General features: G+C 73.5%; 62 protein-coding genes, 1 tRNA gene and 1 pseudogene (1 of these 64 only partly in view). 25 read left to right on the top strand and 39 right to left on the bottom strand.

The features are described 5' to 3' along the window. Positions 1-285: 285 nt before the first annotated feature. Positions 286-801: a winged helix-turn-helix transcriptional regulator gene (locus ATJ97_RS17260; RefSeq protein ID WP_098484792.1), complete on the bottom strand. Its 516-nt coding sequence runs from the start codon at positions 799-801 to the stop codon at positions 286-288. A gap of 124 nt (positions 802-925) precedes the next feature. Here ATJ97_RS17260 and ATJ97_RS17255 point away from each other — a divergent pair, with 124 nt between their 5' ends. The 3 genes from ATJ97_RS17255 (at position 926) to ATJ97_RS17245 (ending at position 3232) form a co-directional block, all read left to right on the top strand. Further along, on the top strand, positions 926-1258 hold the full coding sequence (locus ATJ97_RS17255; RefSeq protein WP_098485574.1) for a YciI family protein: 333 nt from the start codon (positions 926-928) through the stop codon (positions 1256-1258). A 33-nt stretch (positions 1259-1291) separates the two neighbouring features. Then, a complete protein-coding gene (locus tag ATJ97_RS17250; protein WP_098484791.1) occupies positions 1292-1858 on the top strand; it encodes a dihydrofolate reductase family protein in 567 nt (188 codons plus the stop codon). Between the two features lie 279 nt (positions 1859-2137). Next, positions 2138-3232, top strand: a complete 1095-nt coding sequence (locus ATJ97_RS17245) for an LOG family protein (RefSeq protein WP_098484790.1) — start codon at positions 2138-2140, stop codon at positions 3230-3232. Positions 3233-3235: 3 nt separating this feature from the next. Here the strand turns inward: ATJ97_RS17245 and ATJ97_RS17240 are convergent, their stop codons facing one another. The 8 genes from ATJ97_RS17240 to ATJ97_RS17205 form a co-directional block, all read right to left on the bottom strand. Next, a complete protein-coding gene (locus tag ATJ97_RS17240; RefSeq protein WP_143427060.1) occupies positions 3236-4219 on the bottom strand; it encodes a hypothetical protein in 984 nt (327 codons plus the stop codon). A 1051-nt stretch (positions 4220-5270) separates the two neighbouring features. Beyond that, positions 5271-6161, bottom strand: a complete 891-nt coding sequence (locus tag ATJ97_RS17235) for a pentapeptide repeat-containing protein (RefSeq protein ID WP_098485573.1) — start codon at positions 6159-6161, stop codon at positions 5271-5273. Between the two features lie 29 nt (positions 6162-6190). Then, positions 6191-6568 (bottom strand): VOC family protein, encoded by a 378-nt coding sequence (locus ATJ97_RS17230; protein ID WP_098484788.1) that lies wholly within the window; start codon positions 6566-6568, stop codon positions 6191-6193. Positions 6569-6710: 142 nt separating this feature from the next. Continuing rightward, positions 6711-7838, bottom strand: coding sequence for an alpha/beta hydrolase (locus ATJ97_RS17225; RefSeq protein WP_098484787.1), 1128 nt, complete (start codon positions 7836-7838; stop codon positions 6711-6713). 91 nt (positions 7839-7929) lie between these two features. Next, positions 7930-8256 (bottom strand): PRC-barrel domain-containing protein, encoded by a 327-nt coding sequence (locus ATJ97_RS17220; protein WP_098485572.1) that lies wholly within the window; start codon positions 8254-8256, stop codon positions 7930-7932. Further along, positions 8243-8656, bottom strand: coding sequence for a hypothetical protein (locus ATJ97_RS17215; protein WP_098484786.1), 414 nt, complete (start codon positions 8654-8656; stop codon positions 8243-8245). Before ATJ97_RS17215 ends, ATJ97_RS17220 begins: the two co-directional genes overlap by 14 nt. Next, positions 8653-9882 carry an Nramp family divalent metal transporter gene (locus tag ATJ97_RS17210; protein ID WP_098484785.1) on the bottom strand — a complete coding sequence of 410 codons (1230 nt, stop codon included), beginning with the start codon at positions 9880-9882 and terminating at the stop codon, positions 8653-8655. Before ATJ97_RS17210 ends, ATJ97_RS17215 begins: the two co-directional genes overlap by 4 nt. Then, entirely contained in the window at positions 9879-10352 is a 474-nt protein-coding gene (locus ATJ97_RS17205) for a hypothetical protein (RefSeq protein ID WP_098484784.1), read from the bottom strand. The genes ATJ97_RS17210 and ATJ97_RS17205 overlap by 4 nt, the downstream gene beginning before the upstream one ends. Positions 10353-10459: 107 nt before the next feature. On the opposite strand from ATJ97_RS17205, the gene ATJ97_RS17200 reads away from it, so the two are divergent. After that, a complete protein-coding gene (locus ATJ97_RS17200; protein ID WP_098484783.1) occupies positions 10460-10834 on the top strand; it encodes a nucleotide pyrophosphohydrolase in 375 nt (124 codons plus the stop codon). Here ATJ97_RS17200 and thiD read toward each other — a convergent pair. The 4 genes and pseudogenes from thiD to ATJ97_RS17180 all read right to left on the bottom strand — a co-directional run bounded on the left by thiD (position 10822) and on the right by ATJ97_RS17180 (position 13717). Beyond that, complete coding sequence (thiD, locus tag ATJ97_RS17195) at positions 10822-11622, bottom strand: bifunctional hydroxymethylpyrimidine kinase/phosphomethylpyrimidine kinase (protein WP_098484782.1); 801 nt, start codon at positions 11620-11622, stop codon at positions 10822-10824. The two genes, ATJ97_RS17200 and thiD, sit on opposite strands and share 13 nt — an antisense overlap. Before the next feature lie 55 nt (positions 11623-11677). Next, positions 11678-12190, bottom strand: coding sequence for a phosphotransferase-like protein (locus tag ATJ97_RS17190; protein ID WP_098484781.1), 513 nt, complete (start codon positions 12188-12190; stop codon positions 11678-11680). Then, entirely contained in the window at positions 12190-12567 is a 378-nt protein-coding gene (locus ATJ97_RS17185; RefSeq protein ID WP_098484780.1) for a VOC family protein, read from the bottom strand. The genes ATJ97_RS17190 and ATJ97_RS17185 overlap by 1 nt, the downstream gene beginning before the upstream one ends. 81 nt (positions 12568-12648) lie before the next feature. Next, positions 12649-13717: pseudogene (locus ATJ97_RS17180) on the bottom strand (SDR family oxidoreductase). 39 nt (positions 13718-13756) lie between these two features. Here ATJ97_RS17180 and ATJ97_RS17175 point away from each other — a divergent pair. Further along, positions 13757-13960 (top strand): DUF3072 domain-containing protein, encoded by a 204-nt coding sequence (locus ATJ97_RS17175; RefSeq protein ID WP_098484779.1) that lies wholly within the window; start codon positions 13757-13759, stop codon positions 13958-13960. 87 nt (positions 13961-14047) lie between these two features. Here the strand turns inward: ATJ97_RS17175 and ATJ97_RS17170 are convergent. After that, positions 14048-14120 (bottom strand) — tRNA-Ala (locus tag ATJ97_RS17170). Positions 14121-14390: 270 nt separating this feature from the next. Continuing rightward, complete coding sequence (locus ATJ97_RS17165; RefSeq protein ID WP_098484778.1) at positions 14391-15590, bottom strand: anhydro-N-acetylmuramic acid kinase; 1200 nt, start codon at positions 15588-15590, stop codon at positions 14391-14393. Positions 15591-16075: 485 nt separating this feature from the next. On the opposite strand from ATJ97_RS17165, the gene ATJ97_RS17160 reads away from it, so the two are divergent. Further along, complete coding sequence (locus ATJ97_RS17160; RefSeq protein WP_098484777.1) at positions 16076-16789, top strand: SOS response-associated peptidase; 714 nt, start codon at positions 16076-16078, stop codon at positions 16787-16789. Positions 16790-16812: 23 nt separating this feature from the next. Here ATJ97_RS17160 and ATJ97_RS17155 read toward each other — a convergent pair whose 3' ends face one another. The 8 genes from ATJ97_RS17155 to ATJ97_RS17120 all read right to left on the bottom strand — a co-directional run bounded on the left by ATJ97_RS17155 (position 16813) and on the right by ATJ97_RS17120 (position 24858). Then, positions 16813-17295, bottom strand: a complete 483-nt coding sequence (locus tag ATJ97_RS17155; RefSeq protein WP_098484776.1) for a hypothetical protein — start codon at positions 17293-17295, stop codon at positions 16813-16815. Continuing rightward, a complete protein-coding gene (locus tag ATJ97_RS17150; RefSeq protein ID WP_098485571.1) occupies positions 17292-19751 on the bottom strand; it encodes a molybdopterin oxidoreductase family protein in 2460 nt (819 codons plus the stop codon). The genes ATJ97_RS17155 and ATJ97_RS17150 overlap by 4 nt, the downstream gene beginning before the upstream one ends. 170 nt (positions 19752-19921) lie before the next feature. Then, a complete protein-coding gene (locus tag ATJ97_RS17145; protein WP_098484775.1) occupies positions 19922-20170 on the bottom strand; it encodes an acyl carrier protein in 249 nt (82 codons plus the stop codon). A 79-nt stretch (positions 20171-20249) separates the two neighbouring features. Then, the gene (locus tag ATJ97_RS17140; RefSeq protein WP_098484774.1) at positions 20250-20996 is read right to left on the bottom strand and encodes an MBL fold metallo-hydrolase; all 747 of its coding nucleotides are present in this window, start codon (positions 20994-20996) and stop codon (positions 20250-20252) included. Between the two features lie 167 nt (positions 20997-21163). Continuing rightward, positions 21164-22165, bottom strand: coding sequence for a cation diffusion facilitator family transporter (locus ATJ97_RS17135; RefSeq protein ID WP_098484773.1), 1002 nt, complete (start codon positions 22163-22165; stop codon positions 21164-21166). Continuing rightward, entirely contained in the window at positions 22162-22641 is a 480-nt protein-coding gene (locus ATJ97_RS17130) for a transporter substrate-binding domain-containing protein (RefSeq protein ID WP_098484772.1), read from the bottom strand. Before ATJ97_RS17130 ends, ATJ97_RS17135 begins: the two co-directional genes overlap by 4 nt. 43 nt (positions 22642-22684) lie before the next feature. Next, positions 22685-24142 carry a PP2C family protein-serine/threonine phosphatase gene (locus ATJ97_RS17125; protein WP_098484771.1) on the bottom strand — a complete coding sequence of 486 codons (1458 nt, stop codon included), beginning with the start codon at positions 24140-24142 and terminating at the stop codon, positions 22685-22687. Continuing rightward, positions 24139-24858: a GAF domain-containing protein gene (locus tag ATJ97_RS17120; RefSeq protein ID WP_098484770.1), complete on the bottom strand. Its 720-nt coding sequence runs from the start codon at positions 24856-24858 to the stop codon at positions 24139-24141. Before ATJ97_RS17120 ends, ATJ97_RS17125 begins: the two co-directional genes overlap by 4 nt. Positions 24859-25019: 161 nt before the next feature. Between ATJ97_RS17120 and ATJ97_RS17115 the strand changes: the two genes are divergently transcribed. Further along, positions 25020-25409 (top strand): ankyrin repeat domain-containing protein, encoded by a 390-nt coding sequence (locus ATJ97_RS17115; protein ID WP_098484769.1) that lies wholly within the window; start codon positions 25020-25022, stop codon positions 25407-25409. A gap of 58 nt (positions 25410-25467) precedes the next feature. On the opposite strand, the gene ATJ97_RS17110 is transcribed toward ATJ97_RS17115, so the two are convergent. From ATJ97_RS17110 to ATJ97_RS17085, 7 genes are all read right to left on the bottom strand, one after another. Further along, positions 25468-26085, bottom strand: coding sequence for a histidine phosphatase family protein (locus ATJ97_RS17110; protein WP_098484768.1), 618 nt, complete (start codon positions 26083-26085; stop codon positions 25468-25470). Continuing rightward, a complete protein-coding gene (gene rsfS / locus ATJ97_RS17105) occupies positions 26082-26480 on the bottom strand; it encodes a ribosome silencing factor (RefSeq protein WP_098484767.1) in 399 nt (132 codons plus the stop codon). The genes ATJ97_RS17110 and rsfS overlap by 4 nt, the downstream gene beginning before the upstream one ends. A 36-nt stretch (positions 26481-26516) precedes the next feature. After that, positions 26517-28148 carry a hypothetical protein gene (locus ATJ97_RS17100; protein WP_098484766.1) on the bottom strand — a complete coding sequence of 544 codons (1632 nt, stop codon included), beginning with the start codon at positions 28146-28148 and terminating at the stop codon, positions 26517-26519. After that, positions 28145-28855, bottom strand: coding sequence for a nicotinate-nucleotide adenylyltransferase (gene nadD / locus ATJ97_RS17095; RefSeq protein ID WP_098484765.1), 711 nt, complete (start codon positions 28853-28855; stop codon positions 28145-28147). Before nadD ends, ATJ97_RS17100 begins: the two co-directional genes overlap by 4 nt. 15 nt (positions 28856-28870) lie before the next feature. Next, on the bottom strand, positions 28871-29029 hold the full coding sequence (locus ATJ97_RS19900) for a hypothetical protein (RefSeq protein WP_170037528.1): 159 nt from the start codon (positions 29027-29029) through the stop codon (positions 28871-28873). Between the two features lie 132 nt (positions 29030-29161). Further along, complete coding sequence (locus ATJ97_RS17090; RefSeq protein WP_098484764.1) at positions 29162-30478, bottom strand: alpha-amylase family glycosyl hydrolase; 1317 nt, start codon at positions 30476-30478, stop codon at positions 29162-29164. A 116-nt stretch (positions 30479-30594) separates the two neighbouring features. Then, a complete protein-coding gene (locus ATJ97_RS17085; protein ID WP_098484763.1) occupies positions 30595-31029 on the bottom strand; it encodes an SRPBCC family protein in 435 nt (144 codons plus the stop codon). 148 nt (positions 31030-31177) lie between these two features. Here ATJ97_RS17085 and ATJ97_RS17080 point away from each other — a divergent pair, with 148 nt between their 5' ends. Further along, positions 31178-32011, top strand: a complete 834-nt coding sequence (locus tag ATJ97_RS17080; RefSeq protein WP_245862681.1) for a class II glutamine amidotransferase — start codon at positions 31178-31180, stop codon at positions 32009-32011. A 6-nt stretch (positions 32012-32017) separates the two neighbouring features. Here the strand turns inward: ATJ97_RS17080 and ATJ97_RS17075 are convergent, their stop codons facing one another. The 4 genes from ATJ97_RS17075 to ATJ97_RS17060 form a co-directional block, all read right to left on the bottom strand. Next, positions 32018-32662, bottom strand: coding sequence for an arsenate reductase ArsC (locus ATJ97_RS17075; protein ID WP_098484761.1), 645 nt, complete (start codon positions 32660-32662; stop codon positions 32018-32020). A gap of 64 nt (positions 32663-32726) precedes the next feature. Then, positions 32727-33560 (bottom strand): SDR family oxidoreductase, encoded by an 834-nt coding sequence (locus ATJ97_RS17070; protein WP_098484760.1) that lies wholly within the window; start codon positions 33558-33560, stop codon positions 32727-32729. Further along, entirely contained in the window at positions 33557-33835 is a 279-nt protein-coding gene (locus tag ATJ97_RS17065; protein WP_098484759.1) for a hypothetical protein, read from the bottom strand. The genes ATJ97_RS17070 and ATJ97_RS17065 overlap by 4 nt, the downstream gene beginning before the upstream one ends. 114 nt (positions 33836-33949) lie before the next feature. Continuing rightward, the gene (locus ATJ97_RS17060; RefSeq protein WP_098484758.1) at positions 33950-34384 is read right to left on the bottom strand and encodes a VOC family protein; all 435 of its coding nucleotides are present in this window, start codon (positions 34382-34384) and stop codon (positions 33950-33952) included. A 167-nt stretch (positions 34385-34551) separates the two neighbouring features. On the opposite strand from ATJ97_RS17060, the gene ATJ97_RS17055 reads away from it, so the two are divergent. Next, on the top strand, positions 34552-34953 hold the full coding sequence (locus ATJ97_RS17055; RefSeq protein ID WP_098484757.1) for a VOC family protein: 402 nt from the start codon (positions 34552-34554) through the stop codon (positions 34951-34953). Positions 34954-34984: 31 nt separating this feature from the next. On the opposite strand, the gene ATJ97_RS17050 is transcribed toward ATJ97_RS17055, so the two are convergent. Continuing rightward, positions 34985-36160 carry an LCP family protein gene (locus ATJ97_RS17050; RefSeq protein ID WP_245862677.1) on the bottom strand — a complete coding sequence of 392 codons (1176 nt, stop codon included), beginning with the start codon at positions 36158-36160 and terminating at the stop codon, positions 34985-34987. A 194-nt stretch (positions 36161-36354) separates the two neighbouring features. Then, positions 36355-37587, bottom strand: a complete 1233-nt coding sequence (locus ATJ97_RS17045) for an AGE family epimerase/isomerase (RefSeq protein WP_098484756.1) — start codon at positions 37585-37587, stop codon at positions 36355-36357. A 138-nt stretch (positions 37588-37725) separates the two neighbouring features. Between ATJ97_RS17045 and ATJ97_RS17040 the strand changes: the two genes are divergently transcribed. The 4 genes from ATJ97_RS17040 (at position 37726) to ATJ97_RS17025 (ending at position 40691) form a co-directional block, all read left to right on the top strand. Next, positions 37726-38391 (top strand): DsbA family oxidoreductase, encoded by a 666-nt coding sequence (locus ATJ97_RS17040; protein WP_098484755.1) that lies wholly within the window; start codon positions 37726-37728, stop codon positions 38389-38391. Next, complete coding sequence (locus ATJ97_RS17035) at positions 38388-38660, top strand: hypothetical protein (protein ID WP_098484754.1); 273 nt, start codon at positions 38388-38390, stop codon at positions 38658-38660. Before ATJ97_RS17040 ends, ATJ97_RS17035 begins: the two co-directional genes overlap by 4 nt. Beyond that, positions 38657-39319: a pyridoxine/pyridoxamine 5'-phosphate oxidase gene (locus ATJ97_RS17030; RefSeq protein ID WP_245862675.1), complete on the top strand. Its 663-nt coding sequence runs from the start codon at positions 38657-38659 to the stop codon at positions 39317-39319. Before ATJ97_RS17035 ends, ATJ97_RS17030 begins: the two co-directional genes overlap by 4 nt. Before the next feature lie 139 nt (positions 39320-39458). After that, complete coding sequence (locus tag ATJ97_RS17025; RefSeq protein ID WP_098484753.1) at positions 39459-40691, top strand: FUSC family protein; 1233 nt, start codon at positions 39459-39461, stop codon at positions 40689-40691. A 51-nt stretch (positions 40692-40742) separates the two neighbouring features. On the opposite strand, the gene ATJ97_RS17020 is transcribed toward ATJ97_RS17025, so the two are convergent. After that, complete coding sequence (locus tag ATJ97_RS17020; RefSeq protein WP_098484752.1) at positions 40743-42092, bottom strand: glutamate-5-semialdehyde dehydrogenase; 1350 nt, start codon at positions 42090-42092, stop codon at positions 40743-40745. Positions 42093-42259: 167 nt separating this feature from the next. Here ATJ97_RS17020 and ATJ97_RS20475 point away from each other — a divergent pair, with 167 nt between their 5' ends. The 3 genes from ATJ97_RS20475 (at position 42260) to trxA (ending at position 43813) form a co-directional block, all read left to right on the top strand. Further along, on the top strand, positions 42260-42418 hold the full coding sequence (locus ATJ97_RS20475; RefSeq protein WP_170037526.1) for a hypothetical protein: 159 nt from the start codon (positions 42260-42262) through the stop codon (positions 42416-42418). 17 nt (positions 42419-42435) lie between these two features. Next, positions 42436-43359 carry an alcohol dehydrogenase catalytic domain-containing protein gene (locus ATJ97_RS17015; RefSeq protein WP_098485568.1) on the top strand — a complete coding sequence of 308 codons (924 nt, stop codon included), beginning with the start codon at positions 42436-42438 and terminating at the stop codon, positions 43357-43359. Between the two features lie 79 nt (positions 43360-43438). Continuing rightward, positions 43439-43813 (top strand): thioredoxin, encoded by a 375-nt coding sequence (trxA, locus tag ATJ97_RS17010; protein WP_098484751.1) that lies wholly within the window; start codon positions 43439-43441, stop codon positions 43811-43813. 85 nt (positions 43814-43898) lie between these two features. Here the strand turns inward: trxA and ATJ97_RS17005 are convergent, their stop codons facing one another. Continuing rightward, on the bottom strand, positions 43899-44258 hold the full coding sequence (locus ATJ97_RS17005) for a cupin domain-containing protein (RefSeq protein WP_098484750.1): 360 nt from the start codon (positions 44256-44258) through the stop codon (positions 43899-43901). A 220-nt stretch (positions 44259-44478) separates the two neighbouring features. On the opposite strand from ATJ97_RS17005, the gene ATJ97_RS17000 reads away from it, so the two are divergent. The 9 genes from ATJ97_RS17000 to ATJ97_RS16960 all read left to right on the top strand — a co-directional run bounded on the left by ATJ97_RS17000 (position 44479) and on the right by ATJ97_RS16960 (position 52929). Next, on the top strand, positions 44479-47193 hold the full coding sequence (locus ATJ97_RS17000; protein WP_098484749.1) for a PEP/pyruvate-binding domain-containing protein: 2715 nt from the start codon (positions 44479-44481) through the stop codon (positions 47191-47193). Positions 47194-47273: 80 nt separating this feature from the next. Then, the gene (locus ATJ97_RS16995; RefSeq protein ID WP_098484748.1) at positions 47274-47573 is read left to right on the top strand and encodes a YciI family protein; all 300 of its coding nucleotides are present in this window, start codon (positions 47274-47276) and stop codon (positions 47571-47573) included. 150 nt (positions 47574-47723) lie between these two features. Beyond that, a complete protein-coding gene (locus ATJ97_RS16990; protein WP_098484747.1) occupies positions 47724-48443 on the top strand; it encodes a GIN domain-containing protein in 720 nt (239 codons plus the stop codon). Positions 48444-48490: 47 nt separating this feature from the next. Then, complete coding sequence (locus ATJ97_RS16985; protein ID WP_098484746.1) at positions 48491-48943, top strand: SRPBCC domain-containing protein; 453 nt, start codon at positions 48491-48493, stop codon at positions 48941-48943. 156 nt (positions 48944-49099) lie between these two features. Continuing rightward, positions 49100-49393 (top strand): hypothetical protein, encoded by a 294-nt coding sequence (locus ATJ97_RS16980; protein ID WP_098484745.1) that lies wholly within the window; start codon positions 49100-49102, stop codon positions 49391-49393. Beyond that, the gene (locus ATJ97_RS16975) at positions 49393-50769 is read left to right on the top strand and encodes a putative T7SS-secreted protein (RefSeq protein WP_098484744.1); all 1377 of its coding nucleotides are present in this window, start codon (positions 49393-49395) and stop codon (positions 50767-50769) included. The genes ATJ97_RS16980 and ATJ97_RS16975 overlap by 1 nt, the downstream gene beginning before the upstream one ends. After that, complete coding sequence (locus ATJ97_RS16970) at positions 50766-51434, top strand: hypothetical protein (RefSeq protein ID WP_098484743.1); 669 nt, start codon at positions 50766-50768, stop codon at positions 51432-51434. Before ATJ97_RS16975 ends, ATJ97_RS16970 begins: the two co-directional genes overlap by 4 nt. After that, positions 51431-52168, top strand: coding sequence for a hypothetical protein (locus ATJ97_RS16965; RefSeq protein WP_143427057.1), 738 nt, complete (start codon positions 51431-51433; stop codon positions 52166-52168). The genes ATJ97_RS16970 and ATJ97_RS16965 overlap by 4 nt, the downstream gene beginning before the upstream one ends. After that, positions 52153-52929, top strand: coding sequence for a hypothetical protein (locus tag ATJ97_RS16960; RefSeq protein ID WP_098484741.1), 777 nt, complete (start codon positions 52153-52155; stop codon positions 52927-52929). The genes ATJ97_RS16965 and ATJ97_RS16960 overlap by 16 nt, the downstream gene beginning before the upstream one ends. A 21-nt stretch (positions 52930-52950) precedes the next feature. Here the strand turns inward: ATJ97_RS16960 and ATJ97_RS16955 are convergent, their stop codons facing one another. Further along, positions 52951-53059: the end of a bifunctional allantoicase/(S)-ureidoglycine aminohydrolase gene (locus tag ATJ97_RS16955; protein WP_098484740.1), read on the bottom strand. Its footprint extends 707 nt past the window's final position; the window shows 109 of its 816 coding nt (coding positions 708-816); its start codon lies beyond the right edge, outside the window; it ends in the stop codon at positions 52951-52953.

Genomic DNA, 53059 nt, shown 5'->3' with positions numbered 1-53059 from the left:
TCCCGGCGGCGGAACATCGGTCGGATGACCAGTTCTTCGGCACGACCTCTCCGTCTGAGGTACCCGGGCTACCTCAGACGGAGGGACGACGCAGCCCGTCCCTGCGTCCGGGCCTCCCGCGCGGTTCGGTGCAGGTTCCTGCGTCCGGCGCAGGTTGCAGCAGGCGCCGAACGCAGGAACGTGCACGAAACCGAAGGATTCGTAGACGACGCAGACCTGCGGGGTGGCCTGTGCAGGACCGCTGGCCTCATCCCCTTGTTCGTAGATGGGAGCCAACGGTTCATATCATCCCGACAACTCCCGATTCCGGTCCATCTCCGCCAGGTAAGCCGCACGTAGGCGCTCGCGCACGGTCACGCCGTTGGTGAGCGGGCCGGCGGGGATATCGAGGTGTTCTTCACGCAGCTCGGCCATGAATCGCTCCTGCAGCTCCGGGCCGCCTTCCTCAAGCAGCTTCGCCCGGACTGCAAGGTCCGCGGTGACGGGCAGCCACCGACGTCCCCAGCCACCCAACGCCGCCATCACCGGCACCAACTGAATGGACGCCTCGGTCAGGCTGTATATGGATCGCTGCTTGTGCCCGGGATCAGGGCGTTTGGTGAGCATGCCGGCTTCGACCAGTTTTCTCAGCCGACTGGCCAAGATGTTCGAGGCGATCCGTTCCTGCGAGCCGTTGAGCAGCTCACGGAAGTGCCGCCGCCCACCGAAGATCATGTCGCGAAGAATCAACAGGCTCCACCTGTCGCCGAAGACCTCCAGGGACAGGTTGATCGGGCATCCCGATCGGGGCGCGACGGTCACTCGAATCTCCCACTTCCGACGGTTGCAGACTGCAAGCAGTTTACGCTACGGTCGAAAACCGATTGCAGACTGCAACCGGGCGTCGATGCAACGGAGCAGCCCGTGGACCAGGGAGGTACTGACGGTGCCCAAGTTCGTGACCATCGGATACGGCGACCAGGACGGCTACAACCGCACCGACGCGGCGGTACGCGCTGCGGCGCACACGCATGACGCGCACCTGCGCGCCACGGGAGTCCACATGGGCGTTGCTGGCACGCCCGTACAGGTGCAGAACCATGACGATGCGGGGACCACCGTGACGAGCGGGCCCTTCATGTCCTCCCCCCTCCCGGTGGCCGGGTTCGCCATCATCGAGGCCGCGACGCTGGAGCGGGCCATCCAACTCGTGTCGAGGACGCCCTGCGCGGTCGCGCGCGGTGTCGTCGAGGTCTGGCCCTTGCAGGAGTCGCCGTAGGGCGCGGGTCAAGGCCAAAGGCGAGGAGGAGACGTGGGCAAGGTCGCCTGGGGATTCACATGCTCGATCGACGGCTTCATCGCCGGACCGGGCCACGACATGAGCTGGATGTCCGCCGCCGAACCGCTGGCCGAGGGCACCGTGAGACAGATGGCGGGAGACGTCGCGGTGATCATCTCCGGCCGGGCCGGCTACGACGCGGCGAGAACGCAGCAGGACGAACGCGACGAGACAACGTCCAAGGCATACGGCGGTGCCTGGACCGGCACCGAGTTCATCCTGACCCACCGGCCGGATGAGATCGCCGACGATCCGAGCATCGTCGCGCTGAATTGCGACATCGTCGAGGCCATCCGTCGCGCCCAGGAGATTGCCGGCGACAAGGACGTGCAGATCATCAGCGCCGACATCGCCCGCCAAGCGCTCGAGCACGACCTCATCGACGAGCTGCAGGTCTTCGTCGCCCCGGTCTTCCTCGGCGACGGCACGCGCATCTTCGACGTCCCCGGCGGGCAACGGATCGACTGGGAGCTCGACCAGATCTACGAGGACAGTCCCCGCAGCTTCGGGCGGACCTACCGCCCGAAACGCCCGCGCTGACTGTCACATCTTCATCCTTGAGGGTGACCGTCCTGGCGACGCCACCTCGTACGATCGCGCCGGCAAGACAGATGTAGGCGGCTCCGCCTCGGTCGAAGGTGTGGACAACGCAGTGTCGCGCTGAACCACGTGCAGATGGTCGCGGGGCCGCCTCGGTCGCTCGCAGGGCCTCGGTGCCGCCCGGCGCTGCTCCGATCGCCGCCAAAGAGCCTCACTCAGGAGAGCCGGAGGCACGTGCACCAAAAGCCGGAGTACCCCCGCGCCGGTAGGTTCAGCCGGGTGAAGGAAGAGCGCGGGAGCACGGTCGAGGTGGAGAGCCTCGAGGAGTTCGACGGCCGGGTCGCGCACGGCGCGGGCAGCATCACCGGGTGGCACCTGCAGGGGGTGGATCTGCGCGGACGCGGCGACGTCCTGCGCCGGCTCGACGTCACCGGTGCGCTCCTCCTCGGCTGTGCGCTCGAACCGGCTGACGAGCAGAGCCTGCGCGCCCGTGGCGCCCTCGTGTTTCCGGTGGTGCCCGACATCCCGTTCGACGCCTACCGCGGGTCCCTCTACACCGCCGAGGAGCTGTACGCCGGGCTCGACGGCTCCTACGACCAGACCCTCGACGCCCGCGTCTACGCCTGGTCCCGGCAGGGCCGCACGCTCGTCAGGACGCTCGCCCAGGCCCTGCACGACCACGCGGTCGACGACGCCCTCGTCGAGGTGGTCCGGGGCAGCCGGATCGTCGGCGTCATGGGCGGGCACGCCGTCGCGCGGGGCACCGCGCCCTACGCGGACGCCGCGCGGCTCGCGAGGGAGCTGACCCGGGAGGGGCTCGTCGTCGGCACGGGCGGCGGCCCCGGCGCGATGGAAGCGGCGAACCTCGGCGCGTACCTCGCCCACCGGTCCCCCGCCGACCTCGACGCCGCGCTCGCCATGGTCGCGGCCGTCCCGTCCTTCGTGCCGTCCGTCCAGGCGTGGGCCCGCGCGGCGCTCGACGTGCGGGAACGCTGGCCCGAGGGCGCCCGCTCCCTCGGCATCCCCACGTGGCACTACGGCCACGAGCCGCCCAACGCCTTCGCGACGGTGATCGCGAAGTACTTCCGCAACGCGATCCGTGAGGCGGTGCTCCTGCACGTGGCCTCGGCCGGGATCGTGTTCCTGCCCGGCGCGGCCGGCACGGTGCAGGAGGTTTTCCAGGACGCGTGCGAGAACTACTACGCGGACGCCTCCTCGGTGGCGCCCATGGTGCTCGTGGGCCGGGAGCACTGGACGCGCACGCTGCCGGTGTGGCCCCTGCTGGAGTCGCTCGCGCGGGAGCGGCACATGGTCGACCACATCCACCTCGTCGACGACGTCTCCGAGGTGCCCGCCCTGCTGACCGCTCCCTGAGCGTCAGCCTCCGGCGGCCAACCCGTCCGGCGCGGCCTCGGGGCGCGGCCGCGTCTCGTCGACGGCGGCCAGCAGACGCGCGAGCACCAGGCCCGCCGCGAGCGAGAGCACCACGAACCCGCCGAGCGGGCCGACCACCTCGGGCGGTGTCAGCCGGACGCCGGCGGAGAGCTGGCTCGCCGTCTGTGCGGCGATCATCGGCGCCAGCATCGTCTCGAGCGTCAGCAGCGGGACGGCGAGCACGTAGCCCCGGGTCTCGCGGCGCCAGATCCACACGGCCGCGAGAAGGACCGCGGGCGCGATCACCGCGGTGTCGAGCGCCTCGGTGACCGCCGTCGTGTAGGTCTCCAGCCGCTCCGGCACCGCGCCGGCGAGCTGGGCGCCCACGACCGGGCCGAGCCAGATCACCGGCATGGCCAGCCCGCTGACAAGGAGAAGCACACCTGCGCCCCGACGTGGCAGCGCACGCCCGGACCGGACCCGCACGGGCAGCCGCCAGGCGCTGACCAGCGTCACGATGAACGCGTACAGAGCGGCTGCGAAGAGCGCGACGTAGACGACGAAGAGCGGGTTGAACGCGGCACGGACCGCCATGGTGGCGTAGACGTAGAGGAACCACCCCAGCGCGCCCGGCAGCAGAAGCGCTCCTCGTACAGAACCTCTGCGGGCCCACCAGGTGCTGACCAGCAGGAGCGGGATCCCCAGGACGAGGGTGACGATGTCGGTGCCCCGGTTGAGCGCGCCGACGAACAGCGTCTCGTACCGGTACACGCCCTGCCCGTAGAGCACGGCCTCCCCGCCGCGCATCGTCTCGACGGTGAAGGTCTCCGGCCCCCGCAGCAGGCCCGCGCCGGCCGCGACCGCACCGAGCACGGCGACAAGCAGGACGAGGCCGACGACGACGCCCGGCGTGCGCGGGTGCACCGGAGCGGCGCGGGACGGACGTGGCACCGAGACGGGGACGTCCGGTGGGCGGTGGAGAGTCATGGCAGCGCTCCCGTTCGCAGGGCGGTCGGTGCGGCCGTCGCGGCGACCACGCCGCGCGCCGGCTCGTGGGCCGGCGTCCGTCCCCAGCGTCTGCCGACCTTCGGCGCCGCGTCCAGAGACGTTGGTCCCGCCTCGCGCCCGCCTCGACATCGGCGACGACGCGTGCGGCGGGGGCGGGTCCGGCGGGGGCGCGTCCGGCCGAGGGCGGGTCCGGGGCGGGTCCGGCCGAGGGCGGGTCCGGTCGAGGGCGTCCGGCGGCGGTGACGCGAACGAGCCGCGGGGGCTATCGCTGCGGACGTACCGTGGTCAGCAGCGACACGTCCGTCTGACCCGGGGCGAGCGAGGTGCGTGATGACCGCCAGTCAGCTGAGCGCCAGTCCGAGGTCGAGAGCCAGCCGTACGTTCGGCCGCGTCCGGGACGGCGCCGTGGTGCTCGGCGAGTACGCCGTGGAGACGGTCTACGCGGTCACGCACCCGGAGTGGCGGCGCTCCGGCGCGACCCCGGACGAGCAGTCCCGGGAGCTCCCCGGCGACGACCTCGTCCCGGCGCCGAACTGGTCCGCCACCCGCGCGGAGACGATCCGGGCCACCCCGCAGCAGGTCTGGCCGTGGCTCGCCCAGATGGGGTACGGCCGCGGCGGCTGGTACAGCGACTTCCCCTGGTGGAAGGACCCCGCCGGGCACCGGGGCCGCCGGTCTGCGGCCGAACGCGTGCTCCCCGACCACCAGCAGCTCGAGGTCGGGCAGGTCCTGCTCGACGGGCCGAACTGCTCGGAGCAGATCGGCTCGTGGTGGGTGCGCGACGTCGAGCCCGCGCGCCATCTCGTGCTGTACAGCTCGCGGACGATCGACGGCCGGGAGGTCCGGTTCCTTCCCCGCCGGCCCCGCAGCTACTTCGACTGCAGCTGGGCCTTCGTCCTCGTCCCGGACGGAGACTCCGTGCGCCTGCTCGTGCGGACCCGGGTGTGCTACCGCCCCGGCTGGGTCGTGCGCCTGATGGTCGTGCTGCGCGCGGGCGACACGGTGATGCAGCGCGCCATGCTGCTCGGGATCAGGCGCCGGGTCGAGACCGCCGGCTCCCTCGGCGCGCCCCGCCGGCGCGCCCGGGCGTCTCTCCGGCACCCGCCGGTCCGGTCACCCAGTGCCCCGGCCGGACGAGCGACGACGACGGGAGCCTGGTGGCGTCGTCGCCACGCGCGGCGTCGAGCTGGGGCTGGGTGAGGAAGAGGGCACCGGTCAGGTCGGCGCCGGCGAGGTCTGCGTCGCGCAGGTCCGCGCCCAGGAGGTCGGCGCCGCGGAGGTCGGCGCCCACCAGGTCCGCGGCGATGAGGTGCGCACCGCGCAGATCGGCCTGACGCAGGTCGGCCCCGCGCAGCCTCGCCCCCACGAGGTCGGCACGACGCAGGGGACGTCCACCTCCCGCCCGGACCGCCGCGCTCACCCGCGTCAGGAGCTCCCCCACGACGGCCCGGTGCGTGTCGACGTCGAGCACCGCCAGGGCCTCGGGCTCGGACCCGGCGAGGGCGTCGATGAGCCCGAAGAGCTCCACGGCCTCGGCCCGCAGCGGTCCGGTCGGCGCCCGGTCGGCCGCCTCGGCCAGGTGGTGCAGCTTCTCGTGGAGGTGGCGGACGACCGGGAAGATCGCGAACATCACCCGCGCGGTGTCCGGGTCGCCGCGCCAGCTGCGCCCGCCGAAGGTCTCCTGGGACACGCGCTGCCCGGCACCGAAGCAGTCGTAGACCGTGCACCCGCGGAAGCCCTCCTGGCGCAGCCGCGCGTGGATGCCGCACCGGTCGTCGCCGCGCAGGTGGACGCACGGCTGCCCAGGCGGCTTGTCGAGGGCGAAGTCGGCCGACGCGGTCAGCGGCAGCGCGACGCAGCACAGGGCGAAGCAGCTCGCGCAGTCCGCGCGGAGCTGCCGGTTCCCGGGCCGGCCCGGCATGCCGAGCCAGGTCCCGCCGTCGGCCGTGCTCACAGGAACAGGCAGAACGGGTGCCCGGCCGGATCGAGATACACGCGCACGTCGTCCTGCGGCTGGTGCTCGGCGAGCTCCGCCCCGGCCTCGACGGCGTGCGCGCCGGCGGCCTCGAGGTCGTCGACCCGGATGTCGAGGTGGATCATCATCTGCTGGTCGCCCGGGCCGGCGGGCCAGGTCGGCCGCACGTGGTTCGGCTCCTCCTGGAACGACAGTGCGGGCCTCGCACCGTCGGGTGGGGCCAGCTGGACCCAGCCCGGTTCGTCCGTGACGAGGTCCCACGCGAGCAGGCGCCGGTAGAACTCCGCGAGCGCCCGCGGGTCCGGCGCGCCGAGAACGACGCCCGCGAGCGTGAGCCTGGGGGTCTGGGTCATGGGGTACCTCCGGCGGGTGCCACGTCGATCGTGACCCCATTCTTGCCCGTGTGCGTGGCACCGTGCTCGGGTCTCTCGCCGGTGGCGCGTTCACCGGTCCAGCGCTCGCCGGTCCTCGCGCTCGCCGGTGGCCCCGGGTGCGTCAGTCGCGGGTGGCGGCGTCGAGGAACCCGATCACCTCGCGGGTCCACCGGTCCGGATCGGTGCGCAGCCCGCCGGTGTGGTCACCGCCGTCGACCGTCCAGACCGAGACGTGCCTGAGGCCGGCACTGAGCTCGCGCGCTGCCAGGGTCTCGTCCGGCACGTCCCCGGCGACGATCAGCAGCACCGGCCGCGACGGCGTCCCGGCCACGGCCTCGCGCAGCGGCGTCGGCCGGTCGGCGGTGCTGAGGAGATCGGCGACGGCCGTCTGCGCCCGGTCGAGGAGCAGCTGGACGCGGCCGCGCCACCCGTACGCGGTGAGCCAGCCGAGGTCGTCGGCACTGCGGCCGGTCACCCCCTCCGCGACGACGGCACGCAGCCCCGCGCGTGCGGCACCGAGCGCCTCCTCCCCGCCCATCGACAGCCCGACCGCGGCGATGCGTCCGGCGTCGACGTCGGGACGAGCCTCGAGGTAGGCCACCGCCGCGGCGACGTCCGTGTCGCCGAACCAGCCCCACCGCATCCCCCGCCCGGTGCTCTCGCCGTGCCCGCGGGCGTCGAACGCCAGCACGCCGTACCCCTCCGCCGCGAGCACGTCGGCGTGGTCGACGACGGAGGCGCGCGTCGCGCCCGAGCCGTGCAGGAGCACGACGGCAGCCCCGTTCCGCGACGGGACGTACCAGCCTGCGAGCAGCTCGCCGTCCGCCGTCGGGAAGCTGACGTGCTCCGCGCCCGCGGGCGGGGCCTCCACCCCGAGCGCGTTGTGCGGCGGCACGGCCGCGGCCACGGGGACGGCGAGCACGTAGACACCCAGCAGCGCCGCGACGACCGTGCCCGGCACGACCAGCACGCGCCACCACCCCCGGGTGAGCCGGAACAGCCGCGCCGTGGCGCCGGCCAGGAGCGCCAGCCCGAGACCGGCGACGGCGAAGGCCACGAAGGCGGTGAGCGTGAAGGAACCCAGCCGTGGCACACCGATCCCGAGCCCGAACCCGACCACCAGCACGCCCACGGCGACCGTCACGACCGCGAGCTCCGCGCGCCGCCCGGGTGGTCGGCCCAGGTCGTGCCTGCGCAGGCCCTGCACACGCGCGGACCGGCCCGCCTCGTCCGTCTGCGCGGCCACCATGCCGGTCACCCTCTCGAGCGTGCCCCCGGCCCTCTGCCAGGATGCACGGGGACCGCTGGCGGCACAACCAGAACGAGCGCGCCGGTGCCGTTCACAGCCGCGGGTCGTAGGCCTGGTAGCCGGTCAAGAGGCGGACGCCGTCGGGGTCCACCGCCGAGACGTCCGGCCACAGCACCAGCACGCTCCCGGCGTGACGGCGGGCCAGGAAGGAGTTGATCAGGCGGGGGCGGTCGACGTCGACTCGTTCGTAGCCGAGGAAGGACCCCCGCCGCCCGGGGCTCACCACGAGCCCGTGGAGACGCGGCTTCGCGAGATGCCCGTCCGGCGGGCCGTCGAGGACGAGTCGGACGTCGTTGACGTACCCGACGCGTCGGCCGTCCGCCGTCACCGGCAGCCCGATGAGGTCAGTCAGGAGCATGGCGCCCTCCGGGGATGCGCGCGATGACGTGATCGCGCAGCCATCGCTCGGGCCAGGTCGCGTCGAGGTGCTCGCCCCGGACGGCAAGCGAGATGACGATGCCGATCTCGCCGACGGCGGACCACGGGGTGCGGACCCACCGGTCGTGGGGCGGCCGCCCCCCGAAGATGCGGGTGAGCAGGACGGACCCGCTCAGCAGCGCGGTGACGGTGGGCGGGTGGTCGCGGTCGACGGGCTCCCCCACCTCGGCGCCGGCCAGCTCGATGTCGTCCACGGTGGCGACGGGCACGCCGTCGGTGTCGAGCATCTGCCGGTCCAGCAGGTGCAGGCGGGCGTCGAGGACCCGGCCGGCCGGCCGGGGCGGCTGCGGGAGGCGTTCGGTCCGCCGTCGCCCGGTCATGCCCCGGCCCCCGTCAGCAGCATGAGCGGGATCGCGGCGAGGGACGCCACGAGGATGATGACCAGGTACACCAGCCCGGCGGCGTTCTGCGCCTTCCCGTTGACGTGCTCGCCCATGTACTGCGGGTCGTTGGCGATCACGAGGATGGGGAGGTACGTCAGCGGCAGCGCGACGGCGGAGAACACCACCGAGTACTCCGTCACCTTGACCGGGTCGACGCCTGTCATGAGCACGCCGACGGCGATCACCAGGGAGATGATGACGACGAGGTGGAACCGGGCCGCCTGCGCCGGCCGTCGGAACTTGCCCCACGACCAGCCGAAGAACTGGGCGAGCGTGTACCCGGAGGACAACGAGGTCTCCAGGGCGGCGCCGAAGGTGGCGGCGACGACGCCGACGATGACGACGGCGAGCCCCAGCTTCCCCGCGGCGACCGCGACCGGCGTGACCACCTGCGCCAGGGTGGTCACCTCGATCCCGGCGGGCAGCAGCACCACGGTCGCGCACCCGGCGATCGCGATCGACAGCAGACCGCCGAGGGGGAAGCCGACGAGGACGTTGAGGCGTTCCTGCCCGAGGTCGCGCACGCTCCACCCCTCCTCGACCGCCCCGGAGGAGAAGAAGAAGACCTCGTACGGGGTCATGGCGGCGCCGAACAGGGCGATCGCGTAGTACCAGTAGGTCAGCGGCTGCTCGTTCGCGGGCACTGAGGGCCGCAGCGCGTCCTGGGCCAGCTGGGACCAGTCGGGACCGAGCAGGAAGAGGGCGACGGCGAAGACGATGAGCGTCAGCCCGACCAGGCCGGTGACATTCTCGAGCGTCCCGAACCGCACCCGCCAGACCACGAGCCAGACGGCGAGGGCGGCCACCGGGATCCACAGCCGGGGGTGCACGTCGCTGGCGAGCTGGAGCGCCAGAGCGACGCCGCCGACCTCGGCGGTGAGCGTGAGGAGGTTGATGAGGAAGGAGCCGCCGAGGTTCGCCACCGCCAGCCGGGGGCCCAGCCGCTCGCGGATGATCTCGAAGGTCGCCCGGCCGCTGACCGCTGCCACCCGCCCGGACATCTCGGCGAACACGCAGATGCCGGCGACGCCGATCACCACCACCCACACCAGCGACAGCCCGAAGCGCGAGCCCACGAGCGCGTTGGTGACGAGGTCACCGATGTCGAGGAAGCCGCCGATCGCGGTGAGGATGCCGAGGGCGACGGCGAAGAGCCGTTTCACCTGGCCGCCGCCTCGAGCTCGGTGGCCGTGGTGCCGAGCTCGTCGGCCCGACGGCGCAGGTCCGCCACCAGCTTGTCGCCGCCGGCGCGCGGGGCGGCGCCGGCGACGAGGGCTCGGGACGCCACGATCTCGTCGGTGACCTTCCCGATCGCCGCGGAGACGTCGGCGCGCAGCTGTCGTTCGTGGTTCGTGGCGACCACCTGCGCGGACGCGCTCGCTCCCGCCTGGCCGGCCGAGTCGACCATGTCGGTCAGGGTGATGTCCGCGACGGTCGCCGTGCTCTCGCCGTCGAGGTACAGCTCGAGCGCCAGCGCGGCGGAGGCCGCGGCCGAGGACGCCTGGGCGGCTGCGCCGGAGAGATGGCCGGTCACGCCACCGGGTTGCGTGCAGCCGGCGAGCGCGGCCGTCAGGACGAGCGCGGCCGCGGCCGCACGACCCCGGTGACGTCGCACAGACCAGGCCTGGCCCATGTGGCTCAGTGTGAACCTTCTCGGCGGCGGTGGCGCGGCGTTCGGTGGCCGGGCCGGTCCCGGGGCCCGTGCACCGGCGTCACGCCTGGGTGCGGTAGACCAGTGGCATGGACATCTCCGACGTGCTCACCCGGCTCCGCGACTTCACCGACGAGCGGGACTGGGCGCAGTTCCACACCCCTCGCAACCTCGTGCTCGCCCTCGTCGGGGAGGTTGGGGAGCTGGCCGAGCTGGTCCAGTGGCGCACGGACGACGAGGTCCGCGCCCTCGCCCGCACCGCCGAGGGGCGGGAGGCGCTCTCGGACGAGCTCGCCGACGTGTTCACCTACCTGGTGAGCGTCGCGGACGCCGTCGGCATCGACCTGGACGAGGCCGTGCACGCCAAGATCACCAAGAACGCCGCGAAGTACCCGCCGGAGCTCTCGCGGGGGTCGAACGCCAAGTACACCGAGCTCGGGACGCGTGACGCTCAGCCCTCGTAGGCGCCCTGCCACACCGTGTCGAACGGGGTGTTGGCCGAGACGCGGGCGCGGATGCCGGCGGTGACCATGTCCTTCGCCACGGCGACGGCGTCGTGCACGTCGGCTCCCTTGGCGAGCTCCGCGGTCACGGCGGCGGCCAGGGTGCAGCCGGCCCCCGAGACGCGCTCCTCGCCGACCTTCGGCGCGGAGAAGACGTGCGCCTCCTCGCCGTCGAAGAGCACGTCGACCGCGTTCTCGCCCGGCAGCTCGACGCCGCCCTTGGCGAGCACGTACCGCGGACCCAGGTCGTGGATGCGGCGGGCGGCCTCGGTCAGGTCCTCGACGGACTCGATCTCGTCCATGCCGGAGAGCGTCCTCGCCTCGAACATGTTCGGCGTGACCACGGTGGCGTGCGGCAGCACGGCCTCGCGCAGGGCGTTGTCGGTGTCGAGGGCTGCGCCCGGCTCCTGGCCCTTGCAGATGAGGACCGGGTCGAGCACCACGTGACGCCAGGGGTGGCTGCGCAGCGCGCCCGCGACGACCTCGATCGTCTCTGTCGTGCCGAGCATGCCGATCTTGACGACGTCGAGGTCGTGCGCCGCGGTCGCGGCCTCGATCTGCTCGGAGATGACGTCGGGCGGGACCGGGACGAACCGGTGCGCCCAGTCCTTCTTCGGGTCGAACGAGACGATGCACGTGGTGGTGCCGACCCCGTACACGCCGAGCTGCTGGAACGTCTTGAGGTCCACCTGGATGCCGGCGCCTCCGGTGGCCTCTGATCCGGCGATGACGTAGGCGAGCTTGACCACGCGTTGCTCCGTTCGGACGGAAAAAGCAGAACGACGACCCAAAATACCCCCAGTGCTACCGGGCGGCTCCCTGGGCCGTCAGCATCCGGTCGGAGGCGTCCCGACGGCGGCAGCCGAGAACCGCGTCGGCGGACTGCTCTGGGCTGAGCTCGGTCGTGTCCAGCTCGATGTCGTACGCCCGGCCGACGTGCAGGTGTCCGAACTGCGCCGCGGCGAACCCGCGTCGATGCTCCGGACGGCCGGCCTCCCGGCGCAGGAGCTCGTCCAACGAGCAGTGGACGCCCACCAGCAGCACCCGCAGGCCTCGGTACAGGTGCAGGTCGAGGTCGGGCCGGAAGTGGTCCGTGACGACGTTGTTGCCCGCGCGTGCCGTCGCGGCCACCGCGTGGTGGTACCCCACCACCATGGCCTCGAAGACCGGTTCGTCGAGGCACGGCAGCATGTCGATGAACGAGTCGAGAGGCAGGTACTGCAACGGCGCCGGGGCACGGCGCTGCAGCTCCTCGGCGAGAGTGGTCTTCCCGGACGCCGACGTGCCGCTGAGGACGATGACCTCGCCGGCGCCCATCAGTCGACGGAGCGCTGGCACACCATGAGCGGGTTGCCGTCGGGGTCGCGGAACTGCAGGAACATGACGCTGCCGATGTCCTCGACGGCGGAGTCAAGCGTGACGCCGAGGCCCGTCAGGAACGTGACGGTCGCCGCCATGTCGTCGGTCCAGAAGAAGAAGCGCGGCGGGCCCGACGTGTCGAAGTCGGGCCGGTTCGCGTCGAGAGCGAGACGCGTCTCGCCGACGGTTGGCAGGTCGCAGATCGTGTCTCCGTGGCTGAGCTCGAGCTCGGGAAGGCCGAGCAGCGCGGAGTACCACCGTGCGGAGCGTGCGATGTCGCGGACAGGGATGAAGACCTGCCCGATGCGGTTCTCGACAGGACTTGACGTCGCCATGTCCCGGAACCTTACCGACGGCTCCCGCAGCCCCGTGCTCGGCGTCCGTCGGCGTCCGACGCGTTCATCGGAGTCCCGCCGTCAGGTCCGCGGATGACGCAGCAGACCGGCGACGCCCGCCGCGACGACCGCCGCCGTCGTCACCCTCCGCCGGGCCGTCCGCCGTCGGCCGTGGAAGCCACCTCCCACCGTGGCCGGCACGCCCGGGTCGCCGTGGAGGTTGCCCGTCGTCGGCGGGATCCGGCGCCGCGAGAGGTGAGTGCGCGCCACGTAGGCGCCCATCACCCGTTCCATGAGGCCGGGCACCAGCCGGTGCTGGGTCAGCATGACCCGGCCGGTCGGACCGACCACCGCCTCCGCGCGGGGCCGGCGCACGGCGGAGACGATCGTGCGGGCCGTCCGCTCCGCCGTGTAGAGCGGCGGGATGGGTTTCGCCTGCCGGCCGGTGTAGTTGGCCACCTGCCGGTAGTACGGGGTGTCGATGCTGGGCGGCAGGACGGAGCAGAGGTGGATGTCCGTCGCACCGGCGAGGCGCAGCTCGGTGCGCACGCTCACGCCGAGGGCACGGACGGCGGACTTCGACATCGAGTACGCCGACGCGTACGGCACCGGGATCTCGCCGAGGAGCGAGGAGACGTTGACGATGACGCCCGAGCCCTGCCGCAGCATCTGCCCCAGCGCCTCGTGGGTGCCGTGCACGACGCCCATGACGTTGACGTCGAGCAGCCGCCGGAAGTCCTCCTCCGGTGTCTCCATGAAGGGCGCGACGATACCGACGGCAGCGTTGTTCACCCAGACGTCGATCCGCCCGAACTCCTCCACCGTGCGTCGGGCGAGCTCGGCGACCGCGGCCGGGTCGGCGACGTCGGTGGGCACCGCGAGCGCCTCCGCCCCCCTCGTGCCGGCACTCCTCGAGCACCTCCTCGAGAGCGTCACGGCGCCGGGCGGCGAGGACGACGGCGGCGCCCTCCTTCGCGAGGCGTCGAGCGGTGGCCCTGCCGATCCCGCTCGTCGCACCGGTGACGACGACGACCGCTCCGTCGATCCGCACGGTGACCTCCCACTGACTCGACGACCCTGTCCTGCCGTGGCCACCGACGCTAGAGGTGTCGGGTACCGGACGCGCGGCGACCACGGAGCCGCACCTCATGACGCGCGGTCGTCCCGCCCGGGACCTACCGTGATGTGCATGAGCGACAGCACCGGAGACACCGTCAAGGACCCCGAGGACTGGACCACCGGAGATGAGCCGGCGACCGGGGCGCAGATGAGCTACCTGGGAACCCTCGCGCGCGAGGCGGGCCGGGAGGTCCCTGAGAAGCTGAGCAAGGCCGAGGCGTCGAAGCTGATCGACGAGCTGCAGGGGCAGAGCGGCCGCGTCGCCGACAGCTGAGCTGCCTGCGGTCGCCGGCAGGAACCGGCCCTTCGAACGAGAAAGGCCCCGAGCAGTGCGCTCGGGGCCTACTTCGTTCTCACAGAGTGGAGCTAGAGGGATTCGAACCCTCGACCTCTTCCATGCCATGGAAGCGCGCTACCAACTGCGCCATAGCCCCGCTGCCCCGTGCGGGGCGTGGACTACTTTAGGGCATCGGTCGCTGCCGGGGCCAATCCGCGGACGCCTGCGGACGAGTGACCCTCGACACGCTGCTCCGGCGTCCGGCGCGTGCGGGGTCAGGGGCGACCGGCGGCCTCCACGACAGTGCGCAGGACCTGCGCCCATACCGGGCGGGTGCTGGCAGGGGGACGGTCGGGGTGGAGCCTGTTGATCAGGAGGACGACCACGGCGCCCCGGATCCGTGTCGACCGCGAAGTCCGCGACACCGTCATCCACCCGAGCCACCCCTCTCGCCGGACCGGAGCCTCAGCGACCGCGGTCCGTGCGCCGACGGTTCCGGGAGGCGCAGGGGCCCGTCACCTGGGATCACGGCGCCGAGAACGCGTGGTCCCCTGGCGCCGGTCGCCGAGGGGACCGTCGCCGCTACGCCGTGGGCGGTGCACCAGCCGGTCAGCGCGAACGCGATGGCCTCCTTGGCGTCAGGCGGCGCACCGAGCTCGGCGGACGTGATCAGCTCGACGCCGGGAAGCCGGGCCGTCAGCCTGCGCAGCATCGTCGGGTTCGCGGCGCCGCCTCCCGAGATCATCACGTGATCCACGGCGTGCGCCTGTACCTGCTCGGCCACCGTGACGGCCGTCAGCTCGGTCAACGTCGCCAGGAGGTCCGGCGTGGTGACGTCGCGCGCCAGCAGGGTCAGCACGTCGCTCAGGTACCGGTCGTGGAAGAGCTCCTTGCCCGTGCTCTTCGGTGCCGGAAGGACGTAGTAGTCCTCGCGGAGCAGCAGGCCGAGCAGCTCCTCGTCCACACGCCCGGCGGCAGCGATGGCACCGTCGACGTCGAAGCCGGTGGGGTGCGCCTGACGCTGCAGGACGGCGGCGTCCAGGAGCGCGTTGGCGGGGCCGATGTCGTAGGCCACCGGCTCTGCCGGGGCGCCCACGACGGTCATGTTGGAGATCCCGCCGAGGTTGAGGGCCGCCCAGACGCCAGGCCGGCCTGTCAGGAGCAGCGTGTCCATGAACGAGACCAGCGGGGCGCCGTGCCCACCGGCGGCTACGTCGCGTGCTCGCACGTCCGCCACGACCGGCGTGCCCGTGGCCTCAGCGATCCACGCAGGCTGCCCGATCTGGAGAGTGCCGTGGGCCTGTTGAGCCTGGACCCAGTGGTAGACGGTCTGCCCGTGCGAGCAGATGAGGTCCACCGGCCCCGCCGTCGCAACCGTGCGGACGGCGGCCTCTGCGAACGCCTGGCCCACCGCGGTGTCGAGCTCGCAGACCTCCGCGAGTGTGGTGCCCCGCGGTGGCAGGGCACGCAGCAGGCGGGTACGGAGCCCGGGGTCGTAGGGCACCGTACTGACGTGCGACACCGTGCCGGTCAGTGCCGTCGGGTCCCCGTCGGCCGGGGAGAAGTCCACGACGGCGACGTCTATGCCGTCGTGGGACGTGCCGGAGATCATCCCGAGAACCTTCATCGCTGTACCTCCAAAACTGGGCGCAGACGGCTCCCGCTCCGCTCGAGCAGAGCTTCGGCCTGCGCGGGCTCGTCCGGTGCTGTGCTGCCGCTCGCGGCGATCCCGACGACGCTGTCAGCCGTGGTCACCTCGAGCTCGTCGATCGCCCGACGTCCGCCGTCCCGTGCCGGAGGAGCAGGCGGACAGCACGAGGATTGCCGTGGCGGGCCCGGCCATGGCGCCTGCGGCACGGGAAACGTGTACTCAAGCTGAGGTCCGATCGTGTGGGCACCTTTGCCGCTGGACGGACCGCGCACGGTCTGTCGGTGACAGGGACCACTGTGGTCGGACATCGCGGGCGTGTCAACGCATTCCAAAAGTAAGTCGTACTTTGTAAGAAAGTTCCGGAGATGGGTCGGATGCCCGCCCGGTCGCCGCTCTGCGGAACCGAGAGCCGCGCGTCGGCGTGTTGGCTCCTCCCCGACGCAGGAGACACACTGGCCCCCATGTGCGGACGCTACGCAAACGCCCGGCGCGACTCGGATCTCGTCAACGCCTTCGACATCGAGCAGGTGGTCGGCGAGGAGCTGCCGCCGTCGTGGAACGTCGCCCCGATGCAGGACGTCCGGGCGGTCCTCGAGCGGGCTCCGCGCCACGAGCCGGAGACCCCGCCCGTGCGGCAGCTGCGCACGGTTCGCTGGGGCCTGGTCCCCTCCTGGGCGAAGGACCCGAAGTCTGGATCCCGGCTCATCAACGCCCGTTCGGAGACCGTGACGGAGAAGCCGTCCTTCAAGCGGGCGGCGTCGCTGCGCCGCTGCGTCCTGGCGGCGGACGGCTACTACGAGTGGCAGAAGATGCCCGACGGCGGCAAGCAGCCGTACTTCCTCCACGGCGACGGGCTGCTCGCGTTCGCCGGCCTGTACGAGTTCTGGAAGGACCCTCGCCTGCCGGAGGACCACCCGGACAAGTGGCTGTGGACGGTCACGATCATGACGACGACGGCGGCCGACAGCCTCGGCCACATCCACGACCGCACCCCCGTGGTGCTGCCGCCGGACATGGTCGACCACTGGCTCGACCCGCGCACCCAGGACCTGAAGGAGGTGCGGGCGATGATCGACGCCATCCCTGAGCCGTCCCTGGTGCCCCGCCCGGTCGGGCGCGCCGTCGGGAACGTCAACAACGACGGACCGCAGCTCATCGAGCCCGTCGAGGTCTGACCGCGGCCGCCTCGGCCGGGCGCTCAGCTGACGATGGCCTGGGTCGACGCCTCCTTCAGCTTGCCGTTGGCCCAGCGCATCTGCCGCAGCGTGTCGGGGTGGCACCGCTGGCACACCTCGAGCAGGTCGGTGTGCTTGATGCCCTGCGCCGCCTGGGCGAGCATCTCCCAGTCGACGGAGACCCCGGAGGCTTTCATGTAGAGCTCGCGCAGGTCGCGGAGCATCAGGAGCCCGGGGGTCTTCGCGCGGCCCATCAGCTCCGACCCCTTGTCGATGAGCCGCTCGGCGAGGTGGGACTCCCCCTCCGGCTCCGGGTCGAGCTTCTCGCCGTAGCGTTCGGCGATCGCGGCGATCTCCTTGACGTGGCGCTGCGACCACTGCGCCAGGTCCCGGGCCACGTGGTAGATCTCGTGGTCGACCTTGTGCCGGTCCGAGACCTGCAGCAGCTCGTGGGCGAGGTCGTTCTCAGAGCGGTGCAGCTCCTTCAGCACGAGCCCGATCTTCATCGCGCACCTCCAGCCGTGGCCAGCTCCTCGTCGACGTCGGCCCCTGCCCCGCCGCGCGTGGGCGGCACGTCCCCCGCGAGCGGAGCGGACGCCGTCGTCGTCGGCGCCGGGGACGCAGTCCCGCCGCCCGCCCCCACCTTCGTCACCCGGCAGGCCGCCGTCTTGAAGATGGGTTGCTTCGACGCCGGGTCCCAGTCGGTGATGGTGAGCTCGTTCGCGGCCCGGCCCTCGCCGTCGGGCTCGTGACCGCCCACGTCCCAGTAGCCGTAGTGGAACGGGAGGAAGACGACGCCCTCCCGGATGCCGCTGACCCGCGCCCGGGCGCGGACGCTGCCCCGCGGCGTCGAGATCTCGGTGAGGTCGCCCTCCTCCAGCCCGAGCAGCTCGGCGTCGGTGGCCGAGACCTCCACCCACACGTCCGGCGCCGCCGCCTGCAGCTGCGGCGCACGGCCGGTCTTGGTGCGTGTGTGGAAGTGGTACACGGTCCGTCCGGTGATGAGCTGCAGGGGGAAGTCCTCGCTCGGCAGCTCGTGCGGCGGCAGGTACTCGGCGAACTTGATGACCGCCTTGCCGGAGGGGTTCATCGCCTTGTACTCGTCGGGCTCGAGCGGGGCCCCGGTGATGAGGTCGCGGCCGTAGCTCTCGCAGTACTGCGGGTCGGCGAAGAACTTCCCGTCGGCGTACAGGCGCTCGGTGCCGTCGGGCGCCTCGTCGGTGCACGGCCACTGGATGCCGCTCCCGCCCCGCAGCTTCTCGTACGACATGCCCGAGTAGTCGCACGGCCGTCCGCGGCTGCACTCCTTCCACGCCTCGAAGGCCTCCTCCGGCGTGGACCACTTCACCAGCGGGGCGCCGTCCTTGTCCTTCAGGCCCAGGCGGTGGGCGAAGTCGATGAAGATGTCGAGGTCCGGCCGGGCCTCGCCGGGCGGGTCCACCGCCTTCTCCGACAGGTGCACCGTGCGGTCCGCGTTGGTGAACGTCCCGGTCTTCTCCCCCCACGTCGCGGCGGGCAGCACCACGTCCGCGAGCTGCGCCGTCTCCGAGAGGAAGATGTCCTGGACCACCAGGAAGAGCCGCTCCTGGCTGAGGATCGACCGCATCCGGTTGAGCTCCGGCATCGAGACCACCGGGTTGGTGGCCTGGACCCACAGCATCCGGATCGACCCCTCCTCGACGTAGCGCATCATCTGCATGGCGTGCGTCGGCGGGGAGTAGTGCGGGATGTCCATGGGGTCGACGTTCCAGACCCGCGCCAGGTCCTCCACGTGCGCGTCGTTGGACCAGTTACGGAAGCCGGCCAGGTCACCGTCGGCGCCCGCCTCGCGGGTGTTCTCCGCCGTGGGTTGACCGTTCATCTGCAGCAGCCCGCAGCCCGGGCGGCCGAGCATGCCGCGGACGATGTGGATGTTGTTCACCTGCACGGACGCCGCCGTCGCCTGGTGGGACTGGTAGAAGCCCTGCAGCACCGTGGACATCAGCCGGTCGGCGGTGCCGATGAGCCGGGCAGCCTCGCGCAGGTCCGCCTCCGGGACGTCGCAGATCTGCGCCACCCGCTCCGGCGGGTAGTCCTTCACCCGTTTCGCCAGCTCCTCGAAGCCGACGGCGTGGGCCTCGACGTAGTCGTGGTCGACCCAGTCGTTGGCCACGATCTCGTGGAGCAGGCCGTTCATCAGGGCGACGTTCGTGCCGGGCCGGGGCGCCAGGTGGACGGTCGCGTGCTGCGCCACGGGGGTGGGCCGCGGGTCCACGCAGATGATCGCCGGCGGGTTGGGGCCCGCGAGCCGGTCGAGGATGCGCGTCCACAGCACCACCTGGGTCTCGGCCATGTTGTGGCCGTACAGGGCGATGACGTCGGCGTGATCGATGTCCGTGTACGAGCCGGGCTGCCCGTCGGAGGCGAAGGACTCCTTCAGCGCGGCCGCCGCCGTCGCGGTGCACAGGCGGGTGTTGCCGTCGACGTGGTTCGTGCCGATCCCGCCGTGGGCGATCAGGCCGAGCGTGTAGTACTCCTCCAGGAAGAGCTGGCCCGTGGTGTAGAACCCGACGGCGCTCGGCCCCTGCTCCTCCAGCAGCTCCTTCGTGCGGCCGACGACGGCGTCCATCGCCTCCTCCCACGACGTCTCGACGAGCTCGCCGTTCTTGCGGACCAGGGGCCGTGTGAGCCGGTCGGGCGAGGCGTTGGCCTGCCAGCCGAACAGGTCCTTCGGCCCGAGCCGGCCGTGGTTGACCCGGTCGACGGCGCGGCCCCGGACCCCGACGATGCGGTCGTCCTTGACGGCGATGTCGAGGGCGTCCCCGTTGGAGTGCATGATCGACGCCGTCTGCACCCAGCGGTCCACGTCCTCCGGGCCGAGCCCCTCCTCCAGGTGCGTGTCCACGCGGGTGGGCCACGTCTCGCCCTGCCCGTAGGGCGTCCGCGTCCCCCACACGTCGGCTATCCGGTCCACTCGTCCCATGGCAACCTCCTCGTCGTCACCGGCGTCCACCGGTCGTCGCACCACCGGCCGGGCGGCGAAGCACCCTTCGGGCCAGGGAACCGCCGCTCCGGCCGTGCCGCAACCGGGGCACCGCTGCCTGTCGGACCTGAACCGGCCCCCGCCCCGGAGGGTCGGGGGCCGGCCGTGCGTCAGGAGCCCTGCTGCGGCGCCGTGTTGTCGGTGCCCGGCCCGAGCTCGCGCAGGAACTCGTGGCACTGACGGGCCCGCTCGGAGTCCTCCGCCATGATCTTCTCGAAGAAGGCGGCGATGTCCTCCTTGCCCGCGTTGCGGGCGTCACGGACGTACTGCCCGTAGTCGTGCCCGGCCTTGAGCGAGTGGTACTGCACCGAGATGAGGTCGTAGGTGACGTCGTCGAAACCGGTCTCTCCGGTAGCCATGCTGCTCACTCCTTCGGTTGTGTCGGGTTCCCTCCCGGGCGGGAGCCGGCAGGCGCCCGCCCTCCTCCTGACCGTGCGGTCAGGACGGTCCGGCGGCCCGCGCCGCGACGACGGCGGAGCCGATCCCCTCCAGCCACGGCTCGCCGTGCCCGGGCAGGACGGTGCCGGCGCCGGTGGCGGCGAGCAGGTCGAGGGACTCCAGGGCCATGGCCGAGTCCGCCGTGGCGGCGCCAGCGATGATGCGCGGGCCGGTGTGCGCGGTGTACGGGTCGAGCGTGACCAGCGCGTCGCCGGTGATCAGGACGTCACGGTCGGGCAGGTGCAGGGCGCAGTGCCCGTAGGTGTGCCCGGGGCTGAGGATGACCCGGGGCCGGCCCGGCACGTCGAGGGTGGCGCCGTCCTCGAGCGACCGCGTCGCGCTCACGCCCTTGACGGTCAGCGCGCCGGCCCACGTCATCGCCCCCAGGATCCGCGCGGCGCGCGGGTAGCGCAGCGGGTAGATGCCCCGCATGTTCTCGTGCGCGTAGTGGTAGGGGTGCGCAGCGAGGTACTGCTCCTTCTCGTGCGCCCAGACCGGCACGCCCAGGCGCTCCTGGAGGCGGCGGGCCACCCCCACGTGGTCGAAGTGCGCGTGCGTGAGCACCAGGGCGGCGACGTCCCCGGGGCGACGGCCCAGCTCCTGCAGCGCCTGCCCGAGCAGCGGCCAGAAGGCCGGCAGGCCCGCGTCCACGACCGTGAGGCGGCCGTCGTCGTCCTCGATCAGGTAGCAGTTGACGTAGGCGTGCTCCAGCCGGTGCACGCCCTTGCCGACGTCTCGCTCCAGCATCCGTTCTCCTTCGTCGCGCTCGTCGCTGCTCGCGGTGCGGCTCGTCCCGGGTCGGGCCGGGTCGAGGCGCGCCGCGGCCGTGGGTCCTCCTCCACTATCGGCGGCAGCGAGGTGGGTCGCATCTTCAGGGCGACGGCGTCCGCAGCCGTGGTCCGGCGACGGCGCGCTCAGCCGGCGTCGTGGCTGCCCGCCTGCTCCTTCACCCCGGGGAGCATCCTGTCCGGCAGCTCCTCGACGGGGATGACCACCATGTCGTCGACCTTCCAGTCGAGGTCGACGACGTGCTCGCGCGCGAGCCGGAGGTCCTCGAGGGTCGGGTGGTAGCCCGGCCGGGGCACCACGAAGGACTCGACGTGGAACACGTGGCCCTGGTCGCGCACGCGGCTGCGGGCCTCCTCGACCCAATCGACGGCGCCGAGCTGCTCGTCGATCGCGAGCACCAGCGGGTGCGGGTCGCGCCCGTCGTAGGTCTCGGCGCGCGCGTCCATCAGGGCCGCGACGGCGACCTTGAGGTTGGTGATCCCGTCCTTGAGGATGCTGCCGGAGATGAACAGGGCGGCCACGGCGTCCGCCCACCACAGCCCGAGCCCGATCCCGAGGATGCCGACGATCGCCCCGACCGCCGTCATCCAGTCGGCCTTGTTCATGTCGGCGTCGGCGTACAGGACCCTGTCGTGCAGCGCCTCCGCGAGCGGCATCTTGGCCCGACCCAGCAGCACCGGCGGCACGGCCGTGTACGCCATGACGGCGATCATGAGCCACCCGGACCAGAGCGTGAACCCGCCGACCTCGATCAGGCCGACGGGCGGGTGCTCCGCCTTGACGAGGCCGGACGCGGAGTCGAAGACCATGAACGCGCCCATGGCGAGCAGCGCGGTGGCGGCGACGAGGTGCCCCACCCCGACCGCCCGGTGGTAGCCGTACGGGTGCTCGGGGGTGGGCGGGCGGCGGGTCCGGCGCACGGCGAGGAGGAAGGCGACCGGCGGGATAAAGGACAGCATGTCCTCCATCCACGCGGCCTTCATCGCCTGCGAGCTGCCCATCGCCAGGTACACCCCGGTGACGGCGGTGACGAGGAACGCGATCGTCAGCCACGCGAGACGGACGGCCCGGCGCAGGGCCCGCTCCTGCTCCTCGGGGAGCTCGGTCCTCCCGAACCGCGCGCTCATGCCGGCAGGTCCTGGTCGAGGAGGAACCGTTCGAGCTCCACGAGGAAGGCGTTCTCGCCCATGGGCGCGGCCATGACGTGCAGCTCCTTCTCCCCGCGGGGCCCGGTGGTGGAGACGTAGCGGTAGGTCAGCGCGACCTTGCTCGACCACGGCGACTTCGCGGTGAGCCCGCCGATCACCAGGTCGAGCTCGTCGTGCTCGAGCTGGCCCACCAGCTCCTCCTCGCCGCCCGGGACCCACACGATCTCGGCGTCGATGCTGCGGGCGAACTCCTCGACCAGCTCGACCTCGGTGCCGGCCGGTTCACCGTTCGGGCCGTCCGGGAGGTCGGTCCACGGCGGGCTGGGCGACACGCCGACCCTCAGCGTCCCGCCGCTCACCCTGTCCAGCGTGCCGTCAGGGTCGGTCGGGATGGTCGCGGTGCAACCTCCCAGCGCCACCAGCACGGTGGCCGCGAATGCAAAGTTCCTGGTCACAGCCCTAGTGAACCGTGCTTCGGGTTCTTCGCCACTCGAGCGATCAGGGGGTCAGCCAGCGGCGGTAGTCGCCCCAGCGGGCCACCAGCACCGTGGCGTCGTCCTGCAGCACCCCCCGCTGGTGGTCGAGGACGTCACGCACCAGACGGCGCACGAGCTCCGGCGGCGGGTGCTCGGTGGCCGCCTCCCGCGCGAGGAAGTCCTCCAGCCGGTCGAGGCCGAAGACCGCCCCGTCCGCGTCGCGGGCCTCGGTGATGCCGTCGGTGTAGAGCACCAGCCAGTCCCCCGGCTCGAGCGTCTCCTCCGCGACGGTCACCTCGCGCGCCGGGACGCCGAACTCCGGGCGGCGGCCGCCGCCGAGCTCCTTGACCACCTTGCCGCGGCGCATCAGCAGGGGCGCCGGGTGGCCGGCGCTGACCCAGCGCAGGCGGCCGTGGTCGAGGTCGAGCTCGGCGAGCACGGCGGTGATGGTCCGGCCGAGCCGGGCCAGGTCCTCCCCGATCGCGACGTCGACCGCCATCGCCTGGTCGAAGAGCGAGCCGCCGTTGCGCCGTGCGCTGCGGTACGCGGACAGGCCCATCGCCGTGATGGCACCCGCGCCGAGCGAGTCCCCGTTCGCGTCGAAGATCGCCAGGTGCGCCGTCGTCTCCGACAACGCGTAGTCGAACGCGTCGCCGCCGACGTCCTCGCTCGGGGAGACGATCCCGGTGACGACCACCTTGTCCGTGCCCGCCGTCACCGGCGGCAGGAGCTGCCAGACCAGCTCCGCGGAGGCGCTGCGGGGCTGCCGGCGGCGGACGACGTCGAGGGCGTCGCCGTACTTCGTCGTGGTGGTCAGCAGGTGACCGAGGAGCGTGGCGAGCCATGCCAGCTGGCTGTGCAGGAGGGCATCGTCGAGGTCGCCCACCTCGCCGGGCACCACCTCGAGCACCCCGAGCCGTTCGGCGCCGTCGACCACGGGCACCCACAACCGGCTCCCCCGGTCCGACCGCGCGACCTTGATCTCCATGTCGCGGAAGGCCCGCCCCGGCAGGGAGGCGTCGACGCCGAGGCGCCGGCCCTCGCCGAGCGGACGCAGCTCGACGTGGTCGTAGTCGACCAGGTAGACCCCGATCTGGACGCCCAGCTGCTCGCCCGCCGACGCGACGACGGCGGCGACCCGGTCGGGCGGGGCGACGTGCATGCCCTGCAGGAGGGTCAGCAGCGCCGCGAGGGGGCCCTCGGAGGGGCGGGGGTCGCGCACGCGTCCGCTGTAGGGCACCCGTCGCACGGCGGCACGGGCCTCGAGCAGCTCGTTGACGGCCTGGGCGAGGAGGTCCCGGTCGCCGGCGGACAGCGAGCCCCGCCCCTCGGCGAAGTCCTCCAGCTCCGCCTGGCCGGCGTTGCCGCCGAGGGCGAAGTACCGGCGCCACCACAGGCCCGGACCGATCCCGGCGCGCTCGGAGACCTGCCGCAGCGCGGCGCGCTGCTGGTCGTCCCGCCCGACCCCCGCCTCGCTCATCGCTGCCGGCGTGCCGTCGAACGGAGGAGCCCCAGCGCGACGTCCTCGAGGTCACGCCGCTCACGCCGGGCGAGGGCGATCAGCAGGGCGAGCGCGTCGGCCTCGCCGAGGTGATCGCGCTCCATGAGGATGCCGCGCGCCGTCGCGACCACGTCGCGCGTCCGGACGGCGGCCCTCAGCTCGTCGCTGAGCCGCTGGGCCTCCTCCCCGGTCCGGGCGTGCATCACCAGGGTCGCGGCCTGGGCGGCGAACATCCGCAGCAGGTGCTCGCTGCCGCCGCCGTAGGCGCGGGGCACCGTGGAGTAGACCTTGATGGCCCCGACGGCGGTGTCCCCGGCGACCAGCGCCGTGCTCAGGACCGACCGCACGTCGGTGTCCCGGACCGCACGGCACCACTGCGGCCAGCGCTCCTCCTGCCGCACGTCGTCGATCCGCACGGTGCCGTGCACCTCCCACGCCGTCAGGCAGGGCCCGTCGCCGGACCGGTACTGGGCCTCGTCCGCCCGCAGCACCAGCGGGTCGGTGGCCGCCACGGTCGTCACCGCGTCGCCGTCGCTGACCGTGACGCCGGCACCGGCGGTCCTCGGCAGCGCCTCGGCCGCGACGGAGGTGACGAGCCGCAGCCCGTTGTGGACCGTCTCGGTCGTCAGGAGCAGGCCCGAGGCGCGGGCGTACGCCCGCGCAAGCTCCTCGCCCAGCGGCAGCGACTCAGGCATCGGCACCTCCGTCCGCCGGGCTGACCGGGGACCCCCGGCCGTGCCGCTCCGTCGCGGCTGGATGCTCGCCACGATAGTCCCGGAGGGACCGTGCGGCTCGGCAAGCGGGTCGGTGCCGCGCCGTCGCCTCTCCCGGGCGCGGGCACCTATCGTGGGGCACCATGACCGACGATGCCGCCATCGACCTCGCGCACCAGATGTTCGACATGGCCCGGGAGGGCCGGACCGCGGAGCTGACGGCTCTCCTCGACGCTGGGGCGCCGGTGGACCTCACGAATGCCAAGGGCGACACCCTGCTGATCCTCGCGGCGTACCACGAGCAGGCCGGCACGGTTCGGGCGCTGCTCGACCGCGGCGCCGACGTCAGGCGGCTCAACGACCGGTCGCAGAACGCGCTGACGTGCGCCGTCTTCAGGCAGGACGCGGAGATCGCCAGGATGCTGCTGGACTCGGGCGCCGACCCTGACGCGGGGCAGCCGAGCGCCCGCGCCACGGCGCAGTACTTCGGGCTGCCCGAGATGACGGCGCTCCTGGACCCGCGCCCGCGCTGAGGCAGGTGCCCGGGCGGCGCCGCCGTTGGCCCGGGTCCGGGTCCGGGTTCTGGTTCGGTCAGTCCAGGCCGAGGTTGTAGGCGCTCAGGCGCCACTCCGGCTCGCGGCCGGGGTTGGGGTGCATGAGAGTCCAGCCGCTGTTCTCCAGGCCGGTCAGCCCGAACCAGTTCCCGGGGTCGAGACCGAGCATGACGGTCTGCCCCAGCGTGATCGCGGCGCCGTGCCCGACGACGACGAGGACGTCGCGCTCGTCGAGCTCCGCGGCCGCCTCCTCGACGGCCCGGGCCACGCGGGTCCCGCAGGCGGTGCGGGTCTCGGCCCCCACCCCCTCAGGCTCGCGGCCGTGACGCCAGGCGTCGAAGGCGTCGGGCCACGACGTCTTGATCTCCTCCTGCGTGAGTCCCTCCCAGGCGCCGAAGCTGCGCTCACGCAGCCGGACGTCCGTGGTGGGCTGGAGGCCGGTGCGGTCGGCGAGGGCCTGGGCCGTGGAGACCGCACGTCCCAGGTCCGACGTGATGATGCGGGTGGGCTCGAGCGCGGCGAGGGCGGTGGCGGCCAGGTTGGCCTGCCGGATGCCCGCGTCGTTGAGCGGGATGTCGGACTGCCCCTGGAGGCGCCGGGCGGCGTTGTGGTCGGTCTGACCGTGACGCCAGAGGATGACGGTTCCGGCGGTCATGCGTGGGTGTCACCGTCACCGTCTGCGGGGGCGTACAGGTCGCCCGGGAGGTCGACGACGGGGCAGTCCTTCCAGAGGCGTTCGAGGGCGTAGTACTCGCGGTCCTCCTCGTGCTGGACGTGGACGACGACGTCGCCGTAGTCCATGAGGACCCAGCGGGCCTCCCCCACGCCCTCCTTGCGCACCGCCTTGGCGCCCTCCTTGTGCAGGGCCTCGTCGACGGCGTCCACGATCGCCTTGACCTGGCGCTCGTTCGCCCCCGAGACGACGAGGAAGACGTCGGTGAGGACGAGCCGCTCCGAGACGTCGAGCGCGATGATCTCCTGCGCCTTCTTGTCGGCCGCGGCGCGCGCGGCGACGACGGCGAGATGGCGGGATCGGACGTCAGCAGCCACAGGTCTCCTCGGGACGAAAGGGGGTCTCGGGTGATCCTACGGGTTCTCGCCGAGGGCGGCCGCGGCGGTCGGGGCGGCCGCGGCGGCGTGGCCGAGGGACTGGATCCGCACGGAGGCGCCGTCGTCGCCCTGGTTGAAGGCCAGCAGACCGATGAGCAGGCCGATGACGACCGCGGCGAGGACGAGTGCGACGATCTTCACGAGCGACGCGGCGGGGTTGCGCGTCTCGACCTCGTTGCCGTACGCCGTCTCCTCCTCCGTGTCCTCCGCGCTGCGCGCGCTCATGGCGCCGGCGGGCCCGGCCATGCGATCACGCACCGACCGGCGGGCCGGCTCGCGCGAGCTCACGCCCTCGCCGGGCTCCTCCGGGGAGTCGGAGGTGGCGGCGGAGAACTCGGCGAGGGAGGCCCACTGCGGGCGAGCCTCCTGGTAGTCGTCCTGGTCCGACTCACCGTCGCTGTCGAGGGCGGCGGCCGCGACCGCCTCCGGTCCGCTCGCCGCAGAGGGGACGCGGGCGGGCGACGACGCGGCACGGGCCTTCTCCGCCTCCGTCGGCTCCCGGCGGACGGGCGCGAAGACAGGCCCCGGACCAGGCTCGGGCGCGTGCGGCTCCGGCGCGTGCGGCTCGGGCGACCCAGCGGTGAAGGGTGCCGCGGGAGCCGGTCCCGGCGAGACGGCCGACCGGGCGCTGGCGGCCGACCGGGCGCTGGCGGCCGACACCGGCGTGGACGTGGTCCCGGCGGACCTGGCCGAGCCCGACGGGGTCGAGGCCGACCTGGTCGAGCCTGACGGGGTCGAGACCGACCTGGTCGAGCCCGACGGGGTCGAGGCAGACGGGGCCGGGGCGGTCCCGGATCGGTTGCGCGGGGCACCGGAAGACGCGGGGACGGCGTCGATGACGATGGTGGTGTCGTCCGGCACCGACGCGAACCGCGGCGCCGGGAACGCGGCCGCGGCCGCCCAGCCGGCGGGGTCGGTGGTCACGGGGGCCTCGGGGGCGGCCGGGGCGGGGCGCGTCGGGGTGGCGGGCGGCTGCACCGGCTGGACGCCGGTCAGGGCGCCGGTGGAGTCGAGGCTGCGCACGCCCCGAGCCGTGTGCGGGGCGCGGACGACCGGCCGGCGAGTGGTCGCGGTCCGCTCGCCGGGTGCTTCCTCCGGACCTGCTGACGGGGCTTCCTGCAGCCGCTCGCGCATCGAGCGCCGGGAGCGGGCGGTCGCGGCGGCGCGCTCGGCCGTGGCCGGCTCCGGCTCCTCGGCAGGCGCGGGCGGGTCGGGGACGCGGTCGGCCGCCACCGGTGCGGGCGGCTGGGCGGCCGCGCGCGGCTCCGCCGTCGTCACGGCAGGGCTCGGCGCCGACACGGTAGGGCTCGACGCCGCCGGGGCAGGGCTCGACGCCGACACAGCGGGGGCAGACGCGGCCGCGGCCGCCTCCGCCGCGGCCTCGGGACCCAGCGGCCGGCCGGCCTCGTCCACGAGCGGCAGCTCGCCCGTGGCGATCGCCTCGAGCCGGGCCTGCTCCTCGAGCTGGCGACGCCGCAGCTCCCGACGCGTCAGAGGCTGGGCCTGCCCCGCCTTCTCGGCGGCAAGGCGTGCGGCGCGCTCGGCCTCACGACGGCGCCGGCGCTCCCCCAGACCGCTGGTCTCGGTGGAGGGTTCCTGCTGGTTCACTTACCTGCTCCTACGGCCCGGGGCGGCAGGTTCATGCTGTGCTGCTCCCGGGCGTTGGTCCTGCGGCGCGGCGTCGGCCGTGAGAAGTCGTCGACCTTCGCCGAGCCCTTGCGGTAGAGGCCGTACTTGGCGATGTACTGCACCACCCCGTCCGGCACGAGGTACCAGACCGGCTTGCCGGCGGCGACCCGCTCGCGGCAGTCCGTCGAGGAGATGGACATGGCCGGCACCTCGAGCAGCGAGACGCCCGCCTCGGGCAGCCCCGAGGTGTCCAGCTCGTGACCGGGACGTGTGACGCCGATGAAGTGCGCCAGCGACCACAGCTCGTCGGCGTCCTTCCAGGTCAGGATCTGGGGGAGCACGTCGGCGCCGGTGATGAAGAAGAGCTCGGTGTCGGGCAGCTGCAGCTTCAGCTCGCGCAGGGTGTCGATGGTGTAGGTCTTGCCCGGCCGGTCGATCTCCAGCCGCGACACGGTGAAGCGGGGGTTGGACGCGGTGGCGACCACCGTCATGAGGTAGCGGTGCTCGGCCTCGGTGACGTCACGGTCCGACTTGAACGGCTGCTCCCCCGTCGGGACGAAGATGACCTCGTCCAGCGAGAAGGACTCCAGCACCTCGCTCGCGGCCACGAGGTGCCCGTGGTGCACCGGGTCGAAGGTGCCGCCCATGACACCGACCCGCCGCCTCGACCGTGCACCCCACGCCATCGCAGCTCCTGCGGGTCAGTGACGGGTGTGGACGTTGCGGAACGCGTACGTCACGAGCAGCAGGAAGATGGCGATCGCCAGGGTGATCGCGCCGAGGACGTACGGGCTCACGGCCGCGGCGGCCTCGGCCTTGTCTGCCTCCTGGGCGGCGAACATCACGAGCGAGCTCTTCATGGTTTCCCTTCCACCAGTCCTGGAACTGTCTGAAGGACAGTCTTGCACGACTCGTGGAGGGCGGGTGCCGCCCGTCCGCGTGGCACGTGTCGCACCTGAGCCCGGTGCCCGACGGCCTTCGAGCGCCTTGTCTCAGCGCTCGCCGAGCACGGCCCAGCCGTGGCCTGGCACCACCGCACGGCCGCCGTCGGTCCGGGCCGTGCCCGCGAGGACCGCGGTGGCGCCCTGTGCCGGGGCCTGCGCGTCGCCGTCGGCAAGGTTGAGGACGACGACGAGCCGCTCGCCCGCAGCGGCCACCTCGTACGCGAGGAGCTCGTTGCGCAGCTCCAGCGTCGTCGTCCGGGCGCGGTGCAGCCACGGGTGACGCCGGCGCAGGCCGATCAGCTCCCGGTGCAGCGCGAGCATCCCGGTGTCCGCCCCGACGAGGTCGTCCGGGCGGTCCGGGAACACGGGCCGGATCGCGTCGTCACCGCCCAGCCGCTCCTCCTTGACGCCCTCGAGCGCGAGCTCGTCCCCGGCGTAGACCGACGGGGTGCCACCCACCGTCATGAGGACGACGTGGGCGTGGGCGAGGTGGCGACGGTCGCTCAGGCGGGTGGCGATGCGCGTGACGTCGTGGTTGCCGACGAACGTCATCGGCGCGAACGTCTCGAGGAAGGTGTTGTGCCTGCCCAGCGCGTGGTCGAGCTCGTAGAAGTTGACGTCCTCGATGCTGCTCCAGATCGCCTTCCACAGCTCGTACTGGGTGACGGCGTCCATGCCGGACTCCGCCACGACGCCGGCGTAGTCGCCGTGGATGACCTCGCCGACGACGTACGCGTCCGGGAACTCCGCCCGGACCGCCGGCAGGACCTTCGCCCAGAACGACGGCGGCACGGCGTAGGCGGCGTCCAGCCGCCAGCCGTCCGCCCCGGCGCGGAGCCAGTGCCGCATCACGTCCCGCACCAGCTCGACGACGGCGGGGGCGTCGTGGTTCAGCGCCACGAGTCCCGCGTGGCCCTCGAACGTCTCGCGCTCGGGCGGGGTGCCGGGCGGGGCGCCCTCTTTCCAGGTGAGGCGGAACATCTCTGCCTCGGGTGTGGCCGGTCCGCCGTCGAGCGCCCGGAGGAAGGCCGGGTGCCGGGAGCCGACGTGGTTGAAGACGCCGTCCAGGACCACCTTGAGCCCGCGTTCGTGGGCGGCGGCGACCAGGGCGTCGAAGTCGGCGCGGTCGCCGAGCCGGGGGTCGATCGTGAAGTGGTCGAGGGTGTCGTAGCCGTGGCTGTGGCTGGTGAAGACGGGCCCGAGCAGGACGGCGGACGCGCCGAGCCCGACGGCGTGGTCGAGCCAGCCGGTCAGGTGCCCGAGTCGGTGCACGGGCTCGGCGGAGGGGTCCAGGACGGGTTCCGCGCCGACGAACCCGAGCGGGTAGACGTGCCAGAAGATCGCGTGCTCGTGCCAGGTGGTCATCCCGCTCATCCTCGCGCAGGCGCGCGGCGGCGGCGACGCGGGGCGTGCTGCGGCGACGGCGCGGGGCGTGCTGCGCACGCGCGGGGGCGTCGGCCCGTGGGCGCCGCCCGAGCGACTCAGCCGCTGAGCAGCTCGGCCGTGTGCCGCAGCTCCGCCAGGGCCCGGCGCCAGTTCTCCGTGGAGTGCTCGGCGGCCTCCGGCGTGGGGTTGTTGTCCTGGGTCAGCGTGACGCGGGTGCCGCCCGGGACCTCCTCGAGCCGCCACGTGACCGTGTGGTAGTTCTCCGGCACGTCCGCCTCACCCGTGAGCGGGCTGAAGTGCGTGTGCCGCAGCAGCCGCGGCTCGTCGACGTCGAGGATCTTGCCGTGGTCCTCGAACCGTCGGCCCTCCCACTCGCCGGTGAACGTGATCGGGCTGCCGGGGACGAAGTCGCTGTCCACGGCGGCGCCGAACATGACGCGGCTGAGCAGCTCCGGGCTGGTGAGGACGGTCCACACGGTGCGCGGCAGGGCGCCGATGTCGGTGCTGCACGTCGAGACGTTGTCGGCCATGGGCTCCTCCTGACCTGGTCGTACCAGGATGACGAGCAGGGGCGGACAGCACCACCCCTCAGGACAGCGGGACCTCCGGGGCGCACGACCCTCGCCGTCGTGCGCCGGCCTGCCGGGGCTGCTGGGATGGGCGCCGAGGAGGTGCGGCATGTGCCGTTGGATGACGTACTCGGGCGAGCCCGTCCTCGCCGACGACCTGCTGTTCCGGCCGGTCCACTCGCTGATCGACCAGGCTCTGCACTCCAAGCTGGGGGCCACGACGACCAACGGGGACGGTTTCGGCATCGGCTGGTACGGCGAGGGGGACGTGCCCGCGCTGTTCAAGAGCACGGAGCCCGCCTGGAACGACGAGAACCTGCGCGAGCTCGCCGGGCAGATCCGCACCGGGCTGCTCTTCGCGCACATCCGGGCCTCGACCGGCACCCCGGTGCAGCGCAGCAACTGCCACCCCTTCCGTCACGGGACGTGGATGTGGATGCACAACGGCGGCATCACGGGGTTCCCGACGATCAAGCGCGAGCTCGTCGGCGCCGTCGCCCCGGAGCTGTACCCGCACATCGAGGGCTCCACGGACTCGGAGGTGCTCTTCTACCTGGCGCTCACCTTCGGGCTGCGCGACGACCCGCCGGCCGCCGTCGAGAGGGCCGTGGGCCTCGTGGAGGAGGTGGCGGCCGGCGCGGGCATCCGCCACCCGGTCCAGATGACGGTCGCCACGGCCGACGGCAGCACCACCTGGGCCTTCCGCTACTCCTCCGTCGGGAGGTCCCGGTCGCTGTACCACTCCACGCACATCGGTCAGCTCCGGCGCATGCACCCGGAGGTCCCGGTCTTCGGCACGCTGCCGGACACCGCCCGGCTGATCGTCTCCGAGCCGCTGCGCGACATGCCCGACGCCTGGGCCGAGGTACCGGAGTCGTGCTGGGGCATGATCACCGAGGACGGCCGGGGTGAGCAGCACGCGTTCGCGCCCCGCCGCCCCTGACCGACGCTAGGAGCCGAGCGCCAGCTCCTCCAGGAGCCGGAGGACCCGGGCATCGACCTCGTCCCGGATGCGCCGGGCCTCCTCGATCGTGTCCTCGGCCGGGTCGGCCAGGCCCCACTCCTCGTACCTCTTGCCCGGGTAGACGGGCACCGCGTCCTTCGAACCCATCGTGATGACCACGTCCGCGGCCCGCACGACGTCGTCGGTGAGCGGCTTCGGGTAGGCGTGACTCATGTCGAGGCCCCGCTCCGCCATGACGGCGACGGCGTTGGGGTGGACCTGTGGCACCGGTGCCGCGCCGGCGGACCGGGTGTGCACGCGGCCCGCCGCGTAGTGCTCGAGGAGCAGGGCCGCCATCTGCGAACGTCCGGCGTTCTGCACGCAGACGAACAGGACCTCCGGGCAGACGCGGGGGCGTACGTTCCGGCTCTGGGCCAGTGCCGCCAGACGGTCGGCGGCGAAGTGGGCGGCAAGCACGGGCAGGTGGGTCGTCACCCGCGCCGTGCGTGCCAGCGCGGTGTAGGACTCCATCACCGTGCGCTCGACCGTCTCGCTGTCGATCGTCCCTTCGTACCTGCGCGTCAGGTCCGCGACGACGCCGCGCAGCTCGTGGTCGGGGTCCGAGAGCCCGGGCATCCCGTTGCGGGTCATGACGCCTCCCAGGACGGTCCCAGCGTAGGCCTGCCCCCGGGCGGGCGCGCGGCACGCCGTGCGGTCAGGGACGCCGCCAGTCGTCGCTCGTCAGGTGCGAGCCGGCCATCGGGCCCATGGTGAGCATGCCGCCGTCGACGGCCCACGAGGCACCGTTGACGTACCCGGCGTCGGGCCCGCAGAGGAACGCCACGGTCGCGGCGATCTCGCGCGCGTCCCCGGGGCGCGCGACGGGGATGCCCGGCCGGTACTTGTCCTCGAGCACCGACTCGTCCTCCTGGCCCGTCATGGGCGTGGCGATCTCGCCCGGCGCCACCGCGTTGACGGTGATGCCGTGCTCGGCCAGCTCCAGGGCCGCCACCTTGACCAGCAGACCCAGTCCGCCCTTGGCGGCGCAGTACGGGCCGGCGCCCACGCGGGGGGCGTGCTCGTGCACGGAGGTGATGGCCACGATCCGGCCGCCGTTGCCGGCCGCCACCATGTGACGGGCGGCGGCCTGGAGGCAGCAGAAGGCCCCGTCGAGGTCCACGGCGACGACGTCACGCCAGGTGCTCCAGTCCATCTCGAGCAGCAGGGTCGAGCTCCCGGTCCCCGAGCTCATCACGAGGGTGTCCACGCCGCCCATCGCCTCGGCGAGCTCGTCGACGACCGCGGTGCCGTTGCGCGGCTCGGAGAGGTCGAGGCGGCGCACGTGGGCGGTGGCCCCGGCCGCGCGCACCTCCTCCGCCGTCGCCTGCGCGCCGGGCTCGTCCTCGTGCCAGGTGACCGCGACCTGCCGGCCCGGGGCCGCGAGCGCGACGGCCGTCGCCCTCCCGATCCCCGAGTCGGCCCCGGTGACGATGATCCTGGTGGGTTCGAACGCTGCGGGTCTCTCGGTGGGCGCAGGGGTGGCGCTCACCGCGAGACCAGCTTGAAGAACGTGGAGTCGCTGCCGTCCGCCTTCTTCTGCTGGTACAGGAACGCCAGCTTCTCGTCCTCGAACTTCGCGAACCAGTCGTCCCAGCTGATGTGCTCCAGCTGGTCCTCGCCGGCTCCGCCGGGGAAGTCGATGCGCAGGACACCGGCCTGGTCGGACCCCTCGGTGCCTCGCACGCTCGCGGGCTTGCCGTCGTGCTCCTCGACCCAGCGGCGGATCTCGTCGTGATCGGTGGTCGTGCTGCTCTCGGACGCCATGGCTCCTCCTTCGGGTGCGGTACTGCGGTGGATTCGACCGTAGGCAGAGCTCCGGGGCCGCGCACGCCGGGACGGCGGTCCGTCGGCCCGTCGGTCCGCAACCGGACATCACAACTAGTCGAGGCAGAACTCGTTCCCCTCCGGGTCCTGCATGACGATCCAGCCGGCGTCGAGCGGGCCGGGCTCGAAACGCCGCACCCGACGGGCCCCCGCCGCGACCAGCTGCTCGCACCGCTCCTCCAGCGCCGCCATGCGCTCCTCGCCCTGGAGACCGGGTGCCGCACGCACGTCGAGGTGCACCCGGTTCTTCGCGGTCTTCCCCTCGGGCACCCGCTGGAAGAACAGCCGTGGCCCCCTGCCGTCGGGATCGCTGACGGCGGACCGGTCGTTGCGCCGCTCCTCCGGCACGCCCCAGGCGTCGAGCGCCTCGTCCCACGAGTCGAACCCGGCCGGCGGCGGGTCGAGCTCGTAGCCGAGCACCTCCGCCCAGAAGGTGGCAAGGGTGCCGGGGTCGTGCGCGTCGAAGGTGATCTGCACCGTTGCTGCCATGAGGTCTCCTGTGTCCGACGGCGCCTTCGTGGTGGGACGAGGCAACCACGCCCCACCGACACGCGCCAGGTCCTCGCCGCCCTGCCGCTCACCGGCCGGTCTCCCCGGCGCCCGGCCGTGCCGGCGGACCCGTAGCCACCCCGGGGGTGGCTCGGTACTCTCGCCAGATGGGCGTCCACCAGCTGCGCGTCGTCGTCGAGGCCGAGGACTACGAGAGGGCGGTCGCGTTCTTCCGCGACGTGGTCGGGCTGCCGGTCGAGGAGACCTACTCGTCCGACGGCGGCGCCGAGGTGACGATCATGGGGGCCGGCCGGGCCACGCTCGAGATCGCCAACCCCGCGCAGAAGGACCTCATCGACGACGTCGAGGTCGGCCGGCACGTCGCCCCGAAGATCCGGCTCGCGTTCGAGGTGGACGACACCCCAGCGATGACGGACAAGCTGGTCGAGGCGGGGGCCGAGCTGGTCGCGCCGCCCACGGTGACGCCGTGGCACTCGCTGAACTCCCGCCTCGAGGTGGCGGCGGGCCTGCACGTGACGCTCTTCGCCGAGGGGGCCGACGCGTACTGAGGAGCCGCGGGTCCGCCGTCGTCCGTGACCGTTAGTCCACGTGGTCACCGAGGGCCGGTGCGGCGTCGGGATGCTCCTCCAGGTACTCCCCGACGCGGTCCTCCGCGAACGCGTCGCTGACCTCCTGCAGCCGCGGCTCGTCGAGGAGCACGATCGACTGGGCCCCGTCCGGGCTCCGGCCGGTGCCGACGTACGGCGCGGTGATGAAGCGGACGGAGTCCGGGCGCAGCGTGCGGGCGCCGATGGCGAGGTCGCGCATCTTCGACACGGTGAGGCCGTCGTCGAGGGAGAGCGAGCGGGTGACCGCCTCGAGCGTGGACATCAGCCGGACCGGGTCGGTGAGCAGCTCCCGGTCGAAGATCGAGCGCATGATCGCGCGCATCCAGTTCTGCTGGCGCTGGACGCGGCCGAAGTCGCCGCCCTCGACGTTGTACCGCTCGCGGGCGTAGGCGAGCGCCTGCTCACCGTCGAGCACGTGGGTGCCCTCCTCGAGGGTGACGCCGCCGGCGTCGAGCGGCTGGGCGAGCGTGAGCTCCACCCCGCCCAGCTCGTCGGTGAGCACGGCGAAGGACTCGAAGTCGGCGACGGCGAAGTGGTCGATCCGCACCCCGGTCAGCTGCTCGACCGTCTGGATCATGAGCGTGGGGCCGCCCCACGAGAACGCGGCGTTGATCTTGGCCTCGCCGTGGCCGGGGACGTCGACCCAGGAGTCGCGCGGGATCGACATCATGGTCAGGCTCCGCCGGTCGCCCGAGATCTGCGCCAGCATGATGGCGTCCGTGCGCTGCGCGCCGGCCGTCCACCGGCTGGGGTCGCCGGCCGAGATCCGGCTGTCCGAGCCGAGGATCAGGATGTTGACGGGGGCCCGTCCGGCCGCCGCGGCGCCGTCGCCCACGGCGGTTCGCGGCGCGTTCTCGGGCCGGGTCGGGATGGCGGCGAACGGGTCGCCGAGGCGTTCGATGCCGGCCTCGAGCCGCCCCTGGAGGTAGGAGACGCCGGCGACGCCCGCCCCCGCCACGGTCAGCAGGATGGCGAGCGCGACGAGGACGGCGACCCGCCCCGCCCGGCGGCCACCGCGCCCGCCCGCCGGCAGGGCCAGCGGCGCCGTCGGGTCGCCGTCGCCGTCCGGGCGGCCCGGGGTGCCGGGGGTCGCCCGGCCGGGACGGGGCTCGTGCAGTCCGGCCGGCGGCCGCGTCTGCGTCGTCACGGCCCGGCCCTAGCCGACCGGTCCGGTGGGGCTGACGAAGTTCGTGAGCATCGTGACCTCGCTGTGGCTGGGAGGATCCAGCGCACCAGCGGTCACGAGGAGCCACTGCTACCTCGGGCGGTGATCGAGGGGTGATTCGGCCGCCCTCGCCCCGGGTGGGGGCGAGGGGTGACGCAGGGTGAGCGCGCCCCGCCCTACGTGTCGAGCAGGCCCGCCGCGAGCGCGGGGGCGATCGCCGGGCTCGCCGGCAGCCGCGGCAGCAGGGTCGCCTGCAGCGCGTGGTAGACGTCGGGCTTGCCGGACCAGGTCCGGGCGCTCGGCCGGTTGGCGGGGTCGAGCTCGTGCCGCCAGGCGCCGGGTGCCTCGAGGAGGTGCTCGGCGGCGTAGTCCCACCAGGTGCGGTACCAGCGCTCGTACTCGTCCTCACCGGTGACGCGGTGCAGCACGGCGGCGGCAGCGAGCGCCTCGGTGAGCACCCAGTGCATCCGCTCGCGCACCACCGGACGCCCGCCGAAGTCGACCGTGTAGACGAACCCCTCCGCGCCGTCGACCGCCCACCCCTCCGCGGCGCCGGTCGCGAAGAGCGAGCGTGCGCCGTCGAGCATCCACCCGCCCGCGTCCCGGCCACGGGAGGTCAGGGCGTCGCGGGCCTGGAGGGTGAGCCGGGCCCACTCGAACCAGTGCCCCACGGTGGCGCCGAACGGGCGGAAGGGGTGCGCGGGGTCCTCGCGGTTGTAGTCGGGCAGCGGGGACCAGGCGGGGTCGAAGTGCTCGGGGAGGCGCCACGACGCCGGGCGGGCGAAGCCGTCCACCACCCGGCGGGCGATGCGCACGGCCCGGTCGAGCCAGGCGTCGTCGCCGGTGACGTCCGCGGTGGCGAGGTACGCCTCGACCGTGTGCATGTTGGCGTTGACGCCGCGGTAGGCCTCGAGCTCGCTGAAGGTCCGGTCCCAGCTCTCCACGACCATGCCCTCGTCGTCGCGCCAAAACCGCTCGAGCGAGACCCGGCGGGCCCGCTCGAAGAGCTCGGCCGCACCGGGCCGGCCGGCCGCCGTCGCGGAGGAGGTGGCGAGCAGGACGAAGGAGTGCGGGTAGGCCTCCTTGCGCTCCGACGTCGGCCCCTCGGGTCCGACGGCGGAGAACCAGCCGCCGTGCTCGGGGTCCTCGAACGTCCCGGCCAGGCACGCGAGACCGTGGTCGACGAGCGGCGCGCAGCCGGGCCGGCCGAGGAGCGTGCCGAGGGCGAACGCGTGCACCATGCGGCAGGTGATCCACAGCTCGCTGGGGCGGGCGGGGTCGACCGCTCCGGCGGCGTCGAGGTAGCCGAAGCCCTGCGGGGTGCGGGAGGCGCGCGCGAAACGCAGCAGCGCGTCCGACTCGTGCTCCAGCCACCGCGCGTGCGCGGGCGTGCCCAGCCAGGTGGTCATCGAACGGTCGCTCCCCCGTGAGTGGCGTCTGCCCGGCACCGTCGACGGGCCGGCCGGCCGCCAGCGTACCGAGGCCCCTCGACGCGGTGCTCCGGAAGCGCCCGGAATGAAGGACGGCGCGGTCCGGTTGAGCCGGTCATGAGCGAACCGATCTCCGTGCACGTCTGGTCCGACATCGCCTGCCCGTGGTGCTTCATCGGCAAGCGCCGTTTCGAGAAGGGGGCCGCGCAGTTCGGCGGGGACGTCACCGTCGAGTACCACTCCTTCGAGCTGGCGCCCGACACCCCGGTGGACTTCGAGGGCTCCGAGGTGGACTTCCTCGCCGGCCACAAGGGCATGCCCAGGGAGCAGGTGGCCCAGATGCTCGAGCAGGTCACCGGGCTCGCCGCGGCGGAGGGCCTGGACTACGACTTCGGCTCGGTCCGGCACACCAAGACCCTCAAGGCCCACGAGGTGCTCCACCTCGCCAAGGCGAAGGGCCTCCAGCTCGACGTCGTCGAGAAGCTGTTCTCCGCCTACTTCGAGCAGGGGCGCCACGTGGGCCACGACGAGGATCTCGTCGCCATCGCCGCGGAGGCGGGCCTGGACCCCGACGACGTGCGCGCCGCGCTCGCCGAGGGCACGTATCGCGCCGACGTCCAGCAGGACATCGCCCAGGCCCGCGCGTACGGCATCAACGGCGTGCCGTTCTACGTCATCGACAACAAGTACGGCGTCTCCGGCGCCCAGGCGCCCGAGACCTTCGCGCAGGTCCTGCAGAAGGTCGCCGAGGAGAAGGCCGCCGCCTCCGAGGGGGTCCGGTGACGGACCTGCCGACGGCGGACCGGACCTCGTCGCGGGCCGGGACGACGACGGAGCAGGCACCGCCCGCCCCGCTCACCCTCGTCCCGGTGCCGGGGCTGCAGGGGATCGGCGGCGACGCGGTCGGCTTCTGCGGACCGGACGGGTGCCACCCCGTGGACCCGGGCCCCCAGCCGGCCGGCGCCGGCGAGCGGTCCGCCGGGATCGGTGAGCAGTCGCCCGATCCCGCCGAGCCGCCGGCCGCACCCGCTCCGACCGACCCGCTGCGGTGACCGCCGCCGACGGGCTGCGTGCCCGCCTGCGTGGCCTCACGACGTTCCCCGAGGACCTGCCGCCGTTCGACGTCGAGCGAGCGCCCGCCGCACCGGCGGAGCTGTTCCTCGGCTGGCTCGAGGACGCGGTCGCCACCGGCGTGCCCGCCCCGCACGCCGTGGTGGTGGCCACCGTGGGCCCGGACGGCCGGGTCACGGCGCGCAACGTGCTGCTCACGGACGTCGACGCCGCCGGCTGGCACTTCTCCACGCCCCGCTCGAGCCCCAAGGCGCTCGACCTCGCCGCACGGCCCCGCGCCGCGATGACGTTCTTCTGGCCGGTGCTGGGACGTCAGGTCCGGCTCAGCGGGTCGGTGTCGGACCTCGGCCCCGAGGCGGCGGAGCACTTCCGCGCCCGGTCCGAGGCCTCGCGCGCGGGCACCCTGGTGGGCCACCAGAGCGAGCACCTCGACAGCCTCGAGCGCTACGCCGCGGCGTTCGCCGACGCGCTCGAGCAGGTGCGGGCCGACCCGGACCTCGTCGACGAGCGGTGGACCGACCACGCCCTCGCCCCGGACACCGTGGAGTTCTTCCAGGCCGCGCGGCCGGGCAACGTCCGGCTGCGCTACCGCACGGACGGGGCGCCGGGCCGCTGGACCACCGAGCTGCTCTGGCCGTGACCTTCCGGCCCTGCGGGCCCGGGCAGGTGCCCTTGCCGGGTCCGCCGCCCGGGCCCGACCTCGTCCGTCCGGGACCGTCGCCCTGCCCGTGCTGACCGGTCCGCCGCGTGCTAGGCATGACGGCGACGACAGGAGGCACATGACCGAGACAGCGTCCACGGTCCGGGACGAGCTGCTGCACCGCCCGGGACGGCTGCTGACCACCTGGCTGCGCCACCCTCGTGCGGCGCTCGCGGTCCGCGGGGCGCTCGCCGCCTCCCTGGCGTGGTTCGTCGCCCAGTTCCTGCCCGACCCGGCCGCCGACTACCCGTACTACGCCCCGCTCGGCGCCGTCATCGCCACGACCACCACGCTCGCGGGCTCCGTGCGCGAGTCGCTCCAGACGGTGGCGGCCATCGGGGTCGGTGGGGCGATCGGGTTCCTCGGCGAGCACCTCGGCTCTTCCTCCAGCCCGCTCACCGTGGCACTGGTCGTCGCCCTCGGCGTGCTCGCCGTCGGCCTGCGCCCCCTGGGGGCCATGGCCAGCTGGGCACCGACGGCCGCGCTGTTCACGCTCGTCATCGGCGGCGGGGAGGCCTTCTACATCGGCGTGTACGCGGGACTGGTGCTGCTCGGCGCCGCCATCGGCGTCACGGTCAACGCCGTGTTCCCGCCCCTGCCGCTCGCCCCGGCCCAGGCGGCGGTCGCGGACGTGCGGCGCGAGCTCGCCGCGCAGCTCGCCGACGTGGCCGACGCCCTCGAGCAGGACGACCCGCTCGACGCCGAGGGGTGGGAGCAGCGCCAGCACGACGTCGCACCGAAACGCTGGCTCATGCGCAACAGGGTCCAGGAGGCCGACGACGCCCGGCGCGGCAACCGCCGGGCACGGGCGTACGAGCACGAGCTCGACCGCCTCGACCGGCAGGCGGCCGCGCTCGACCGGGTCGCGCTGCTCGTGGTCGACCTCACCGACCTGCTCTCCGTGGAGGAGCGCGCCGGGAACGAGACCCTGGCCCTGGGCCGTGCCCTGCGGCCCGCGGCCGCCGACATGGTCCGTCACCTCGAGGCGGTCGTGCGCAGCGTCGGCGACTCGGACGACGTCGAGAAGGAGGTGCGGGCCGCCCGGGAGTCGCTGGAGCGGTTCACCGCGGCGACCGGCCGGGCCCGCACCGACGAGCCGGGCGGCGGCACGATGGTGGCCGCCTCGCTGGCCGTCACCGTCCGTCGCTGCCTGGACGAGCTGATCTCCGTCAGGGTGGCCGACGCGCCCGCCGGTCCGGCGCGCGACGCCGCCGACGGTGAACCCGGGGCCGGGCGAGGCGCGCCTGACACACGGCGGGACGCGCCTGACCCACGGCGGGACGCACCCCGACACACGGCGGGACGCGCCTGACCGGGGCGGGCGGAGCGGTCCGACCGGCCCCGCCCTGCCCCGGCTCGGCCGCTACTCGCGGATCTGCCCGTCCCCCTCCACGATCCACGTGGTCGTCGTCAGCTCCGCCAGGCCCATCGGGCCCCGGGCGTGGAGCTTCTGGGTGGAGATGCCGATCTCCGCCCCCAGGCCGAACTGCCCGCCGTCGGTGAAGCGCGAGGAGGCGTTCACGATGATCGCCGCGGAGTCGAGCTCGGTGGTGAACCGCTGCACCGAGCGGGTGTCCCGGGTGCAGATGACCTCCGTGTGCCCGGAGGAGTAGCGGCGGATGTGCTCGAGGGCCTCGTCGAGCGAGTCGACGACGCGCACGGCCAGGTCCAGGGAGAGGTACTCCGTCTCCCAGTCGGTCTCCGTCGCCTGCTCGAACCGCAGCCCCTCGGGGACGTTGGCCGCGACGGCGTCGTCGCCGTGGATGGTGACGTCCCGGCGTCGGAGCTCCTCGAGCACCGCGGGCAGGAACGTCGGTGCGACGTCGCGGTGGACGAGGAGCGTCTCGGCGGCGTTGCACACCCCGGTGCGCTGGGTCTTGGAGTTGAGCACGATCGGCACGGCCTGGGCGACGTCCGCCGAGGCGTCGACGAACACGTGGCAGTTGCCCACGCCGGTCTCGATGACCGGCACGAGCGACTCGGTCACGACGGTGCGGATGAGGTCCGCGCCCCCGCGCGGCACGAGGACGTCGACGAGCCCGCGGGCCCGCATGAGCTCGACGGCGCCCGCGCGGCCGTAGGCGTCGATGGACTGCACGAGCTCACGCGGCAGCCCCTGGCGCACGAGCGCCTCGCCCAGGACGGCGACGATCACCTCGTTCGAGCTGGCCGCCGCCGAGCCGCCGCGGAGCACGACGGCGTTGCCGGACTTCAGCGCGAGGCCGGCCGCGTCGACGGTCACGTTGGGGCGGGCCTCGTAGATCATCCCGACGACCCCCATCGGGACGCGGACCTGCCGCAGGCGCAGCCCGTTGGGCAACGTGGAGCCGCGCACGATCTCGCCGACGGGGTCGGGCAGCGCCGCGAGCTCCCGGAGGGCGTCCGCGATGCCGGCGATCCGCCCCTCGTCCAGGGCGAGGCGGTCCAGCAGCGACTCCTTCATGCCGTTCTCGCGGCCCCGGGCCAGGTCCGCGCCGTTGGCGTCGATGATGCGGGCGGCCTCCGCGACGAGCGCGTCGGCCATCGCGTGCAGCGCGGCGTCCTTGGTGGCGCGCGTCGCCGTCGCCAGGGCGCGGGAGGCCTGCTTGGCCGCCAGGGCGATCCCGCGGACGCCCTCGCGTGCGTCGTCGACCGCGGCAGGCGCCGGCGTCGCGACGGCGGAGGCGTCCTCGCCCGGGCCGGCGTTCGTCGTGGGGTACGTGATGTCCGTCATGCGCCACAGGGTAGGCCGGAGCGGGCCCCGCCGGGAGACCCGTCCGTCCCCGCACCACCCGCCGTGCGGTGGCAGCCCCGCGCGGCCGCCCGTACCGTCGAGATCCCCGAGAACGCGCGGGGTCGCCGCGCGGGACGCAGGGGCCAGCACCAGGAGGAAGGAGCACCATGCGACTGATCCGCGGAGCCCTCAAGGGCGCGGTCGCCGCCAAGGCGATCCAGATCGTGCGCCGCGAGGCTGCCAAGCCGGAGAACCAGCGCCGGGCCAAGGAGCTGCTGGCAAGTCTTCGGAACCGGTCCGGCCCGGCAGGTCGCTCGGCGTCGTGACTGTCGCTGAGGGACCCATCAGGGCGGCGGTGATCCGCGCGTTCGACGGACCCGCGGCCGTCGAGCTCACGGAGCTCGACACCCCGGGGATCGGCCCCGACGACGTGCTGGTCCAGACCGCGGCGGCGGGCGTCAACCCCGTCGACTGGAAGATCCTCTACGGCGGGATGCGCGGGGCGGTCCCCCACCACCTGCCGCTCGTGCCCGGCTGGGACATCGCGGGGACGGTCGTGGCCGCCGGGCCGGCCATCGAGGGGCTCGCCCCCGGGGACCGCGTCGCCGCCTACGCCCGCAAGGACCACATCCAGGCCGGGACGTTCGCCGAACGGGTCAGCGTCCCGGAGCGGGCCTGGGCGAAGGTGCCGGACGGCGTCCCGCTCGACGTCGCGGGCTGCGTCCCCCTCGCCGGGATGACCGCGGACATGCTCCTGGACGCCGCCCGGGTGTCCCGGGGCGACACGGTGCTCGTCCACGCCGCCGCCGGGGGCGTCGGCTCGTTCGCGGTGCAGCTCGCGCGCCTGCGCGGTGCGCGGGTGCTCGGCACGGCGAGCTCGCGCAACCACGAGTACCTCGCCGGCCTGGGCGCCGTGCCCGTGGAGTACGGCGAGGAGCTGGTCCGCAACGTCCGCCGCGAGGCACCGGACGGCGTCGACGCGGTGATCGACCTCGTGGGCGGGGACGCGCTGGACGCGTCCGCCGACGTCCTCGCCGACGGCGCCCGCGTCGCCTCGGTCGTCGACCCGGGGGTGAGGGAACGGTTCGGCGGCCGGTACGTCTACGTCCGGCCCGACCGCGCACGGCTCACGCGTCTCCTCGCCCACGTCGCGCACGGGGAGCTGCGTGTCGAGATCGCCGAGCGGTTCCCCCTGGACCGGGCGCGGGACGCGCTCCTGACCAGCGAGCGCGGCCACGTCCGCGGGAAGCTCGTGGTCACGGTGTGACGGGCGTCGGCGGGGCCGGGAATGAATCCCGTGCCCTCGCGTTATCTCCCCCAGAGCAACCCCACGAGGAGGAAGCAGCATGGCGACGAAGAACATCACGACCGCGGAGTTCGAGCAGACCATCAGCGGCGAGGGCATCACGCTCGTCGACTTCTGGGCCGACTGGTGCGGCCCCTGCAAGCAGTTCGCCCCCATCTACGAGAAGGTCTCCGAGGCGAACCCGGACATCACGTTCGCGAAGGTGGACACCGAGGCCGAGCAGCAGCTCGCGGCCCAGCTCCAGATCACGGCCATCCCCACGCTGATGGCTTTCCGTGACGGGATCCTCGTCTTCTCCCAGGCCGGCGCGCTGCCGGCGAAGAGCCTCGAGCAGCTGGTCGACGGCGTCAAGGGCCTCGACATGGACGAGGTGCGCCGCCAGGTGGCCGAGCACGAGGCCAGCCACCAGCACTGACCGCTGGTCCGCCGGACCCCGCTTCACGCAGGGCTCGCTCCGCAGGGGGCGGGCCCTGTGCCGTTCCTGGAGCGAGGGGCGGGTCCTAGAGCAGCGTCGCCCGGGGCCCCTCCAGCCACTCGGTGACGAACGTGTTGCTCGCGTGGATGTTCGTCGACCAGAACGGCTCCGGCCCCAGGACGGCGAACTTGTGAGGCGTGAATCCCGGCACCACGATCACCTGGTCGGCCGAGCCCACCAGCTCCTGGTCGCCGACGGTGAACGACGCACGCCCCGCGTGGATCACGAAGGTCACCGCGTACGGGTGCTTGTGCAGGTACGGGCCCGCGCCGGGCTCCGCGGTGCTGGTGAAGATCAGGGAGACCCCGGCCTCGCAGCCGCGCCCCTCGAGCTGGTGCAGCCGTCCCCCGTCGGTCCCTCCGGTGCTGAGGTCGATCACGAGCATGCGAGCTCCTCCTCGAGTCGTGCGGCCCAGCATGCCCGGTCGGCCGCCCGACGGCGACGTTTCCCCGCCTGCGCGGACCGCGCGTGTCCCCGCCCTCAGACGTTCGGGCGTGCCTCCGACGCGGCGGCGGTTCCCGCCTGCGCGGACCGCGGGTTGACTCCGCCCCGCGGCGACCTATCGTCGATCTCGTCAGTGTGCCGACGACGACGTGGTGGCGGCTATGGGCGCATCGTCCGGTCCCGTCGGGCGCCCGCGGGGCGTCGTGGAGCTGGCCGACGTCGGTCCCGGCACGGTGGCCGTCGTCGGCGGCAAGGCGGAGAACCTCGGGGCGCTGCTGGCGGCCGGGCTCCCGGTGCCGGCCGGGTTCTGCCTCACCACGGAGCTCTACGACCGGGCCGCCGAGGCGGCCGGACTCGACGAGATCCTGGACAGGCTGACGGAGCGACGGGACACCGAGGCCTCGTCGAGCGCCGCCCTCGCCGGGCCGGCGCGCGAGCGCCTGCGCGCCGCCCCCGTCCCGACGCCGGTGCTCGAGGCGGTCCGCGACGCCTACGCGCGGCTCGGCCGGGACGTGCCGGTCGCCGTGCGCTCCTCCGCCACCGCGGAGGACCTTCCGGACGTCAGCTTCGCCGGCCAGCAGGACACCTATCTGGGCGTGGTCGGCCCGGACGCCCTGTGGGCAGCGGTCCGCCGTTGCTGGGCGTCGTTGTGGACCGACCGCGCGGTCGCCTACCGCGAGGCCCACGGCATCGACCACCGCGCGATCAGCATGGCGGTCGTCGTGCAGGAGATGGTGGACGCAGCGGTCTCCGGGGTGCTCTTCACCGCCAACCCCGTGACGGGGCGGCGCGGCGAGGCGGTCATCGACGCGGCGCCGGGCCTCGGGGCGGCCCTGGTCGGCGGCTCCGTCAACCCCGACCGGTGGGTGGTCGACGTCGCCACGCGTGCGATCCTGCGGCGGTCCACCGGACCTGGACCCGCCGGCGGCGCCTCCGGGGAGCTGTCGGGCGGGCCGGGCCGCACGCTGTGCCTGACCGACGCCCAGGTGCTGGACGTCACCGCTCTCGGCGCACGGGCGGAGAGCTGCCTCGGCCAGCCGCAGGACGTGGAGTGGTCGGTCGACCGACGTGGCCGGATCGTGCTGCTGCAGTCACGTCCCGTCACCACGCTGTACCCGCTGCCGGAGCCGGACCGCCCTCCCGACGGCGGCGTCCGCGCGTTCGTGTGCGCCAGCCTGCTCCAGGGCATCCACGGGCCGCTGACGCCCATGGGGCTGTCCCTGTACGACGTCGTCCTCGCCGGGTACCGGCCACCGGCGGGGGTGCCGGCGCCGTTCCGCTACGTCCACCCTGGCCTGCGTCTGTACATGGACATCACCGCGACGCTCGCCGGCCGGGCGGGCCGCGCGATGTTCCTCGGTGCCATGCGGATCGCGGACGCCCCCTCCGTCGCGCTCCTGCGGCACCTCACCGAGGATCCCCGGTTCTCCGCGACCGAGGGCTGGAGCGTCCGCTCCATCCTCGGACTGTACCGGTCGCTGCCCCAGCTCCAGGCCGTCCCCCAGGTGATCCTCGCCGTCCTCCGGCCGGCCGCGGCCCGCGAGCGCGGCCGCCGGGCCGAGGTCGCCGTGCGCCGGGTCGTCGCGTCGCTGCCGGCGCACGCCACCGCCGCGGGGCGCCTGGACGCCGTCGAGCGGGTGCTCGGCCGGACCCTCATGGACGCCGTCATGGACCAGCTGCCGCCGGCGGTGGCCGCGTACGTCTGGTTCGGCATCGCGCGGTGGCTGCTCGGCCGACGGGCGCGCCGTGGCGAGCTGCCGCCCGTGCTCCGCGGGCTGCCCGGCAACGTCACCACGGACATGGACCTGAACCTGTGGCGGACCGCCACCCGCCTGCGCGAGGACCCGGCGTCCGCGTCGCTCTTTCTGGGCTCCGCACCCGGCGAGATCGCGCAGCGGTACGCCGAGGGGTCCCTCCCGCAGGTCGCCCAGCACGAGCTCCGGCAGTTCCTGCGCGCCTACGGCCACCGCGCCGTCGCGGAGATCGACGTCGGGGCACCGCGCTGGTCAGACGACCCCACGCACGTCGTCAACGTCCTTGCCAACTACCTGCGGCTGGAGGACCCCGAGCTGGCGCCTGACCGCCAGTTCGCCCGCGCCGCCGCCGAGGCCGAGGCGATGGCCGCGGAGCTGGCCGGCAGGGCCGGGGGGCCGCGCAGCGTGCGCGGCCGGGCGGTGGCGTACGGGCTGCGCCGTGCCCGGGCGGCGGCCGGTCTGCGCGAGCAGCCCAAGTTCGCCTTCGTCCTGGTGCTCGCGGGACTCCGCGCGCAGCTGCGCCGCGTCGGGGAGGACCTCGCCGACGCCGGGCGCATCGAGGATGCGGAGGACGTCTTCTTCCTCGACCTGACCGAGGCCCGCGTGGGGCTGCGCGGTGCCGACCTGCGCGACGTCGTCGCGCAGCGGCGCCGGACGTACCAGCACGAGTCGCGCCGTCGGCACGTCCCTCGTCTGCTGCTGTCCGACGGGACGGACCTCGAGGCCGCCCTCGCGGCGGAGGCCGCGGAGGCCGCGACGACGGCGGCCGGAGACAGGCTGCCGCCCGGCACGCTCGCCGGGGCGCCGGCGTCGGCGGGCTCGGTCACCGCCCGGGCCCGCGTCGTCCTCGACCCCGCCAGCGCGCGTCTGGAGCCGGGCGAGATTCTCGTGACGCCGTCGACCGACCCCGGGTGGACACCGCTGTTCCTGACCGCGGGCGGGCTGGTCATGGAGATGGGCGGCGCCATGTCGCACGGCGCGGTGGTCGCGCGCGAGTACGGTCTGCCGGCCGTCGTCGGCGTCGTGGGTGCCACCGGGCTCGTCCGGACGGGCGAGACGCTCACCGTCGACGGTGCGGCGGGGACGGTCACGAAGGTGTCGGAGCCCGCTCCCCCGCCGTAGATCCGCCGCGCACGCCGTCCCGGGCGCAACCGCTCACCCGTCGCGCCACGAGGGCCGGCACCCGTTGCTAGCGTGGCCGGATGAGCGAGTGGATCTACTTCATCCACTCCCCGCGGGAACACTTCGCCGAGACGATGACGGCCGAGGAGCAGCGGGTGTGGGGCGAGCACGCGGCGTTGCTCGAGCGGCGCCTCGCGGACGGCAGCCTCATCCTCGCGGGCCCGACGCTCGGCGCGGTCAACACCGGCATCTGCGTGTTCACGGCGGCCGACGAGGAGGCCGCCCGCCGCTACATGGCGGAGGATCCGACGATCTCGAGCGGCATCGCCCGCGGGGAGCTGCGGCCTTTCGTGGCAGCGTTCGTGCGCGGGGCCCGTTGATGCGCCCCGCACGCTCGCCTCAGGGAGATCTCAGGGATCGATCAGGTGCATCTCCGATACCGGTGCCCTCACGCGTTCGCAAGACTCGTCAGTGCCGGGCGCCAGCCCGGCACCCAGACGGTCACTGCTAGTCGGAACGTGAGCCCCCCCATGCTGATCAAGAACCTGCCCGCCGCCCTCGGTCTCCTCTCCGCCGCCGGGCTGCTGCTGATGGGATGTGCCGTGGCGGGACCGTCCGGCGCGGTCACGACCGAGGACGGCGAGGTCGACAGCTCGGTGAGGGCCGTGCGCCTCGACGGCACGGGCAACCTGCGGGTCAGCACCGGCGACCGGGCGTCGCTCACGGTCACCGCCCACGAGAGCACCCTCGAGGAGCTGACGTCGGACGTGCACGACGGTGTGCTCGTCCTCGGGGTCCGCCCCGGCATGCGTCTGCGGGACCTCGGCGACATCACCTACGAGCTCGTCCTGCCCGAGGTCGAGGGGATCACCGTCCGAGGCACCGGCGACGTCGTCGCCGAGCTGTCCCCCACCGACTCCCTCGCCGTCGGCGTGGAGGGCACCGGGGACGTGCAGGCGCAGGGCGTCGACGTCGACAACCTCCTCGTCGACATCGAGGGCACCGGCTCGGTCCGGCTCAGCGGTGCGGCGCGCGCGCAGTCCGTGCAGATCGACGGCACCGGCAGCTACGAGGGCAGAGAGCTCACCTCGCAGGACGCCGTCGTCACGCTGTCCGGCACCGGCAGCGCCGACGTCGAGGTCTCCAGCGAGCTCACCGCGACCGTGGACGGGGCCGGGTCCGTCACCTACGGCGGCGGCGCGAGCGTCACCTCCCGGACGGACGGGCTGGGCGCGGTCCGCGAGCGCTGACGGCGGGACGCGGTAGCCTCACGCCACGCGCACCCCAGGAGGCAGCCATGGACGTCGTCGAGGACCCGTTCGCGCCGGTCGTCAAGGTGGTGACCGTGCCGATGGCCGCCGGCGAGGCGTTCCGGGCCTTCACCACCGGGCTCGAGACGTGGTGGCCGTTCGGGACGCACTCCACGGCGCACGCCGACCGAGGGACCGTCAGCTTCGGGGCCGGGGTGGGCGAGGAGGTTGTGGAGGTCCGTCCCGACGGGGGCCGAGAGGTCTGGGGCACCGTCACCGGCTGGGCACCGCCGGAGCTGCTCACCATGAGCTGGCACCCCGGCGGCCCGCCTGAGCAGGCCACCGAGCTGGAGGTGCGGTTCTCCGAGACCTCCGACGGCACCCGGGTGCACCTGCGCCACACGGGCTGGGAGGTCCGGGACGACGGCGCAGCCGCGCGCGCCCGGTACGACGCGGGCTGGGACATGGTGCTCGGGCGGTACGTGGACAGCCTCGTCTGACCGGGTGCCGGCCGCTGCGGGGAGTTCTCCCCGTGCCGCGGCCCCCGGATGGGGAGAAGTCCCCCCGCAGCAGGCTGGCCCACCGGATCCCGGTTACGCCACAGTTGGCTCCAGAACCGAGCCGCACCGTGCGGCGCCACGACCGACGGAGGAGCCATGTCGGGGGACCTGACGCTCAGCACCGACCTTCTGCTCTCGACCGCCGACTCGCTCGCCGCGGTCCGGGAGGAGTTCGCGACCGGCACGACGGACAAGAGCTCCGGCCTGAGCGAGGCGGTCGGCCACGACGGGCTGTACGACCGGCTCGACTCCTTCCGGTCGAGCTGGGAGGTGCACCGCGGCCGCATGGTGGAGAACATCGACGTGCTCGGCCGCACCATGGTCACCGTCGCCGAGGCGTTCGTCGAGCTCGACACCCAGCTGGCCGACGGTCTGGGTGGTGGTCGGTGATGAGCACCCCGCGCCCGACCGGCTGGGAGGTCACCCGCGAGTTCTGGACCGACCCCTTGCCCGGCGACCCCACCGAGCTGCGGACCTACGCCGGCGGCTACCGCACGGTCGCCGAGCACATCACCAGCGCCGCCCAGGGGCTGCGTGACCTCAGCGACCTCGACATGAAGTCGAAGGCGGTCGAGAAGTTCCGCCAGCGGGCCGCGGAGGTCGCGGCCGAGATCGAGAAGGCCGAGCCGCTCTACTCCGGTGTGGCGGACGCCGTCGACACCTACGCCACGGGCCTCGACGCCGCGCAGGACAAGGCCGACCTCGCGCTGAGCGCCGTCGTGGAGGTCGCGGGGCAGCTGGAGTCCGCCCGGGTCGCCGAGAGCGACGCCGCGCACGCGGCGAGCAACCATCTCTACCGCGAGGCCATGAACCTCGAGCCGGTGCCGGGCGCCCCCACGGACCCCGCGGGCGACCTCGCCGTCGCCCGTGCCCGGGTCGACGCCCTGCAGGCCGAGTTCGACGCGGCCGTCCAGCGCATCCGGGACGCCGTCGCCGACCGGGACGAGGCCGCCTCGGCGGCGATCAGCTCCATCGGCGAGCTCGCGGACTCGAACGCCCTCAAGGACAGTTTCTGGGACAAGGCCGGTGACTTCCTGGGCGACGTCGTGGACTTCCTGGAGAAGGCCCTGACCGTCATCTCCGACATCCTCGACAAGTTCGAGATCCTGCTGCTCGTCGCCTCGATCGTGCTGCTCTTCGTCCCGGGCGGCGGCCTCCTCGTCGCGGCGCTGCGGGTCCTCACCCTGATCGGGAAGATCCAGCGGGTCGTCAAGATCGCCAAGCACTCCGTCGCGCTCATCCAGGTGGTGCGCGGCAAGAAGTCCGCGATCGAGCTCCTCACCGGGCTGGCCAAGGGGCAGGTGGAGAAGCTCGCGGGCAAGGGCGTCGAGAAGCTGGTCGGCGGCGCGATGACACGGGTGCTGTCCCGCACCGGTGCCGACACCCTCTTCGCCGCCTCGAACCTCGTGCCGACCGATGTCGAGATCCGCGCCATCCCGGCCGACTTCACCATCGGCAACCGGAACGTCGCGCAGATGTCGATGCTCAACGACCTGTGGCGCGGGGCCTACTCCAACCACGAGATGACCGAGCTGGCGGTCAAGGCGGCCGGCCTCGAGGGCGGCGCGTACCTGGCCAAGGAGTACGGCATCAAGACCGCCGCCGACGCCGGGGACGACTGGCTCACCAACCACCTCACCGAGACCTCCCTCGCCAACGGCGGCAACCCCTACCTGTTCGACTGGAACGACCCGTTGGGCGCGCCCCGGCCGTTCGCCGAGTACCGTGACCAGATGGACGCAGCGCTCGTCGGGGACGGCAGGTGAGCCGCCTGTACTCGGTCTCGGTCCCGCCGGGCTGGACCCGCCTCGAGATCGACGGCGACACCGACGCCCAGCTCCAGGCCCTCGTCGACCACCTCACCGCCGCGGTGCCGCGCGACAGCGCACCGGCCGTGCGGCACCACGTGGAGCAGCAGCTGCGCGCCCTCGTCACGGACGCGCAGAACCGCGGCGCCGTCGACCTGCTTGTGCCGGTCGAGCGCGTGGACGGCCTGACGATCCCGGCGTCGGTGATGGCCACCGTGGTCGACGTGCCCGAGGCCGGCGCCTCGCACGAGGACGTCCTCGTCGCCATGGTCGCCCGCGGCGCCGGCGAGCCGGTGGCCGTCGGGGACGCCGTGGCCGTGCGCTCGGTCACAAGCCGCGACGTCACCGCCCAGCTCGGCGCGGAGGTCGCCCGGACCGAGCGGACGCTCCAGGCGGCCGGCGCACCGGCCGGGCCGCTGGCCACCGTCGCGGACGACGTCGAGCCCGCGGCCGGCGCGGTCAGCCGGCACGTGCGCTACCTGCTCGGCATCCCCGGACGTCCCCGGCAGTTCCTCGCCCTCACGCTGACCGTCCTCGAGCCCGCGGACGATCCCGAGGCCGAGCTGGGCGACGCCCTGACGGAGCTCTTCGACGCCGTCGTCTCCACCCTGAGGTGGTCATGACCGTCCCCGTGCACGTCGCCCCCGACCCGCGGATCTGGGTCCACGTGCCGACGGCGTGGCCGACGGCGGAGCACCCCTCGGCCGCGGCCTGGGCGGGGCAGGCGGGTCCCGCCGTCGTCGCCGACCAGGGGATCGACGACCCGGCGCTGGGCGAGCGCCTGGCGATCGTGCTCACCGCCGTCGCGGCCCTCCCCCTGCCTCCCCACGTCCAGGCGCGCTACCTGCACCTGCCCGACGTGCGCGGCAGTCTCATGCTGCTGGAGGTCGCCGCGGTGAGGACGGACGCCGCCGCCAACCGGCACCTCGTCCACCGGATGCTGACGGACGCCGACCGCGAGGCCGGCGTCGGTGCGGTGCAGGTCGAGGACGTCACCCTGCCCGACGGGCGCCCGCTGCTGCGGGTGCTGCGGTTCGAGCGGGCCGGCGACGGCGGCCCGCTCACCGGCATCCTGCGTCACGCCGTGCGGCTCCCGGCAGCACCGGGCGAGTCGGGCGCGGTGGACGTGACGACGACGATCAGCGGGTCGGACCTCGACGCGCTGCTGCGGTCGCTGCCCGACGTCGAGTCGCTGCTCGAGGACGTCCGCCGGGCGGCCGACCCCGACGACCTCCACGGCGGCACACACACCCCGGACGCCGCCCCCACTCAGGGCGGCGTCCCGCTCGCCCGCGACGCCAGCGGGAACCATCGGATCAGCGGCACGACGAGGGAGACGGCATGGACGACGGGCTGAGCACGGGGACCACGGCGCTCCTGGTCCTCCTGGTCGCCGCGGTGCTCGCCGTGGGCGTGTGGGTGCAGATGCGCCGGGAGAAGAGGTACACGAGCGACCGGCAGGACTTCTCCCGCCAGGGCGGCTGGCGGCGCTTCCCGGCGGACATGTGGACGGAGGACTGGCAGGGCCCGCCGTTCCGGCCGGGCCGCGACAACTACGCCGCCGAGATCATGGTGGCCGAGCGCGCGGGGCTGCGGGTCTTCTTCCTCGAGTACGTGTACCTGACGACGGACCAGATCCGCGCGGACGGGTCGCGGGTGAAGAAGCCTCACCTCGTCGTCGGGGTCGACCTGCCCGCGTCCCTGCCGGAGGTGGCCTTCGAGCGCGGCGCGCGCGCCGGGCTCGCCACGGCCGTGGGCGGCCAGGACGTCACGGTGGGCCACCCGCAGATCGACAACCACTGGCGCATCACCTCGGCCGACCCGGAGTTCGCCAGGGCACTCGTGCAGGGCGGTTTCGCGCACGCGCTCGCCCGGCCGGAGCTGCAGGGCGCCCAGCTGCGCATCGTCGGCTCGACGCTGATGTGGTGGGAGAAGGGCTTCGACCTCTCCGAGGTCCTCACCAAGGTCGGGCGGGTCGAGCCCGCGCTCGTCGCGCTGGCGCGCGCCGTGCCGGAGGACCTCGTGCGCGCCTACGGGTCGGAGCCGCGCCCGCTGCTGCCCACCGAGCCGCTGCCCTCAGGCTCCACGCCACGTGCCGGTCGCCCGCCGACCCAGTGAGCCGGCGGGCGACCGGGCCGCTCAGAGCACGATCTGGCGGTTGACGTCCTTGTAGAGCAGGTAGCGGAAGTTCGACGGACCGCCGGCGTAGCACGCCTGCGGGCAGAACGCCCGCAGCGACATGTAGTCG

The sequence above is a fragment of the Georgenia soli genome (assembly GCF_002563695.1).
GTDB classification, from domain to species: domain Bacteria; phylum Actinomycetota; class Actinomycetes; order Actinomycetales; family Actinomycetaceae; genus Georgenia; species Georgenia soli.
The sequence above is the reverse complement of the archived record's forward strand: the minus strand, read 5'-3'. Positions and strand labels throughout refer to the sequence as shown.

What these genes read in the sequence shown, in the direction of transcription:
- nadD (WP_098484765.1), bottom strand. Translation starts at nt 28,855, where the DNA reads ATGGCGTGGGGTGCACGGTCGAGGCGGCGGGTCGGTGTCATGGGCGGC.
- ATJ97_RS17090 (WP_098484764.1), bottom strand. Translation starts at nt 30,478, where the DNA reads ATGACCACCTGGCACGAGCACGCGATCTTCTGGCACGTCTACCCGCTC.
- ATJ97_RS16975 (WP_098484744.1), top strand. Translation starts at nt 49,393, where the DNA reads ATGAGCACCCCGCGCCCGACCGGCTGGGAGGTCACCCGCGAGTTCTGG.
- ATJ97_RS17110 (WP_098484768.1), bottom strand. Translation starts at nt 26,085, where the DNA reads ATGACCGCCGGAACCGTCATCCTCTGGCGTCACGGTCAGACCGACCAC.
- ATJ97_RS17240 (WP_143427060.1), bottom strand. Translation starts at nt 4,219, where the DNA reads ATGACTCTCCACCGCCCACCGGACGTCCCCGTCTCGGTGCCACGTCCG.
- ATJ97_RS17165 (WP_098484778.1), bottom strand. Translation starts at nt 15,590, where the DNA reads ATGAAGGTTCTCGGGATGATCTCCGGCACGTCCCACGACGGCATAGAC.
- ATJ97_RS17155 (WP_098484776.1), bottom strand. Translation starts at nt 17,295, where the DNA reads ATGAAGATCGGGCTCGTGCTGAAGGAGCTGCACCGCTCTGAGAACGAC.
- ATJ97_RS17145 (WP_098484775.1), bottom strand. Translation starts at nt 20,170, where the DNA reads ATGGCTACCGGAGAGACCGGTTTCGACGACGTCACCTACGACCTCATC.
- ATJ97_RS17205 (WP_098484784.1), bottom strand. Translation starts at nt 10,352, where the DNA reads ATGGGCCAGGCCTGGTCTGTGCGACGTCACCGGGGTCGTGCGGCCGCG.
- ATJ97_RS17075 (WP_098484761.1), bottom strand. Translation starts at nt 32,662, where the DNA reads ATGACCCGCAACGGGATGCCCGGGCTCTCGGACCCCGACCACGAGCTG.
- ATJ97_RS16985 (WP_098484746.1), top strand. Translation starts at nt 48,491, where the DNA reads ATGGACGTCGTCGAGGACCCGTTCGCGCCGGTCGTCAAGGTGGTGACC.
- ATJ97_RS17025 (WP_098484753.1), top strand. Translation starts at nt 39,459, where the DNA reads ATGACCGAGACAGCGTCCACGGTCCGGGACGAGCTGCTGCACCGCCCG.
- ATJ97_RS17150 (WP_098485571.1), bottom strand. Translation starts at nt 19,751, where the DNA reads ATGGGACGAGTGGACCGGATAGCCGACGTGTGGGGGACGCGGACGCCC.
- ATJ97_RS17125 (WP_098484771.1), bottom strand. Translation starts at nt 24,142, where the DNA reads ATGAGCGAGGCGGGGGTCGGGCGGGACGACCAGCAGCGCGCCGCGCTG.
- ATJ97_RS17230 (WP_098484788.1), bottom strand. Translation starts at nt 6,568, where the DNA reads ATGACCCAGACCCCCAGGCTCACGCTCGCGGGCGTCGTTCTCGGCGCG.
- ATJ97_RS17140 (WP_098484774.1), bottom strand. Translation starts at nt 20,996, where the DNA reads ATGCTGGAGCGAGACGTCGGCAAGGGCGTGCACCGGCTGGAGCACGCC.
- ATJ97_RS17045 (WP_098484756.1), bottom strand. Translation starts at nt 37,587, where the DNA reads ATGACCACCTGGCTGGGCACGCCCGCGCACGCGCGGTGGCTGGAGCAC.
- ATJ97_RS17060 (WP_098484758.1), bottom strand. Translation starts at nt 34,384, where the DNA reads ATGGCAGCAACGGTGCAGATCACCTTCGACGCGCACGACCCCGGCACC.
- ATJ97_RS17040 (WP_098484755.1), top strand. Translation starts at nt 37,726, where the DNA reads ATGAGCGAACCGATCTCCGTGCACGTCTGGTCCGACATCGCCTGCCCG.
- ATJ97_RS17220 (WP_098485572.1), bottom strand. Translation starts at nt 8,256, where the DNA reads ATGCTCCTGACTGACCTCATCGGGCTGCCGGTGACGGCGGACGGCCGA.
- ATJ97_RS17085 (WP_098484763.1), bottom strand. Translation starts at nt 31,029, where the DNA reads ATGGCCGACAACGTCTCGACGTGCAGCACCGACATCGGCGCCCTGCCG.
- ATJ97_RS19900 (WP_170037528.1), bottom strand. Translation starts at nt 29,029, where the DNA reads ATGAAGAGCTCGCTCGTGATGTTCGCCGCCCAGGAGGCAGACAAGGCC.
- ATJ97_RS17000 (WP_098484749.1), top strand. Translation starts at nt 44,479, where the DNA reads ATGGGCGCATCGTCCGGTCCCGTCGGGCGCCCGCGGGGCGTCGTGGAG.
- ATJ97_RS17005 (WP_098484750.1), bottom strand. Translation starts at nt 44,258, where the DNA reads ATGCTCGTGATCGACCTCAGCACCGGAGGGACCGACGGGGGACGGCTG.
- ATJ97_RS17055 (WP_098484757.1), top strand. Translation starts at nt 34,552, where the DNA reads ATGGGCGTCCACCAGCTGCGCGTCGTCGTCGAGGCCGAGGACTACGAG.
- ATJ97_RS16990 (WP_098484747.1), top strand. Translation starts at nt 47,724, where the DNA reads ATGCTGATCAAGAACCTGCCCGCCGCCCTCGGTCTCCTCTCCGCCGCC.
- trxA (WP_098484751.1), top strand. Translation starts at nt 43,439, where the DNA reads ATGGCGACGAAGAACATCACGACCGCGGAGTTCGAGCAGACCATCAGC.
- ATJ97_RS17080 (WP_245862681.1), top strand. Translation starts at nt 31,178, where the DNA reads ATGTGCCGTTGGATGACGTACTCGGGCGAGCCCGTCCTCGCCGACGAC.
- ATJ97_RS17190 (WP_098484781.1), bottom strand. Translation starts at nt 12,190, where the DNA reads ATGGGCGCCGGCGAGGTCATCGTCCTCAGCGGCACGTCGGCGTCCGGG.
- ATJ97_RS17020 (WP_098484752.1), bottom strand. Translation starts at nt 42,092, where the DNA reads ATGACGGACATCACGTACCCCACGACGAACGCCGGCCCGGGCGAGGAC.
- ATJ97_RS17065 (WP_098484759.1), bottom strand. Translation starts at nt 33,835, where the DNA reads ATGGCGTCCGAGAGCAGCACGACCACCGATCACGACGAGATCCGCCGC.
- ATJ97_RS17160 (WP_098484777.1), top strand. Translation starts at nt 16,076, where the DNA reads ATGTGCGGACGCTACGCAAACGCCCGGCGCGACTCGGATCTCGTCAAC.
- ATJ97_RS17115 (WP_098484769.1), top strand. Translation starts at nt 25,020, where the DNA reads ATGACCGACGATGCCGCCATCGACCTCGCGCACCAGATGTTCGACATG.
- ATJ97_RS16960 (WP_098484741.1), top strand. Translation starts at nt 52,153, where the DNA reads ATGGACGACGGGCTGAGCACGGGGACCACGGCGCTCCTGGTCCTCCTG.
- ATJ97_RS17225 (WP_098484787.1), bottom strand. Translation starts at nt 7,838, where the DNA reads ATGGTGGCCGCGCAGACGGACGAGGCGGGCCGGTCCGCGCGTGTGCAG.
- ATJ97_RS16995 (WP_098484748.1), top strand. Translation starts at nt 47,274, where the DNA reads ATGAGCGAGTGGATCTACTTCATCCACTCCCCGCGGGAACACTTCGCC.
- ATJ97_RS17120 (WP_098484770.1), bottom strand. Translation starts at nt 24,858, where the DNA reads ATGCCTGAGTCGCTGCCGCTGGGCGAGGAGCTTGCGCGGGCGTACGCC.
- ATJ97_RS17175 (WP_098484779.1), top strand. Translation starts at nt 13,757, where the DNA reads ATGAGCGACAGCACCGGAGACACCGTCAAGGACCCCGAGGACTGGACC.
- ATJ97_RS20475 (WP_170037526.1), top strand. Translation starts at nt 42,260, where the DNA reads ATGCGACTGATCCGCGGAGCCCTCAAGGGCGCGGTCGCCGCCAAGGCG.
- ATJ97_RS17215 (WP_098484786.1), bottom strand. Translation starts at nt 8,656, where the DNA reads ATGACCGGGCGACGGCGGACCGAACGCCTCCCGCAGCCGCCCCGGCCG.
- ATJ97_RS16965 (WP_143427057.1), top strand. Translation starts at nt 51,431, where the DNA reads ATGACCGTCCCCGTGCACGTCGCCCCCGACCCGCGGATCTGGGTCCAC.
- ATJ97_RS17235 (WP_098485573.1), bottom strand. Translation starts at nt 6,161, where the DNA reads ATGCCGGGCCGGCCCGGGAACCGGCAGCTCCGCGCGGACTGCGCGAGC.
- ATJ97_RS17185 (WP_098484780.1), bottom strand. Translation starts at nt 12,567, where the DNA reads ATGGCGACGTCAAGTCCTGTCGAGAACCGCATCGGGCAGGTCTTCATC.
- ATJ97_RS16980 (WP_098484745.1), top strand. Translation starts at nt 49,100, where the DNA reads ATGTCGGGGGACCTGACGCTCAGCACCGACCTTCTGCTCTCGACCGCC.
- ATJ97_RS17135 (WP_098484773.1), bottom strand. Translation starts at nt 22,165, where the DNA reads ATGAGCGCGCGGTTCGGGAGGACCGAGCTCCCCGAGGAGCAGGAGCGG.
- ATJ97_RS17200 (WP_098484783.1), top strand. Translation starts at nt 10,460, where the DNA reads ATGGACATCTCCGACGTGCTCACCCGGCTCCGCGACTTCACCGACGAG.